Source organism: Enterococcus mediterraneensis (assembly GCF_900604485.1).
GTDB lineage: Bacteria > Bacillota > Bacilli > Lactobacillales > Enterococcaceae > Enterococcus_C > Enterococcus_C mediterraneensis.
In genome coordinates this window covers 1,763,258-1,820,928 of the sequence record NZ_UWOP01000001.1, presented here as the reverse complement: position 1 = coordinate 1,820,928, position 57,671 = coordinate 1,763,258, and the positions used below count along the sequence as shown (strand labels likewise).

53 protein-coding genes and 1 riboswitch (1 of these 54 cut by a window edge) are annotated in these 57,671 nt (G+C 41.5%); of the genes, 16 read left to right on the top strand and 37 right to left on the bottom strand.

The window, feature by feature from the left end; all coding sequences use genetic code 11:
• Nucleotides 1-133: 133 nt before the first annotated feature.
• Genes EFB00_RS08890 through EFB00_RS08870 form a run of 5 tightly spaced genes read right to left on the bottom strand, consistent with a single transcriptional unit; the run spans nucleotide 134 to nucleotide 4,498 of the window.
• The gene (locus EFB00_RS08890; RefSeq protein ID WP_122646472.1) at nucleotides 134-1,207 is read right to left on the bottom strand and encodes an ABC transporter substrate-binding protein; all 1,074 of its coding nucleotides are present in this window, start codon (nucleotides 1,205-1,207) and stop codon (nucleotides 134-136) included.
• Nucleotides 1,204-2,037, bottom strand: coding sequence for an ABC transporter permease (locus EFB00_RS08885; RefSeq protein ID WP_122646471.1), 834 nt, complete (start codon nucleotides 2,035-2,037; stop codon nucleotides 1,204-1,206). Before EFB00_RS08885 ends, EFB00_RS08890 begins: the two co-directional genes overlap by 4 nt.
• Nucleotides 2,034-2,843 carry an ABC transporter permease gene (locus tag EFB00_RS08880; RefSeq protein WP_122646470.1) on the bottom strand — a complete coding sequence of 270 codons (810 nt, stop codon included), beginning with the start codon at nucleotides 2,841-2,843 and terminating at the stop codon, nucleotides 2,034-2,036. Before EFB00_RS08880 ends, EFB00_RS08885 begins: the two co-directional genes overlap by 4 nt.
• Before the next feature lie 12 nt (nucleotides 2,844-2,855).
• The gene (locus tag EFB00_RS08875; protein WP_122646469.1) at nucleotides 2,856-3,938 is read right to left on the bottom strand and encodes an ABC transporter ATP-binding protein; all 1,083 of its coding nucleotides are present in this window, start codon (nucleotides 3,936-3,938) and stop codon (nucleotides 2,856-2,858) included.
• A gap of 17 nt (nucleotides 3,939-3,955) precedes the next feature.
• Nucleotides 3,956-4,498, bottom strand: a complete 543-nt coding sequence (locus tag EFB00_RS08870; RefSeq protein ID WP_122646468.1) for a helix-turn-helix domain-containing protein — start codon at nucleotides 4,496-4,498, stop codon at nucleotides 3,956-3,958.
• Between the two features lie 259 nt (nucleotides 4,499-4,757).
• On the opposite strand from EFB00_RS08870, the gene EFB00_RS08865 reads away from it, so the two are divergent.
• Genes EFB00_RS08865 through EFB00_RS08850 form a run of 4 tightly spaced genes read left to right on the top strand, consistent with a single transcriptional unit; the run spans nucleotide 4,758 to nucleotide 7,704 of the window.
• Nucleotides 4,758-5,750, top strand: coding sequence for an acrylyl-CoA reductase family protein (locus EFB00_RS08865; RefSeq protein ID WP_420889755.1), 993 nt, complete (start codon nucleotides 4,758-4,760; stop codon nucleotides 5,748-5,750).
• Nucleotides 5,747-6,502 (top strand): phosphopantothenate--cysteine ligase, encoded by a 756-nt coding sequence (locus tag EFB00_RS08860; protein ID WP_122646466.1) that lies wholly within the window; start codon nucleotides 5,747-5,749, stop codon nucleotides 6,500-6,502. The genes EFB00_RS08865 and EFB00_RS08860 overlap by 4 nt, the downstream gene beginning before the upstream one ends.
• Entirely contained in the window at nucleotides 6,499-7,053 is a 555-nt protein-coding gene (gene coaC / locus EFB00_RS08855) for a phosphopantothenoylcysteine decarboxylase (RefSeq protein WP_122646465.1), read from the top strand. Before EFB00_RS08860 ends, coaC begins: the two co-directional genes overlap by 4 nt.
• A gap of 3 nt (nucleotides 7,054-7,056) precedes the next feature.
• Nucleotides 7,057-7,704 (top strand): ECF transporter S component, encoded by a 648-nt coding sequence (locus EFB00_RS08850; protein WP_122646464.1) that lies wholly within the window; start codon nucleotides 7,057-7,059, stop codon nucleotides 7,702-7,704.
• 72 nt (nucleotides 7,705-7,776) lie between these two features.
• Here EFB00_RS08850 and murB read toward each other — a convergent pair whose 3' ends face one another.
• Nucleotides 7,777-8,682 (bottom strand): UDP-N-acetylmuramate dehydrogenase, encoded by a 906-nt coding sequence (murB, locus tag EFB00_RS08845; RefSeq protein ID WP_206423471.1) that lies wholly within the window; start codon nucleotides 8,680-8,682, stop codon nucleotides 7,777-7,779.
• Between the two features lie 66 nt (nucleotides 8,683-8,748).
• Nucleotides 8,749-9,657, bottom strand: coding sequence for a Gfo/Idh/MocA family protein (locus EFB00_RS08840; RefSeq protein WP_122647078.1), 909 nt, complete (start codon nucleotides 9,655-9,657; stop codon nucleotides 8,749-8,751).
• 84 nt (nucleotides 9,658-9,741) lie between these two features.
• Here EFB00_RS08840 and EFB00_RS08835 point away from each other — a divergent pair, with 84 nt between their 5' ends.
• Complete coding sequence (locus tag EFB00_RS08835) at nucleotides 9,742-10,500, top strand: exodeoxyribonuclease III (protein ID WP_122646463.1); 759 nt, start codon at nucleotides 9,742-9,744, stop codon at nucleotides 10,498-10,500.
• An 80-nt stretch (nucleotides 10,501-10,580) separates the two neighbouring features.
• Entirely contained in the window at nucleotides 10,581-11,114 is a 534-nt protein-coding gene (locus EFB00_RS08830; protein ID WP_122646462.1) for a 3'-5' exonuclease, read from the top strand.
• Between the two features lie 79 nt (nucleotides 11,115-11,193).
• Here EFB00_RS08830 and EFB00_RS08825 read toward each other — a convergent pair whose 3' ends face one another.
• The 4 genes from EFB00_RS08825 to EFB00_RS08810 form a co-directional block, all read right to left on the bottom strand.
• The gene (locus tag EFB00_RS08825; RefSeq protein ID WP_122646461.1) at nucleotides 11,194-11,718 is read right to left on the bottom strand and encodes a GNAT family N-acetyltransferase; all 525 of its coding nucleotides are present in this window, start codon (nucleotides 11,716-11,718) and stop codon (nucleotides 11,194-11,196) included.
• Nucleotides 11,711-12,184, bottom strand: coding sequence for a tRNA (adenosine(37)-N6)-threonylcarbamoyltransferase complex ATPase subunit type 1 TsaE (gene tsaE / locus EFB00_RS08820; RefSeq protein WP_122646460.1), 474 nt, complete (start codon nucleotides 12,182-12,184; stop codon nucleotides 11,711-11,713). The genes EFB00_RS08825 and tsaE overlap by 8 nt, the downstream gene beginning before the upstream one ends.
• A gap of 121 nt (nucleotides 12,185-12,305) precedes the next feature.
• Nucleotides 12,306-13,289 (bottom strand): phosphate acetyltransferase, encoded by a 984-nt coding sequence (gene pta, locus EFB00_RS08815; RefSeq protein WP_122646459.1) that lies wholly within the window; start codon nucleotides 13,287-13,289, stop codon nucleotides 12,306-12,308.
• Between the two features lie 154 nt (nucleotides 13,290-13,443).
• Nucleotides 13,444-14,124 carry a uracil-DNA glycosylase gene (locus tag EFB00_RS08810; protein WP_122646458.1) on the bottom strand — a complete coding sequence of 227 codons (681 nt, stop codon included), beginning with the start codon at nucleotides 14,122-14,124 and terminating at the stop codon, nucleotides 13,444-13,446.
• 125 nt (nucleotides 14,125-14,249) lie between these two features.
• Here EFB00_RS08810 and EFB00_RS08805 point away from each other — a divergent pair, with 125 nt between their 5' ends.
• Together EFB00_RS08805 and EFB00_RS08800 are read left to right on the top strand one after the other, a co-directional pair.
• Complete coding sequence (locus EFB00_RS08805; RefSeq protein WP_122646457.1) at nucleotides 14,250-15,119, top strand: Cof-type HAD-IIB family hydrolase; 870 nt, start codon at nucleotides 14,250-14,252, stop codon at nucleotides 15,117-15,119.
• Between the two features lie 25 nt (nucleotides 15,120-15,144).
• Nucleotides 15,145-15,663 carry an LURP-one-related/scramblase family protein gene (locus EFB00_RS08800; protein WP_122646456.1) on the top strand — a complete coding sequence of 173 codons (519 nt, stop codon included), beginning with the start codon at nucleotides 15,145-15,147 and terminating at the stop codon, nucleotides 15,661-15,663.
• Between the two features lie 66 nt (nucleotides 15,664-15,729).
• Here the strand turns inward: EFB00_RS08800 and EFB00_RS08795 are convergent, their stop codons facing one another.
• Nucleotides 15,730-16,302, bottom strand: coding sequence for a GNAT family N-acetyltransferase (locus EFB00_RS08795; RefSeq protein WP_122646455.1), 573 nt, complete (start codon nucleotides 16,300-16,302; stop codon nucleotides 15,730-15,732).
• A gap of 78 nt (nucleotides 16,303-16,380) precedes the next feature.
• A complete protein-coding gene (locus EFB00_RS08790) occupies nucleotides 16,381-17,808 on the bottom strand; it encodes a basic amino acid/polyamine antiporter (RefSeq protein ID WP_122646454.1) in 1,428 nt (475 codons plus the stop codon).
• 269 nt (nucleotides 17,809-18,077) lie between these two features.
• Here EFB00_RS08790 and nrdI point away from each other — a divergent pair, with 269 nt between their 5' ends.
• The 3 genes from nrdI (at nucleotide 18,078) to EFB00_RS08775 (ending at nucleotide 21,097) form a co-directional block, all read left to right on the top strand.
• Nucleotides 18,078-18,524, top strand: a complete 447-nt coding sequence (gene nrdI / locus EFB00_RS08785; RefSeq protein ID WP_122647077.1) for a class Ib ribonucleoside-diphosphate reductase assembly flavoprotein NrdI — start codon at nucleotides 18,078-18,080, stop codon at nucleotides 18,522-18,524.
• Between the two features lie 87 nt (nucleotides 18,525-18,611).
• Nucleotides 18,612-19,445, top strand: coding sequence for a LysR family transcriptional regulator (locus EFB00_RS08780; protein ID WP_122646453.1), 834 nt, complete (start codon nucleotides 18,612-18,614; stop codon nucleotides 19,443-19,445).
• A 5-nt stretch (nucleotides 19,446-19,450) separates the two neighbouring features.
• Nucleotides 19,451-21,097, top strand: coding sequence for a MutS-related protein (locus EFB00_RS08775; protein WP_122646452.1), 1,647 nt, complete (start codon nucleotides 19,451-19,453; stop codon nucleotides 21,095-21,097).
• Between the two features lie 331 nt (nucleotides 21,098-21,428).
• Here EFB00_RS08775 and EFB00_RS08770 read toward each other — a convergent pair whose 3' ends face one another.
• From EFB00_RS08770 to EFB00_RS08750, 5 genes are all read right to left on the bottom strand, one after another.
• Nucleotides 21,429-21,713 carry a hypothetical protein gene (locus EFB00_RS08770; RefSeq protein ID WP_122646451.1) on the bottom strand — a complete coding sequence of 95 codons (285 nt, stop codon included), beginning with the start codon at nucleotides 21,711-21,713 and terminating at the stop codon, nucleotides 21,429-21,431.
• A 483-nt stretch (nucleotides 21,714-22,196) separates the two neighbouring features.
• The gene (locus EFB00_RS08765; RefSeq protein WP_122646450.1) at nucleotides 22,197-24,014 is read right to left on the bottom strand and encodes an LTA synthase family protein; all 1,818 of its coding nucleotides are present in this window, start codon (nucleotides 24,012-24,014) and stop codon (nucleotides 22,197-22,199) included.
• 271 nt (nucleotides 24,015-24,285) lie between these two features.
• Entirely contained in the window at nucleotides 24,286-25,110 is an 825-nt protein-coding gene (nadE, locus tag EFB00_RS08760) for an ammonia-dependent NAD(+) synthetase (protein WP_122646449.1), read from the bottom strand.
• Nucleotides 25,111-26,592, bottom strand: coding sequence for a nicotinate phosphoribosyltransferase (locus tag EFB00_RS08755; protein WP_122646448.1), 1,482 nt, complete (start codon nucleotides 26,590-26,592; stop codon nucleotides 25,111-25,113). It lies immediately after the preceding gene.
• Nucleotides 26,593-26,806: 214 nt separating this feature from the next.
• A complete protein-coding gene (locus EFB00_RS08750) occupies nucleotides 26,807-27,160 on the bottom strand; it encodes a DUF1827 family protein (protein WP_122646447.1) in 354 nt (117 codons plus the stop codon).
• 258 nt (nucleotides 27,161-27,418) lie between these two features.
• Between EFB00_RS08750 and EFB00_RS08745 the strand changes: the two genes are divergently transcribed.
• The 3 genes from EFB00_RS08745 (at nucleotide 27,419) to EFB00_RS08735 (ending at nucleotide 31,880) form a co-directional block, all read left to right on the top strand.
• On the top strand, nucleotides 27,419-28,183 hold the full coding sequence (locus EFB00_RS08745) for a MerR family transcriptional regulator (RefSeq protein ID WP_122646446.1): 765 nt from the start codon (nucleotides 27,419-27,421) through the stop codon (nucleotides 28,181-28,183).
• A 234-nt stretch (nucleotides 28,184-28,417) separates the two neighbouring features.
• A complete protein-coding gene (locus tag EFB00_RS08740) occupies nucleotides 28,418-30,139 on the top strand; it encodes an ABC transporter ATP-binding protein (protein ID WP_122646445.1) in 1,722 nt (573 codons plus the stop codon).
• On the top strand, nucleotides 30,126-31,880 hold the full coding sequence (locus EFB00_RS08735) for an ABC transporter ATP-binding protein (RefSeq protein WP_164709484.1): 1,755 nt from the start codon (nucleotides 30,126-30,128) through the stop codon (nucleotides 31,878-31,880). The genes EFB00_RS08740 and EFB00_RS08735 overlap by 14 nt, the downstream gene beginning before the upstream one ends.
• Nucleotides 31,881-32,011: 131 nt before the next feature.
• Here the strand turns inward: EFB00_RS08735 and EFB00_RS08730 are convergent, their stop codons facing one another.
• The 12 genes from EFB00_RS08730 to EFB00_RS08675 all read right to left on the bottom strand — a co-directional run bounded on the left by EFB00_RS08730 (nucleotide 32,012) and on the right by EFB00_RS08675 (nucleotide 45,410).
• Nucleotides 32,012-33,199 carry a glycoside hydrolase family 3 N-terminal domain-containing protein gene (locus EFB00_RS08730; RefSeq protein ID WP_122646443.1) on the bottom strand — a complete coding sequence of 396 codons (1,188 nt, stop codon included), beginning with the start codon at nucleotides 33,197-33,199 and terminating at the stop codon, nucleotides 32,012-32,014.
• A 155-nt stretch (nucleotides 33,200-33,354) separates the two neighbouring features.
• Nucleotides 33,355-33,885, bottom strand: a complete 531-nt coding sequence (locus EFB00_RS08725) for a folate family ECF transporter S component (RefSeq protein WP_206423470.1) — start codon at nucleotides 33,883-33,885, stop codon at nucleotides 33,355-33,357.
• A 30-nt stretch (nucleotides 33,886-33,915) separates the two neighbouring features.
• A riboswitch (THF riboswitch) is annotated at nucleotides 33,916-34,014 on the bottom strand.
• A gap of 113 nt (nucleotides 34,015-34,127) precedes the next feature.
• Nucleotides 34,128-34,880 (bottom strand): C39 family peptidase, encoded by a 753-nt coding sequence (locus EFB00_RS08720; RefSeq protein ID WP_420889762.1) that lies wholly within the window; start codon nucleotides 34,878-34,880, stop codon nucleotides 34,128-34,130.
• A 152-nt stretch (nucleotides 34,881-35,032) separates the two neighbouring features.
• Entirely contained in the window at nucleotides 35,033-35,653 is a 621-nt protein-coding gene (locus tag EFB00_RS08715) for a hypothetical protein (protein WP_122646441.1), read from the bottom strand.
• A gap of 328 nt (nucleotides 35,654-35,981) precedes the next feature.
• A complete protein-coding gene (locus EFB00_RS08710; protein ID WP_122646440.1) occupies nucleotides 35,982-36,698 on the bottom strand; it encodes an MIP/aquaporin family protein in 717 nt (238 codons plus the stop codon).
• A gap of 1 nt (nucleotide 36,699) precedes the next feature.
• Nucleotides 36,700-38,532, bottom strand: a complete 1,833-nt coding sequence (gene glpO, locus EFB00_RS08705) for a type 1 glycerol-3-phosphate oxidase (protein ID WP_122646439.1) — start codon at nucleotides 38,530-38,532, stop codon at nucleotides 36,700-36,702.
• Between the two features lie 12 nt (nucleotides 38,533-38,544).
• The gene (gene glpK, locus EFB00_RS08700; protein ID WP_122646438.1) at nucleotides 38,545-40,041 is read right to left on the bottom strand and encodes a glycerol kinase GlpK; all 1,497 of its coding nucleotides are present in this window, start codon (nucleotides 40,039-40,041) and stop codon (nucleotides 38,545-38,547) included.
• A gap of 147 nt (nucleotides 40,042-40,188) precedes the next feature.
• Nucleotides 40,189-41,658, bottom strand: coding sequence for an AcpB/EbpR/MafR family transcriptional regulator (locus EFB00_RS08695; protein WP_122646437.1), 1,470 nt, complete (start codon nucleotides 41,656-41,658; stop codon nucleotides 40,189-40,191).
• Complete coding sequence (locus EFB00_RS08690; protein WP_164709452.1) at nucleotides 41,655-42,944, bottom strand: FAD-dependent oxidoreductase; 1,290 nt, start codon at nucleotides 42,942-42,944, stop codon at nucleotides 41,655-41,657. The genes EFB00_RS08695 and EFB00_RS08690 overlap by 4 nt, the downstream gene beginning before the upstream one ends.
• A 191-nt stretch (nucleotides 42,945-43,135) precedes the next feature.
• Complete coding sequence (gene rsmA / locus EFB00_RS08685; protein WP_122646435.1) at nucleotides 43,136-44,029, bottom strand: 16S rRNA (adenine(1518)-N(6)/adenine(1519)-N(6))-dimethyltransferase RsmA; 894 nt, start codon at nucleotides 44,027-44,029, stop codon at nucleotides 43,136-43,138.
• A gap of 11 nt (nucleotides 44,030-44,040) precedes the next feature.
• On the bottom strand, nucleotides 44,041-44,643 hold the full coding sequence (gene rnmV / locus EFB00_RS08680; protein WP_122646434.1) for a ribonuclease M5: 603 nt from the start codon (nucleotides 44,641-44,643) through the stop codon (nucleotides 44,041-44,043).
• Nucleotides 44,640-45,410: a TatD family hydrolase gene (locus EFB00_RS08675; RefSeq protein ID WP_122646433.1), complete on the bottom strand. Its 771-nt coding sequence runs from the start codon at nucleotides 45,408-45,410 to the stop codon at nucleotides 44,640-44,642. The genes rnmV and EFB00_RS08675 overlap by 4 nt, the downstream gene beginning before the upstream one ends.
• A gap of 270 nt (nucleotides 45,411-45,680) precedes the next feature.
• Here EFB00_RS08675 and EFB00_RS08670 point away from each other — a divergent pair, with 270 nt between their 5' ends.
• Both EFB00_RS08670 and EFB00_RS08665 read left to right on the top strand, forming a co-directional pair.
• Nucleotides 45,681-46,280: a hypothetical protein gene (locus tag EFB00_RS08670; RefSeq protein WP_122646432.1), complete on the top strand. Its 600-nt coding sequence runs from the start codon at nucleotides 45,681-45,683 to the stop codon at nucleotides 46,278-46,280.
• Nucleotides 46,281-46,491: 211 nt separating this feature from the next.
• Complete coding sequence (locus tag EFB00_RS08665) at nucleotides 46,492-47,442, top strand: metallophosphoesterase (protein WP_122646431.1); 951 nt, start codon at nucleotides 46,492-46,494, stop codon at nucleotides 47,440-47,442.
• Nucleotides 47,443-47,528: 86 nt separating this feature from the next.
• Here the strand turns inward: EFB00_RS08665 and EFB00_RS08660 are convergent, their stop codons facing one another.
• From EFB00_RS08660 to EFB00_RS08630, 7 genes are all read right to left on the bottom strand, one after another.
• Nucleotides 47,529-48,485, bottom strand: a complete 957-nt coding sequence (locus EFB00_RS08660; RefSeq protein WP_122646430.1) for a LacI family DNA-binding transcriptional regulator — start codon at nucleotides 48,483-48,485, stop codon at nucleotides 47,529-47,531.
• Nucleotides 48,486-48,498: 13 nt separating this feature from the next.
• The gene (locus EFB00_RS08655) at nucleotides 48,499-51,792 is read right to left on the bottom strand and encodes a GH36-type glycosyl hydrolase domain-containing protein (protein WP_122646429.1); all 3,294 of its coding nucleotides are present in this window, start codon (nucleotides 51,790-51,792) and stop codon (nucleotides 48,499-48,501) included.
• Nucleotides 51,793-51,813: 21 nt separating this feature from the next.
• The gene (locus EFB00_RS08650; RefSeq protein ID WP_122646428.1) at nucleotides 51,814-53,961 is read right to left on the bottom strand and encodes a glycoside hydrolase family 3 N-terminal domain-containing protein; all 2,148 of its coding nucleotides are present in this window, start codon (nucleotides 53,959-53,961) and stop codon (nucleotides 51,814-51,816) included.
• A 14-nt stretch (nucleotides 53,962-53,975) separates the two neighbouring features.
• Entirely contained in the window at nucleotides 53,976-54,806 is an 831-nt protein-coding gene (locus EFB00_RS08645) for a carbohydrate ABC transporter permease (RefSeq protein WP_122646427.1), read from the bottom strand.
• Between the two features lie 14 nt (nucleotides 54,807-54,820).
• Nucleotides 54,821-55,711 (bottom strand): carbohydrate ABC transporter permease, encoded by an 891-nt coding sequence (locus EFB00_RS08640; RefSeq protein WP_122646426.1) that lies wholly within the window; start codon nucleotides 55,709-55,711, stop codon nucleotides 54,821-54,823.
• A 70-nt stretch (nucleotides 55,712-55,781) separates the two neighbouring features.
• Entirely contained in the window at nucleotides 55,782-57,026 is a 1,245-nt protein-coding gene (locus tag EFB00_RS08635; RefSeq protein ID WP_122646425.1) for a sugar ABC transporter substrate-binding protein, read from the bottom strand.
• Nucleotides 57,027-57,325: 299 nt separating this feature from the next.
• Nucleotides 57,326-57,671: the end of an NCS2 family permease gene (locus tag EFB00_RS08630; RefSeq protein WP_122646424.1), read on the bottom strand. The gene runs 968 nt beyond the window's last position; 346 of the gene's 1,314 nt are visible here — the last part of the coding sequence; the start codon falls outside the window, past its right edge; the stop codon is at nucleotides 57,326-57,328.

The window sequence follows — 57,671 nt, the reverse complement described above, 5'->3', positions numbered from 1 at the left end:
AAAATTAGCAAACAGCTCTCTAAAAATTTTATTATATTTCCGTGTCCACTTGACGGGGAGCCAATCAATGTGACGATCAGGAGTCTTTTAGCATTCGGATTTCTTGTATTTTTTTGGACTTTTGTAGTTATTATTAACGACGATACATCTTCAATTCCAAAAACAGATCATTATAATATTCCAGATATTTCGACCCTAGATTTTCATAAACCTCCATATGAGTCAGTTCTTCATCAGAAGGATAGAATTGTGGATCACTGCTGATTTCTTTTGGCAGAAGCGCCTTCGCTTCTTTGTTCGGTGTAGAATAACCGATATATTCCGCATTTTGGGCGGCATTTTCAGGTTCCAGCATAAAGTTGATGAAATCATATGCTCCTTGGACATTTTTTGCGGTTTTAGGGATAACGATATTATCGAACCACAGATTTGAACCTTCCGAAGGCAGAACATAGTGCAAATGTTCATTCTCCCACATCATGTCCGCGGCTTCCCCGGAAAAGGTCACCGCTACGGCACTTTCTTCGTTGGCCATATACATTTTGATTTCATCTGCCACAATGGCCTTGATATTCGGTGTCATTTTTTTCAGTTTTTCAAAGGCTTCTTTCAGCTGTTGATCGTTCTTGCTGTTTAAAGAATAACCTAACGAGTTCAAACCTAATCCGATAAATTCACGAGCACCGTCGATCACCATGATCTTGTCTTTTAATTCCGGACGCCATAGATCATTCCAAGAAGTGATCTCGTCGGCTTTGACGAATTTATCGTTATAAACGATCCCCAATGTCCCCCAGAAGTATGGAATCGAGTATTGATTGCCTGGATCGAAACTAAGATTCAAAAAGCGTTCATCGATAGCAGATAAGCCTTTGATCTTTTTATGATCAAGAGGCAGCAGTAACTTTTCCTCGATCATTTTTTCAATCATATATTCACTTGGCACCGCGATATCATAGGCGGTACCGCCTTGTTGGACCTTTGTGAACATTGCTTCGTTGGAATCGAAGGTATCGTAATTGACTTTGTAACCATATTCTTTTTCAAACTTATTGATCAATTCTGGATCGATATAGTCGCCCCAATTATAGATGTTGACGACTTTGGCACCTGCCATGCCAGTAGATTTTTCTAATTGCCGGACAGAAAAAACCAGCACGAGAATGATCGCCAGAATACCAATGACTAATGATTGTAATTTTTTCATCGAATTTCCGGCACCTCCACTTTGCGGTTTTTACGTATTTTCGGCGAGCGATTTTCTTTACTGATAAAGTAATAGCCTACAACGAGAACCAGTGAGAAAAGAAATACCAACGTACTTAATGCGTTGATTTCCAAACTGATTCCTTGCCGCGCGCGGGAATAGATCTCAACGGACAATGTAGAGAATCCGTTACCGGTAACGAAAAAGGTCACGGCAAAATCATCCAGCGAATAGGTAAAGGCCATAAAATAACCGGCAATGATCCCTGGTGATAAAAATGGCAAGATGATGCTTTTGACTACTTGCAGATTATTCGCTCCCAGATCGCGAGCGGCATCCACCATCGAATCGTTCATTTCTTGCAGCTTAGGCAAGACCATCAGAACAACGATAGGAATACTAAATGCGATATGAGACAGCAGCACGCTGCCAAAGCCCAGATTGAATCCGCGAAAGACGCTGCCGATCATGGTAAAGAAGATCAGAAAGCTGGCACCGATGATAACGTCCGGTGAAACCAGCAAAATATTATTCGCACTTAACAATGCGGTCCGCAGATAGCGTTTCTTTGTATAGTAAATGCCCATCGCACCGAATGTACCGATCACCGTTGCGATCAGTGCGGATAAAAACGCCAGCATAAAGGTATTCAACACGATGATGATCAGACGGGTATCAGCGAAAACTGCTTGATAGTGTTCCCAAGTGAATCCAGTGAAAGCATTCATGGTTCCACCTTCATTAAATGAATAAAAGATCAAATAAAAAATAGGGATATACAGCAGCAAAAAGACGAACGCCAAGTATAGATGCGACCATTTGATTTTCATTTTTTATGCCCCCCTTTGCGTTTTTCGCCGGTCAGGATCATCACAAGGAACATCGCTACGATCAATACGACACCGATCGTCGAACCCATCCCCCAGTTTTGAGTGACTAGGAAATGCTGTTCAATAGCGGTCCCTAAAGTGATGACGCGATTTCCGCCAATCAGACGTGTCAGCATGAATAAAGAAAGTGACGGGATAAAGACTGCCTGCACACCGCTTTTCACGCCATTCAGTGATAGTGGAAAGATCACCCGACGGAATGTTTCAAAGTTATTGGCGCCAAGATCACGACTGGCACTGATCAAGGAAGGATTCATTTCCTCCAATGCGTTAAAGATCGGCATGATCATAAACGGAAGCTCGATATACATAGCAACGATCAGGAAACTGGTATCAGTAAACAAGATCTGCTGCGGTGCCAAACCAAACAATCCGATAAATTGATTGATCCCGCCGTGGATGCCGAAGATCCCGATAAACGCGTAAGCTTTCAGCAATAAGTTGACCCAAGTCGGCAAGATGATCAGCAAAAGCCACAAATCTTTATGCTTCAATTTTGTCAAAAAATAGGCTGTCGGGTAACTGATCAATAAGGTCAATAAAGTAATTAAGAATGCATACCATACAGAATTCAACGTCATCGTCAGATACTTGCCGGAAGTAAGATAGTTCTGATAATTGGCCAATGTGAAAGCCCCATTGGTATCAAAAAATGATTGATAGATAATCAATAAGACCGGCGCGATCACAAACAGCAGCAGCCAGATAAAGTAAGGAACAGAGTAAAGCCGACGCATTTTTGTCATTTGTATTCCCTCCTACTCTTCATAGCTTTCTAAGCGGGCATCGAAATCTTTTTCTGATTCATTGAAACGCATGACATGGATGTCTTCCGGTTCAAAATATAATCCGATACGGCTGCCTTCGACGGCTTTACGAGTAGAATGGACCATCCATTCATTGCCTTGTTCATCGTAACAAATGATCTCGTAATGGACGCCTCGGAATAATTGTGTGTCTACTTTCACCACTAATTTGCCTTTTTCCGCAGAAGTCAGCGAAAGGTCTTCTGGACGGATCACAACTTCCACCGGTTCATTAGGGCGCATCCCGCCGTCCACACATTCAAACCGTTTGCCGACAAATTCCACCAAGTTGTCTTCGATCATCGTACCGTCGACGATATTGCTTTCACCGACAAAGTCAGCCACGAAATGATTGATAGGTTCGTCATAAATATCTACCGGGGTTCCGCTTTGAACGATCTTCCCTTTGTTCATGACAAAGATTTCATCGCTCATCGCCAAAGCTTCTTCCTGATCGTGAGTAACAAAAATAAATGTGATCCCTAAGCGCTGTTGCAATTCCCGCAGCTCATATTGCATGTCGGTCCGCAACTTCAGATCCAATGCTGATAACGGCTCATCCAGCAATAAGACTTTCGGCTCGTTAACGATGGCCCGAGCGATCGCTACACGTTGCCGCTGTCCACCAGACATTTCACTGATCTCGCGTTTTTCGTAGCCTTCCAATTGGACCATTCGCAACGCTTGCGAAACTTTTTGTGCGATCTGATCTTTAGGCATTTTTTTGATTCGCAGGCCAAATGCTACATTTTCAAAAACATTCATATGAGGAAACAACGCATAATCCTGAAAGACAGTATTGACTTGACGCTTGTTGGCGGGCACATCATTGATCCGCACACCATCAAAAAAGACATCTCCTTGTGTTGCTTCTGTAAATCCGGCGATGATCCGCAAGATTGTGGTTTTACCACAGCCGGAAGGTCCTAACAATGTATAAAATTTTCCTTCTTCAATCTCAAAACTGACATTTTTCAAGACCGTATCTTCGTCATATTGTTTCACTACATTTTTGAATGAAATAATTGGTTTCACTTTTTCACACTCCTAATTTATAGATAAGAATCTGTCGCAACAATCAAGATCCGGCTTTTACCGTTGGCTTGATTTTTCAACTGATGAGGTTCGGTGGCTTGATAGTAGATGGCTTGCCCTTTTTTTGCTGTATAAACATTTTCGCCCAGCGTCAATGTGATACGGCCATCAAGGACATAAATAAAGGTTTCTGACAGCGACGGCTCGAAAGTTTTGTATTCTCCCGCCTGATCGAAGGTCAATAAGACCGGCTCCATCTCTTTTTCATTGGAGTCCGGGATCAGCCATTTCAATTCATAGCCGTTTTCTTCATCGTAATAAATCGTACTGTCCTCTTTCGTATAGACGATCTGCTGATCGACTAAATCTTGACGAAAAAATTCTTCCGGTGTCACACCTAAAACTTCTAGAATAGAAAAAAATGTTTCCATCGACGGTGAGCTGAGATCACGTTCTAATTGTGAAATATAGCCTTTCGACAAATCTGTCCGCTCACCTAGTTCTTCTTGTGTTAAGTTTTTCTGCACCCGCAAGTTACGCAGTTTCTCGCCGATCTCCATGGTACTGCCTCCAAAAAATCTTCTGATAAATTTTCTGTTCAAGTTTGCTAATAGTAAACTCTCTGTTTACTACCACCTTATAAAGTATACGAACTTTTTCTAAAAAGACAAGTATTTTCTCTGTAAATACTCGTTTTTCTTGTAAAAATTTTGTTTTTCTGAAAACGTTCTTTCTAACCGTCTTTTAGACATTAAACAAACGCAAGAAAGACAAGATTGTGGTATGATAAAAGAAAATTTTGAAAGGAGTTTCATTTCGTTGAAAGAATTTACAGCTCTCATCGTCAAAGACCAGCCGGAAGTACATAGCCAATTTGTCTCTCAGACTTTTTCAGCACTTCCTGAAGGCGATGTTTTAGTCAAAATCAATTATTCTGATGTCAATTACAAGGACGCTTTAGCAACTGTTGCTAAAAGCGGTGTGTTGCGCTCATATCCATTGACTCCCGGAATCGATCTTGCAGGAGAGGTCGTAGAAAGCAGTCATCCGCAGTATGCTCCGGGAGAAAAAGTGTTGCTGACCGGCTATGGTCTGGGAGTTTCCCATCCCGGCGGCTTCAGCGAATTTCAACGGGTACCGGGAGAATGGCTCGTTCCTCTTCCTGAAGGATTATCAGAAAAAGAGGCGATGATCTTAGGTACCGCAGGTTTTACCGCTGGACTGGCGGTTCAAGCCTTGGAACAGCACGGCGTAGAAAAAACAGCCCGCATCTTCGTCACAGGAGCCAGCGGCGGTGTCGGCAGCTGCAGTATCGCGATGCTCAAACAACTGGGTTATCAAGAGATCGTGGCGATTTCCCGCAAACCGGATGCTCATTCTTGGCTGAAAGAATTAGGCGCTAGTCGCGTAGTCGCTCCTGAAGAACTGCTGCCTGACAAAAAAAGACCGTTGGGTAAACAACAGATCGATGCATTGATCGATACAGTCGGCGGTGATTTATTGGCTGGCTTGTTGCCGCAGCTTGCTTACGGCGGCACAGCTGCTTTATGCGGCAATGCTGGCGGAATACAGTTAGAAACAACTGTCTTGCCATTTATTTTACGGGGGATCCAACTGATCGGCATCGATTCTGTCAATGTACCGATGGAACCAAGAAAAAAAATGTGGGCACGTTTGGCAACAGATTTAAATGTCGCTTCTCGGTTGAATTTCCATGAGATTTCCTTGGAACAAGTCCTTGATACGATCCAGTCGCTGTTAGACGGTACCCACCAAGGCAGAACGATTATCGATATGCAGGTGAAAAAATGAGAATCTTGATCACAGCTGGCGGAACTTCTGAAAAAATCGATGAAGTCCGCGCCATTACCAACCATTCCAGCGGAAAATTAGGCGCAGAGATCGCACGGGCTTTTCTTTCCTATCCTGTAACGATCGACTATGTTACTACTGCAGCTGCGGTAAAACCGCCAACCGCAGAGAATTTGATGTTGCATACCATCACCTCGACGGCTGATTTACTATCGGTTTTAACAAATCTGCTGCAGACACAAACTTATGATGCCGTGATCCACAGCATGGCTGTCAGCGACTTTACGCCCGAAGTCAGTATCTCCCAGGAAGTATTCCTTACGGCACTGAACGACGAATTGGAAAAACAGCCGCAGAGATTGATGGACAAAGAACGATTACAACAAATCTTCCAAAATTTGGCGACAACGGAGAAAAAGATTTCTTCTCAAACGGAACAACTTTTTTTGGTCTTGAAACAGACACCCAAAGTCATTCAAACGATCAAAAAGATCCAGCCGGACACGTTACTAGTAGGATTTAAATTATTGGTAGGCGTTACAAAAGAAGAATTGCTGCAAGTGGCGCAAGAAAATATCAAAAAAAATCATGCCGATTATGTATTGGCAAATGATCTGGAAAACATCACAGCCACACAGCATATCGGTTATTTAGTAGATGCAAACGGCCATACTCAAAAAGCCGAGACAAAACCAGCCATCGCGGAAATGATCGCATCGACCTTATTGAAACGGATGGAGGAAAGAAAATGAGACAAAAGCATGTTCTATTAGGCATATCTGGCAGTATTTCCGCCTATAAAGCCGCCGATATCGCAAACGAATTGACAAAACGCGGTTACGCGGTGGATGTATTGATGACGCAAAGCAGCACGAAATTTATCACCCCTTTGACATTGCAGTCACTGACAAAGCGGATGGTCCATACTGATGTGATGCAAGAGCGCATCCCGGAATCGATCAATCATATCGAATTGGCAAAGGCGGCGGATCTTTTCTTGATGGCGCCGGCTACCGCTAATGTCATCGGTAAACTAGCCAATGGGATCGCTGACGACATCGTAACGACAGTTGCTATCGCGCTGAAAAGCGAAGTACCAAAATTGATCGCTCCGGCAATGAACACGTATATGTATCAAAATCCTATCGTAGAAAAAAATCTTGCAACTTTAAAGAACATCGGTTATAAAGAAATAAAACCAAGAGAAGCTTTGCTGGCTTGCGGTGATTTTGGACGCGGGGCATTAGCAACTGTAGAGGAGATCATCAAACAAGCAGAAGCAGCTTTAGCAACGAAGGAGTAGGATATGAAAAAAAATTTGAGTACATTTGATTTGGTATTGACTGCGATTTTTCTAGGTATTTTGATTTTCATGGGTGCAATCCCCTTTTTAGGCTTCATTCCTATTGGTCCGTTGAATGTGACCACAATGCACATTCCTGTGATCATTGGTTCGATTTTATTAGGCCCTAAACTAGGCGGCTTTCTTGGCGGTTCATTTGGGATCATCAGTTTGATCAATGCCACCGTTCGTCCAAGCGCCCTTTCGTTTGTCTTTTCGCCGTTTATCCCTATCATCGGCACTGATCATGGAAGCTGGCGGGCGTTGATCGTTGTTTTAGTTCCGCGGATCTTGATCGGTATCGTTCCTTATTTCGTTTACAAAGGCTGTCGCAAGCTGCTGAAAAACAAAGCCAATACCGTTTCGTTGATGGTCGCAGGCGTCGCCGGTTCTATGACGAATACGATCTTGGTTATGAATCTGATTTACTTTTTATTTAAAAATGCTTATGGTCAGTTGATCGGTGAAGCAGGTTCTGCAGTATACACTGCGATTTTAGGGGTCATTTTAACAAATGGCGTGCCTGAAGCGATCGTTGCGGCCCTCGTAACTGCCGCTGTCGGCACTGTGTTATTGCGTTTGTTGAAAAAAAATCGTACAGATCTTTATTGATTTTAATGAAAAACACGCCTATTAAAGGTTTCTGCTTCCTTCGCAGAATCTGACTTTAATAGGCGTGTTTTTTTATCTTACTTCTTCTCCGATGATACGGACTTCTGTTTCCAAGTTCACATCAAATTTTTCTTTGATCACTTGTTGGATATGAGCGATCAATTCTACATAATCTGTAGCTGTGGCGTGATCGATATTGACGATGAAGCCGGCATGCTTTTCAGAAATCTGCGCGCCGCCCCACTTCAATCCTTGCAATCCTGCATCTTGGATCAATTTTCCAGTGAAATGACCTTCCGGACGTTTGAAAACACTGCCGCAAGACGGATATTCCAATGGTTGTTTCAATTGCCGCAATTCTGTTAGCTCATCCATTCGGGCTTTGATTTTTTCTTGATTTCCTTCAGCTAATTGGAAACGAGCTTTCAAAATGATTCCGTTGATCTCTTGGATCTTGCTGTGACGGTAAGAAAAGGCCATTTCTTCATTAGTAAAGGTGCGGATCTTGCCGTCTGCCATCAATACATCACATGAGGCAAGAATATCTTTGATCTCACCGCCATAAGCGCCGGCATTCATGAATACCGCGCCGCCGACACTGCCGGGGATCCCGCAGGCAAATTCAAAACCGGTCAACGATTCTTGCAATGCTGCATAGGTAGTATCGATCAATTTAGCGCCCGCATCGGCTTCCACCAATGTGTCGGTAACAGTGATTTGATTCATCAAAGAAAGCATAATGACTAGACCACGGATACCGCCGTCTCGTACGATCAGGTTACTGGCATTTCCCAATACAAGCCATGGGATCGCTTCTTCCCGGCAATAAGCGATCAATTTTTCCGTTTCTGCTGCTGTCTTTGGAAAAGCTAAAACATCTGCCGGGCCGCCGGTTTTGGTAAATGTGTAATTCATCAATGGTTCATCAACTAAAAGTGTGATCTCTGGAAACACACCAACGATTTTTTCCTTATTCACGAAAGATTTTCCCTTCTTTAAAAACATCTTATTCATTTTAGCACGGGAAAGATTGCCTGACCACCCCTACAAAATATGGCGTTCGTGTTCTTGCAGCATTGCTTGGCAGAGTTTATGACTCAAAAAGACATCTCTCTGCTGTAATTGCTGTTGTTCACCGGTTTTTACCGCATCGATAAAATTGATCACCATCTGTTCAAATCCTCGTTTGTATAAGGTCGTTTCCCAGTCGCCAAAAGTATTAGTGGTCTGTTCTGCGCTGAATTTTTGCAGATGGACCAAATCATTGAGCAGATACGTACCTTCTGGGCTTGTGATCTGATACGTCTCTGTGTTTGCCCCGCTACGAAGATCCATCGTCAACAGCGCTGTTTCTGCTGCTGTTTCCAAACGCAGCATCGCTGTTTCCAAATAGCCGTCTTTTTCTCGAATCCGGCTGTCGATTTTTTGAATCGGTGCGTCCAGTAAATAGACAGCTGTATCGATCAGATGCAAGAACAGATCATAAATGACAAACGCGGTTTTTTCCTTTGCTGCTACACGATTTTTTTGCAATAGGATCATCCGTTTTTCAGGAATCTTTTTCAGTTCTTGGACCATCGGCGCAAACCGACGATTAAATCCGATCATCAGCAGCAACTGTTTTTCCTCCGCCAGTTTTTGCAACTCTGTGACTTCCGCTAATTTTTCGCTGGCAGGTTTATCCATAAAGACATGGATGCCTTTTTCCAGACAAGTCTTGGCTAGTTGATAATGGCTGGTTGTCGCACTGTGGATAAAACAGGCATCGATTTCAGCGGCAAATAATTCTTCTATCGTGCTGTTCATATTGAGGTGATATTTCGCTTTTAATTCTTGCTGGACCTTGGGATTGCGTGTCGCAAAGTAAAAATCCGCTTGATCCTGTAGTTTTACATAAGTGGGCAGGTAGGCTTTTTGGGCAATATTTCCCAAGCCGATCACACCGATTTTCATGGAGATCACTTCCTTCATTTCTGATACTTTCATCTTACCTCATTTTTAGTTAAAATAGGGGACAGAATAACTGGAGGGGTTAATGTGAAATTTATTTCTTGGAACGTCAATGGCTTGCGGGCTATCGTCAAAAAAAATTTTTTAGATGTCTTTGAAGATTCGGACGCTGATTTCTTTTGTTTACAAGAAACCAAGCTGCAAGCCGGACAAATTGAATTGGAGCTGCCCGGATATTATCAATACTGGAATTATGCAGAAAAGAAAGGCTACTCTGGAACTGCTGTTTTTGCCAAAGAACCAGCGTTGAGTGCTGCTTACGGCATCGGCATACCAGAATATGATGATGAGGGACGAGTGATCACTCTTGAATATCCCGATTTTTATTTAGTTACCTGCTACACGCCAAATTCACAAAACGAATTGCGTCGGCTGGACTATCGCATGGCTTGGGAAGATGTTTTTCGCGAATATCTGAATCAGCTGAAAGTAAAAAAATCCGTGATCATTTGCGGGGATCTGAATGTCGCTCATAAAGAAATCGATCTGAAAAACTGGAAGACCAATCAAAAAAGCGCCGGGTTCACTCCTCAAGAACGGGAAAAATTTTCTGTTTTGCTTTCTAACGGCTATATCGACAGCTTCCGTTACTTCTACCCGGAATTAACTGGCGTCTATTCTTGGTGGAGCTATCGTTTCAACGCTCGTAAAAACAATGCTGGTTGGCGTATTGATTACTTCTTGGTGTCTGAAGATCTGAAAGAACATTTGACTGACGCGAAGATCCATACAGATATTATCGGCAGCGATCATTGCCCTATTGAATTGAATCTGAATTTTTCATAAATTGAAAGTTTTTTAAATTTTTTTCAGGCAGCTTTTCGTCTTAAACTGCTTGTGTTAGATTACATGTGGAGGTGGCAAGGATGAATTTTATTGCCATGGACTTTGAGACTGCTAATCATCAACCCCACAGCGCATGTTCATTAGCGATGGTGATGGTGCGCAACAGTCAGATTGTCGGAGAATATTACACATTGATCCAACCGGAAACACCATTTTTCTGGCGCAATATCCAGATTCACGGTATTCACCCAGAAGACGTGGCCGATGCGCCGAAATTTCCGGAAGTTTGGCAGCAGATCAGTCAATATTATAATTTGAATAGTTTGATCGTCGCTCATAATGCCGGTTTTGATACTGGTGTGCTGGCTGGATGTCTGGATTATTATCATTTAGAAAAGCCCAACTATCTTTCTTTATGTACGGTAAGGACCAGCCGCAAACTCTACCCGGAATTTCCTAACCATAAATTGAACACAGTCTGCCAACAGCTGGATATCCCGTTAGAACATCACCATGACGCGCTGGAAGACAGCCGCGCTTGCGCCAAGATCCTGCTTCATCAAGAAGAGCATTTTGGTACTGCGCCTTTAAAAAAATTAGTCTTAGTAAAATAAAAAATCAGCCAACTCATGTAGATACGCATGTAGTTGGCTGTTTCTATTCTATTAGATTGTTTTACTTTTAAGCAGTTTTTTAATCGATCATTATACTCATCAAATAAGTATCTAAAAATTCACCGTCATCGCTTCGGGCACCGCGGGGGATCGTTGCTTCGATCGCAAATCCGAACCGTTTGTAAAGAGCTACTGCCCGCTGGTTGCGCACTTGGACTGTCAGTTCTATGCGGCGCAAGATCTCCGTCTCTTCTGCCCAAGCCAACATCTCTTCCATCATGACCGAGCCTAATCCCATGCCCCAGTATTCTTTTAAGATGGAGATCCCTAATTCGCCGATATGACTGACACGGCGATTGCTTTCTGCTAAAATCGAGCCTAATCCGACGATCTGTCCATCTACAAGAGCTACTAGAGAAAGATTATTAGGACTTTCTTGAAAGGCAGCCAATTGTACTGCCAACTGTTCCGGTGTCAACGACATCCCAGATTCATCCAACACTAAAAATTCCGTTTCACTGCCAATCTTTTTAGTGACTGCTAATAATTCCTCAGCATCTTCCGGACGACTTTCCCGAATAGTGACATCTACTGTTTCACTCATTGATTTGCTCCCACTCGCTTAAAATACGTTCTTTAAACTTTTCTGCACGGGGGCCAAAAGTTTTGAGAGCTAATGTTCTTTTTTCTAAGTCTGTTTCATCTTTGGTAAAAATCACTTCCAAGTAATCTTCCGGCAGCGTATCTTCTAAAAGATTGCCCCATTCGATCACGGAAAGGCCGTCTCCTTCAAAGTATTCTTCCAAACCGAGATCACTGGCGCCGTACTCTACCCGATAAACATCCATATGGTATAACGGGATGCGCCCTTCTTGATATTCCCGGATGATCGTATAGGTAGGACTTTTTACCATTTGAGTGATCCCCAGACCTTTAGCGATCCCTTTAGTCATGGTAGTTTTACCGGCACCCAGATCGCCAGTCAGTACCAGATTATCGCCGGGCTCAGCGGTCTTGCCGATGATTGCTGCTAATTTTTCCGTTGCTTCCGGATTTTTCAATGTGATCATCTTTTAAAATCCTTTCTCAAGTTTATGAGTATGAGTATAGCGCGCCTTTTTCCAGAATGCAAAATTTGCGCGTAAAAAAAGCCAAAACCTCAACGAGATCTTGGCTTAACGTTTAGTGAGCTTATTTTTCCATCAATGTTTGAGCTGCTGTGATGATAGAAAGTTTGTATACATCTTCTTCATTCGCGCCGCGAGAAAGGTCAGAAACCGGTTTGTTCAAACCTTGCAAGATAGGTCCGATAGCTTCGAAGTTACCGAAACGTTGCGCAATCTTATAGCCGATGTTTCCTGATTGCAATTCTGGGAAGACAAAGACTGTCGCTTCGCCGGCTACTTTTGATTCAGGCGCTTTCAATTGTGCGACTGCTGAAATGTAGGCCGCGTCAAATTGCAATTCGCCGTCGATTTGATATTCAGGAGCTAATTTCCGTGCGATCTCAGTTGCTTCTGCTACTTTATCAACTTCAGGTGCTTTCGCTGAACCTTTTGTTGAGAAGCTTAACAATGCAACTTTTGGTTCGATATCGAACAATTCTGCTGTTTTTGCTGAATCCACAGCGATTTCCGCTAACTCTTGTGCAGTTGGATTTACGTTGATGGCACAATCAGAGAATAGATATTTTTCTTGATCACGACCACGTACCATCAAAAAGGCACCGCTTGTACGGCTCACGCCTGGTTTGGTTTTGATGATTTGCAATGCTGGACGTACAGTGTCGCCAGTAGAATGGATCGCACCGGAAACCATTCCTTCAGTGATTCCCATATAAGTCAACATCGTACCGAAGTAGTTGACATCTTTTAGGATTTTTTCTGCTTGTTCTTTTGTTGCTTTTCCTTTACGGCGTTCTACGAATGATTCCACCATTTCATCCCAGCGATCAAAATTATCAGGATCGATGATCTCAAAGTTTTCCGTAGTGATTCCGCGGGCTGCGGCAGCTTTTGTGATTTCTTCTTTTGAACCGATCAAGACTGGTTCTACTAATTCTTCCGCTTTCAAACGGGCTGCTGCTCCTAAAATACGAGGATCAGTTGCTTCTGGGAAAACGATTTTAATATTGCGACGAACGATTTTAAATTTTAAGCTATCAAATAATTCCACGAATAGATTCCCTCCTGTTTTTCCTTCCTTTTCATCATACACTATCTTGAAAAAAAAGAACAGTTCTTTTGGCTGTACTAATAAAAAAACTCGAAATTCGTTACTTTTTTCACGAATTCTCTTTTTTTATTATATAACAGAAAGCGCTATTCTATTACACTGTATCAGGCAGACGCCAATCGATAGGTTTTTCGCCAAAACTTTCCAGTGCCGCGTTGGTTTTGGAAAATGGTCGGGATCCAAAAAAACCGCGATGAGCTGATAATGGGCTTGGATGTGGTGATTTAATGATCATGTGTTTTGATGTATCAATCATTTTTTCTTTTTCCTGTGCCGGTTTGCCCCAGAGGATAAACACAATGGGTTCTGTCCGCTCATTTAATTTTTCGATGATCGTATCAGTGAGTCGTTCCCAACCATGTCCCCGATGAGAATACGCTTGTCCTTCGCGAACTGTCAGGACCGTATTCAAAAGCAGCACTCCTTGTTTCGCCCAGCTTGTCAAATATCCGTGATGTACTGGCGGGATTCCCAGATCTGCTTGCAGCTCTTTGTAGATATTTTGTAATGACGGCGGAATCTTGACACCTGGTTGTACTGAAAAAGACAATCCATGAGCTTGATTGATTCCATGATACGGATCTTGTCCCAAGATGACGACTTTGACATCTTCATAAGGTGTCAGTTCCAATGCTTCAAAAATATGATACATGTCTGGATGGATCTTCTGCGTGGCATATTCCTTTTTTAAAAATTCCCGCAGTTCTTGATAATACGGTTTTTCAAATTCGCTTTGCAAGATTTCCTGCCAGCTATTATGAATGATCGTTTTCATCGTACTCCCCCTTTTCTTCTAACTCTAGCGTATCTGTTTTAAAGAAACAAGTCTGGCTTCTTCATTTAATTTGGACTGATTTGTGGTAAACTAAGAAGTAGAACAAAAGAGGAAGGTGCAGCAGAATGATCAAATTAATTGCTTCTGATATGGACGGGACACTTTTAGATTCACAAATGCAGATTTCTGAAGAAAATGCTTCAGCGATCCGCTATGCTATCTCAAAAGGAGTCGAATTTATGGTGGCCACCGGACGCAATCGCCAAGAAGCGCTGCCGTCATTAGAAGCCGCCGGTATCGAATGTGCGATGATCAATTTGAACGGAGCGCAAGTTTTCGATAAAGACGGAAATTCTTTGTTTACTGTTCCTATTGAAACGGCTAAAGCAAAAACGATACTCCACTTATTAAAAGAACATCAAATCTATTACGAAGTAGCCACCAACAAAGGGCTTTATTCTGAAAATCAGGCACAGCGGATCGAGAATTTCGCCACCCATCTTGCTGAATTGATGCCCCATTTAACGAATAAGATGGCGATCGCTATGACTTCTGCGAGATTAGAATTTTTACCGGTAAATTATGTAGAGGATATTCCGGAACTTTTAGACAAAGATTCCCTGGAAGTATTAAAAATCATTTGTATCGATCCAAAAGGTCCTGAAGTGTTAGGTCCTGTTGCCGCGGCAATCGACGGTTTTGGTGAAGTAGTCGTGACGTCTTCTGGTGAAAACAATATCGAGATCAATCATCGCGACGCGCAAAAAGGGATCGCGGTAGCCCACGTCGCAAAAGAGCGGGGCATCGATCTTGCTGAAGTCATGACGATCGGCGATAATCTGAATGATGTCAGCATGATCCAAATGGCTGGCGTCAGCTTCGCGATGGGCAATGCGGCGCTTGAACTAAAAGATTACGCCCGTTACCTGACCGATACGAATCTGGAATCAGGCGTCGGTACGGCGATCCGTCGCGCTATTGACGAGAATCTGTAATTCGTTTATTGAAGGAGGAGCAGCCATGTCTGAATTTTTTATTCAAGACAAGCAACTAAGTCGAATCACGCGAACGATCGTTAAAGATGAGAATGGAAAATCCCTCTTCTTGCTGGTCGGCCGCTGGGGTACGAAAGGCGATGCTCTATCTTTATATGCCATGAATGGCGAATTAGTCGCCAGTATCAAACAACTTAGTTTTACATTTGGTACCCGTTTTGAGATCTATCGCAATTTCCAAAAAGTCGGCACATTGCAAAAAATCTTCAATTGGCCTGGTGATTTTTACTACATCCAGCAGTTGCATTGGACAGTTCAAGGAGATATTTACAATCATCAGTACGCTATCCATCATTTCAATCACAGGATCATGAAAATGGATAAAGCGAGTTTTTTGACTGGGGATTACTATGTATTGGATGTGACAGATGACGAAGACGCGCCGATCTGTATTTGCATCGCGGCAGTCATGGACTATTGGCTATACAATCGCAACAGACCGCAAAAGCGCAGCTCGTTTTTGAAGTTCTCACCAACCAATTGACCGCAAAGAATAACACCGGATGCTGTCAGCAAAATCGCTGACGGCACCCGGTGTTTTTGTATTTTTTTAATTTTCGTCGATTTTCTTTTGCATATGGTCATACAGATGTCCGCTGATGGTTCGCTGACCGACTACTTGGAATCCTTTTCGTTCATACAGCCTTTTGGCATTGGGATTTGCTTTATCGACACTCAATCCGATCACAGTTTCTTGATCTCGTAAAACTAATTTCGGCAGAGCATCCAACAATTGTGAACCGATCCCTTGTCCGCGGAATTCTTCTGACACACAGATCGAATCTAAATACCATTCGCCGGGAAAAGCTTCCATATCAACAAATAATCGTGTGTCTTCAGGGATCCCGTATTTCTTCAAAAGAGGAATCAACGGCTCATCGATTCCTTCTTCTTCTGTGGCCGGGTAACCAAAAGCCCCACCAGCAACTTTTCCATCGATCTCCATCACTAAACCGCGCTGATAGCTGTAACGATAATCAGGCAATGCCACTGCTTCGGCTAAAATATTCAAAGCAGTCTCTTCCCCGTATTCTGTAACAAAAGGCAGTTCCATGTCTTTTAAAATCACTAATATCAAGCGGGCAAGCGCCTCACCATCTTCTTTTTTTGCAAAACGAATCATAATTATTGTTCCTTCCTATTCTTTGTTCATTCAATATTCGATCAGATGCTTTTTTACCTATGCAAATTCAGAAGCTGATCACAGCACTAAAACACCAGTAGCAAACAGCGTCAAAGAAATGAATCCCACGAGTGAAACCAAGATCACCAATAGATGCTCGAATCTTTTTTCTGATATTTTGATACCTTGCTGTTTTTGGGCGTATAAAAAGCAGAAAACACCAGGGATAAACAAAATGGTTACCAGCATCACTTCTTTTAATGCCACGAAAATGATCGCCCAAATGAGAAAAGCACTGATGATCGCTCCGACAGCCAGTTGTCCCCATTCTTTCCGCTGATAAGACAGCTTCATCTGATACAAACCAGAATACAGCCATGTAAAAAAGATCGCCGCTGTTCCCAATGTATAGGCAAAGTTATAAGCTTGATCTGTTACTAATAATGATAACAGAAAAAGATTGGTACAGACAGTCGTCAAAATGATCGCAAATGTCGGTGATCCCTTCCGATTGACTTTTTGCCAGCCAGCTGGAAGCAGACCGTCTTTTGCCATGTTTCGCATCGTTTCTACCGGCAGGATCGTCCAAGACAACCATACACCGATCAGAGAAATTATCAATCCGCCGTTGATCAACACTGCTCCCCATTTTCCTACCATCAACTCAAAAAGATAGCCCATCGCCGGTTGGGTGCGAATCGATGCTAGTTGTTCGGTAGACAAGATTCCATAAGGCAGTAAAGAAATCAGCATATAAATGATCAATAAACTGATCAATCCCATCACTGTTGCTTTACCAACATCTGATTTTTTACGGGCTCTGGAAGCGACTGTCGAAGCTCCCTCGATCCCCACAAAGACCCATAGCATCACCATGATACAGGTCAATACTTGTTTATTGAATGATACCGGTGTTCCGGTCGCGTCCAAAATATTGAGACTTGAAAAATTCTCTATAAAGATATCCATCTTGAAAGAAAACAGCGCTACGACCACGAAGATAAACAATGGAACCAATTTGCAGATCGTCACGATCGCATTGACGATACTCGCGCTTTCCACTCCGCGGTTCACTAACCACGCATATAACCACAGAAAAACAGTACTTAAAATGACTGATGCTGTATTTTGTCCTCCGTGAAGGATTGGAAAAAAGTAACCCAGCGCACTCATCAGCAACGTAGCGAACGCCACATTGCCCAGCCACGACGTCAGCCAATATCCCCACCCGCTGATCAATCCTGAAAAACGGCCGAATCCTGCTTCAGCGTAGCTATAGATCCCGCTTGAAAGATCCGGTCTTTTTGTGTTCAAATTATAGATAGTCAATGCCAGCATCAGCATCGAGCCCCCTACCAGCAGCCAGCTGAAAATCGTAGGCGCTCCAGCTGAACCTGACAGATCCGCCATGATACCAAAAATACCGCCGCCGATCGCAGAACCGACCACTAAAGAGATCAATGGCAGTAACGTGATCCCTTGCTGCTTGGTTTTTTTATCTTTCATAAACTAAATATCCTCTCGTATTTTGTTTAACGCTTACACCTATTATAGCAAACTGCGTTTTTTATTTTGTATAAACTTTTTAATCGTTCTTATTTAAAAACTCTTACTAATCAGTTTACCCTTCTTAATGAATTCTTGCATTATTTTCAACTTGTTGTTATCTGATTGTTTTTTATAAAACCAAGCATATTTGAAAAATCCAGTGACTGACCGCTTTTTTTACTTCGTGCATGCTATAATATCACAGAAGGAGGAACTTACTTATGACTATGACTATTTTATATATATCAATTTCAGGAAATACCCGCTCCTTTGCGAAACGTCTGCAGGAATATGCAGAACAACAACACACTAGCGATTCGCAAAATCCCCTTATCCAATTAAAAGAGATCCACGAAAACTTCCCATTGGAAACAGAGCAGGATCCTTTTTTTGTTTTTGTCCCTACATATCTAGAAGGCGGCAACGGTGTAGATAACGGCGATCAAGAAATTTTAACTGAAAGTATGCGGGAATATTTGGCTTTTGGTGATAATTTCCGAAAATGTCTAGGTGTTGTCGGCAGCGGAAATAAAAACTTCAATCGTCAATATTGCTTGACTGCCAAGCAATACGCTGCACAATTTGATTTTCCGTTTTTAGCTGACTATGAACTTCGCGGTACATCAGCTGATCTTGAGACGATCTACACTATTCTTAAAAACAGTACTGACTGATTGTTTAACTTACCAAGCACTCTGCTTGGACCAACAGCCCGCATCTGCCGGCTTATCATCTAACAGATTTTATAGGAGGCATTGAGCATGTTCCAACTGCTGCAAACATTTGTTTCTGTTTATGAAACCAAAAATTTCACACAAAGCGCAGAACAATTATTCCTCTCTCAGCCGACAGTTTCTTCGCAAATCAAAAAATTAGAAGAACATTTAGGGACCGTCCTATTTTTACGCAACGGCAAACAAGAGATCATACCAACCGAAGAAGCGACATTCCTCTACCCTCGTGTGTTGCAGATCCTAGAAGAATGGCAAGATGCGGAGAACCGTTTATTGGCTCACGAAAATTTTCGCGAACGTTGCGTGATCGCTTGTTCTCATACTTGCGCCGTTTACTTTTTGCCCCGCTTTTTACCAAAGCTGGTGGAACATTTCCCATTGATCGATTTTAGTTTGCTGATGATGAACTCTGATGATGTCGTCTTACAAATGGAACAGCACAAAGTTGATATTGGCTTTATCGAAAAAGCCGAACGCAGTGAATTTTTAAATCAGATTCCCATTTATAAAGATGAACTGGTGCTCGCCGGCAGATCAGATTCCAACTATTGGCTCCTGCGGGAAAATGATTCCGCCTTGCGTTTTTACAATGAGGTCTATCTCAAAAAACACAATCTGTCCCCTCGTTTGATCTATGTCAACAATTCCGAAGCCATTTTGGCATTGTTGCGGCAAGGTATCGGCAAAGCGATCGTTTCTAAACTGTCCGTCGGTGATTCGGTGATCTGGGAACCTTTGACAGATAATAACTTGCGGGATTTCTATCTTTTGACTCATAAAACAGTTTTCCGAAAAAGATTGATCGAAGTAGCTGCATATCTAGAAGAAATCATAAAAAATAATCAAGAAGGCTTGGAATAATCAATATGACTCAATCCACTTTTATTATCAGCATCATTTTCTTTGTGATCATCCTATTAACAGGACTTACGATTTATTCTCAAATCAAACTGAAACAAACAGTTAAAAGAAACTGGGGCAAACAACCTCATCAAACCCGTTTAGATAAAGAAGAAAGTCTGAAAGCCGCTTGGCAGATCGAGAAAAATTTTCATCACTGGGACAGCGAAGTCGATGATATCACTTGGTATGACCTTGATCTGTATCGTGTATTTAGTCTGCTGAACGCCACTTATTCCAGTGTGGGTTCTGAGGCTCTTTATCAACGTCTGCGAAATTTTGATTTTCAGCAAGATGATTTGGAAACACTGATCGCGTTTTATCAAAAAAATCCTGAGATCCGGGAAAAATTGCAATATCACTTTGCCCAGTTAGGCAAACAAGATAATAATTTTACAAAACAATATCTAGCTGATGGACAACATCAAAAATTGGGACAGCCTTGGCTATATATCACTTTAGGTTTACTGCCGATCATCAGTCTGCTTTCGGCTTTCTTTATTTCAACTGCTGGCGTGTTTTTACTGATCGGATCAGTAGTCTTCAACACCGTTTTTTATTTAACGAAAAAAAATCAGTTGGAGGCCCAGCTGAACAGTATGCGTTATCTTGTCCAAACGATTTCTACTGCTAAGAAGATCAGTCGGCTGAATACTCCGCTGCAAGCCGAGATCCAACGCCTGCTAAAACCGTTGAAGATCATCGCAAATTGGGGCTTTTCTTTTCGTTCAAAGGAAGCCAGTGAGACCGAACTGCTTTTTGATTACTTTAATATGATTTTTATGATCCCATTTATCGCGTATAATATTGTCATTGATCGCATCAGCACTCATTCCAACGAAGCGATCCAGTTATGGAATCTATTAGGAAAACTGGAGATTGCATCTGCCGTATTGAATTTCCGGACCTATATGCCGCTTACCTGCCAACCTGCGTTTTCAGAGGGAGGCGTCAAAGCCAAAAACAGCTATCATCCATTGATCAATGGCGCTGTCGCAAATCCTGTCGATTGGCAACAGACGACATTAGTGACCGGCTCCAATGCTTCCGGTAAATCAACCTACGTCAAAAGTATCGCCATCAATTGTATCTTGGCTCAAACTGTCAATACTGCTATTGCAGAGTCCTTCACATTGCAAAAGGGACATGTCTTGACCTCGATGGCGGTGGAAGATGATTTGTTTGAAGGCGACAGTTATTTTGTAGCTGAGATCAAGTCTATCAAACGCTTGTTGGATCAAGTGGCAAAAGGCGAACGCTGTTACTGCTTCATCGATGAGATCTTGAAGGGTACGAATACCATTGAGCGGATCGCCGCTTCTTCCAGTGTCATCAGCTGGCTGACCAGTTTCCCAAGTTTGGGCTTTGTTGCCACGCACGATATCGAACTGACTGAGATTTTGAAAAACAAATGCCACAACGTTCATTTCGAAGAGCAAGTCACGGAAGAATCAGGGATCGCCTTTGATTATTTGCTAAAAGAAGGTCCCGCTACCCGCAGAAACGCTATCGCACTTTTGAAGATCTTGAAATATCCAACGACTGTTGTCAAAAACGCTCAACAAGAAGCGGCTTACTTTGATGAACATCGTACTTGGCAAGTGTCTGAATGAAATTCAGCAAGAAATATTCTATTACCATAGCTTTCTTAGTTATCCAAAAAGGCCACATGGGATTCACTTCCCAGAGGCCTTTTGTATGTGTAAAATCCTATTTACCTTTGATTCTTATTTAAACCTTTTTTTCGAGAATAGTATTATCAATCATGTTTTCAGATCTGCTTCTTGGATTGTCAGTTGTTATAGAAACTTTTCCGTGCGAAACTTCATTAATAAACACTGAAATCAAAGGATCCCTGATATTCCAACTAAATAGATAATGATGTTAAAGCAACTCTTTAGATAGAAGAACGTGCAACAGAACCTTCAGAGCTGTTGCTTACCATCATAAACTAACCGTCCCTTTTTCGTATAGTTCCCCCGCTGAAAAGGAATGACCATTTAACAAAATATTTTTGCCATCATTTTGAAGTTTGATATCGCTAAACCATGTTAATGGTGCTGCGGAAGCGGCAAACGATTTTTGAAGACTCGTTCCTTTTTTAGAGGCATCTAATGCGAAATTCAACATATCACTTTTAATGTATTTATTCTCTCCCGTATTGAATTCCACATATAATCTTAAGTTAGGCAACATTGCTGCTGATAAAATTTTAATATCTCGACACATGCTTTTCACCTCTCAAAATTTATGTTTTACACTGATACTCCGTAACCTTTTAAGTTTTTACCTTATCTATCAAATAAGCAAAATATGATGACTGTTCCTCCTTTCAGTTCGTTGATTATCATATTTGCGTATTCGCATTTAGACGTTGCTGCAAACTTCTCGCATTCTTATGTACTTTTTTCCAAGTTAGTGCTTCGTAATTTCTTCTAGAAAAGGCTTCTTATGATTTTTTAAATAATCAAATACCTTTTCAGAGTGAGTAAAGCATCGATAGATAGTTGACCCTCTCTATCTTTTTCAATCATTATCTTGTCTTCTATTTTTAGTGTAACATAGATACATTTTTATTTAACCATCTATAAAATTAAACTGGCACAAAAATAAGCTCGTCGTGCGACGAGCTTACTTTGGGCACCTCGAAAAGTCAGCGTTTTTGAGGTGTCTCATCTATCTAGTTGTTTTTCTGTTTATAAATTAGGATATCTATTCAAAAAAAGTCTGCTTCAAGCTATATTGCTGTCCAGCAAGGATATCGTATTGGATCAGCTGATATTCTTGATAGATCTTCTTTTGTTCCTTTGTCAATTTGAGCTCTTTTTGCCAAGTGCCGTCTACTTGATACATGCCTTTTTCAAACGCCGGCAAAATCTTTTCCAGCTCCAGCAACAGCTCGTAAAAACCTGTCGTCGGCTGATTGGTTCGTTCTAGTAGATTTGCCGCAAAATAAAACGGACTGGTAACGACTTCTCCGGATGCTTTTTCCAACTTGTTTTTTGAATCGTACATCAAAAATTGCGTTTCATGCAAAGCAGTCCCTGCATTTTGCTTTTGGATCTCTTCCGAATAGATCCCCGGCAGATGATCTCCCCAGAAAACCACTAATGTTCGCCGCGGCAACTCAGATAATTTGGCTAGAAACGCCGACAATGCTTCACTGCTGTAAGCAACATCCTGCAAATAATTCTCAAGAGATGTATTGTTGCCGTTCCCGCTTGCTGAATAAGGAATATTTTCATATTTTCCCGCATACGGCATATGGGTTTGCATCGTTACCAAATGGACGAATTGGGGCTGATCTTGCCCTAACAGATCCAGTACTTCTTTATACGCCGATTCATCAGAGATATAAGGATTATTCTGCAGCTTGTTGGTATGTTTCATCGTGCTTTGATCTAAAAATTCATCGAAGCCCATTGTTTGATAAACATCTTTTCGTTTATACATAGAGGTATCGTAAGGATGGATCGCCGTTGCTTGATACTCTTTTTGTTTCAAGAAAGAGACTAGAGATGGCAGTTCAGATAATTTCGGCACCAATAATGTATAAGGTGTCGTCATTTGCGGATTGAACAGTTCCATCGAAAATCCAGTCAACGCTTCAAATTCGATATTTGCGGTTCCGCCGCCGTAATTTTGCGATAACATTTTGCCGCTGTACGTTTGATCCGCGACTTTGTAATAGTCTTTCAACGGATCACCTGTGACCGTTATCCCTTTCAAATTGCTAGGATCAGAAAAGCTTTCGCTCATTACATAAACGATATTTGGTTTTTCGTCTGTCCGCTGTGCGTTTTTCGTCTCAGCAGTTTCTTGATATTTTTTCGTGATCTCTTGGATAGCCGATTTTGAATACCCTGCCGGCTTTTCCATCGGATCTACCCGCAAGTTATACAAAAAGCCGCCGATAAAGCCAGTATTGTAATAATTCATTTTTTGCGAATAAGGGATCCACAATGCCGTACGGTTATAGGCCTTGCGCAATAGATTACTATCGCTGTTGAAATGGCTGATATAAAACAACGAAAGCAGACAGAATATCAAAACACTGCCACGCCAGATTTGCGCTTTACGGGTCAAAAGCCGACTGCGGTATATGCTCCAGACCAGAGCCGCTAGTGCCGCTAAAACAAGCAGCATGATAAAAATGAACGGTCCCGTCCCCACCATGTCTCTTAACAAATTGAATTGGGTCACCATTTTCAGATCATCGGGATAGATCGGTTCTTGCCGATAGACCATTTTCAAATGATCCGCATACCCCAGAATCCCGATCAATACACTATACAAAAACGCTGAAAATTTCACTGAACCGGCTAGGCTGGCTAACATTCCATAAAAGACCAGCAAAACCAAGCTGCCTAATAAAAATTTCTCCGTATGCCATGAAAAAGCAAATTTCAACGCTAGAGAAAGCGATAGATTATTTTGACACCATTGAAGATATAAATTACTGATGATGATCAGCAATATGATCGCAAATCCGATCATTCCTTTTTTGAGTACCTGCTTTTTTTTATCCATTTGTTCAAATCCTATCTAATTTTTCTCTGTCAGTTTGTATTTTAGTCGTTCTAAATTTGAAAGTAAAGCTGTGCTGTTCGTCTTCAGAGATTCTTCAAACAAACAACAGCAGTTTTTCCATATAAAGAAAAGGACGGGCTAAAATCAGTCGATTTTAGCCCGTCCTCACACGTTATTGACGAAGTCTTCCCCAAAACTTCTAACTCTATTATAAAATAAGAGTGGTTATTAATCAAAGTTTCAGCTTATTTTTATTTTTTATAAAGCACGTTTATTTCCAAAAATCATCCAGCAGACTGATAGGAAGATGACGTTTATGTTCTGTTTTTTTCCACCAATTTTCAATAGTCGCTTGTGCTTCCGATGTCACTTCTTTACCTTCCAGATAATCATCGATAGCTTCGTAGCTGACACCTAATGCCGCTTCATCGGCAATCAATGGTTTTCCGTCTTCTAGATCCGCTGTTGGAACTTTTAAATACAGCGCTTCTGGTGCTCCCAGTGCTTTCAGCAGCATTTTCCCTTGGCGTTTGTTCAAACGAAACAGCGGCAGGATATCTGCGCCTCCATCACCGAATTTTGTAAAGAAGCCGGTGATGTTTTCAGCAGCATGGTCTGTTCCGATCACCGCGCCGCTGTAAGAGCCGGCGATCCCATATTGTGTGATCATACGTTGACGAGCTTTGATATTGCCTTTGTTAAAATCAGAGATAGAAACGCCGGCTTCTTCCAAAGCTTTGACTTGAGCATCCACCGCACCTTTGATATTTACTTTTAATTCCACATCCGCATTGATGAAACGCAATGCTGATTTGGCATCTTCTTCATCCGCCTGTTCTCCATAAGGCAAACGCACAGCGATGAAGCGATATTGATCATCGCCGGTTTCTTGACGCATTTCTTCCATTGCTAGTTGTGCCAATCGTCCCGCTAACGTCGAGTCTTGCCCGCCGCTGATCCCTAGTACCAGGGTTTTCAAAAAAGGATATTTGTGCAGATACTCTTTTAAGAAATCAACGCTTTTGCGGATCTCTTTTTCCGGGTCGATCGTTGGTTGGACACCTAATTGTTTGATGATTTCTTGTTGCAGTGTCATTTAAAACTCTCCTTCATCAGTAGATAGATTTGCAATATTTTTGCGGATTTTTTCCAGTATCGACATTTTATGATGCCAACAATCGGTTGAAAGATCCACTGGATATTTTTGCGGGTTCAGATCCCGTTTGTATTCTTCCCATAAATCATCGAGCCCTTCTTGAGCATATGCTTTGATATGTTCAAGATCAGGCAGTTCATACACCAATTGCCCATCGACAAAAATATCCTTCAAGATTGGTCGCGCGTCAAAATCGCGAACCGTTTTATTGATATAGGTATGAACAGGATGGAACATGAAGATCTCACTTTCTTCCCGCGGATCTTCATCCCAAAGTGTGATATAGTCTCCTTCTGATTTGCCATCTTTATTGCGGGTGATCCGCCAAACTTGTTTCTTCCCAGGAGTCGTCACTTTTTCCGCATTGCTGGACAGCTTGATGGTGTCGACCATGTCGCCATTTTCATCTTCAATAGAAACCAATTTATACACCGCACCTAAAGCCGGTTGATCATAAGCGGTGATCAACTTGGTCCCTACGCCCCACACATCGATTTTCGCTTTTTGCATCTTCAAGCTCAAAATCGTATTTTCATCTAAATCATTAGAAGCATAGATCTTGGCATCGGGAAATCCTGCTTCATCCAATTGTTCCCGTACTTTTTTCGAGATATAGGCCATGTCGCCGCTATCGATCCGAACACCCAAGAAGTTGATCTTGTCACCCATTTCTTTTGCGACCTTGATAGCCATCGGTACGCCCAATTTCAGCGTATCATACGTATCAACTAAAAATACACAGTCTTTATGCGTCTTGGCATAAGCCATAAAAGCATCATAGTCATTGCCATAGGATTGGACTAATGAATGAGCGTGAGTCCCGCTGACAGGAATCCCAAAAATCTTGCCTGCACGGACATTGCTGCTGGCATCGGCACCGCCGATAAACGCCGCCCGAGTTCCCCAGATCGCCGCATCGACTTCCTGTGCCCGCCGAGAACCAAATTCCAAAAGCGGTTGATCGCCAATGACTGATTTGATCCGCGCAGCTTTTGTTGCGATCAACGTTTGGAAATTCACCATATTCAAAATCGCTGTTTCCACTAACTGAGCTTGTGCTAATGGCCCTTCTACTTGAACGATCGGCTCGTTGTTGAAGACCAGATCCCCTTCTTGAGCAGAACGTACAGTACAACTGAATTTAAAGTCTGCCAAGTAGCTCAAAAAACCTTCTGGATAATTGCCTACTTCGCGCAAATACGCGATGTCTGATTCAGAGAAGGTCAGATTTTCCAGATAATGAACCAATCGTTCTAATCCGGCAAAGATCGCATAGCCGTGATTGAACGGCATGTCGCGAAAGTAGCATTCAAAAACTGCTTTGCGGTCCGCTCTGCCCAATTCCCAATAAGTCTGCATCATATTGATTTGATATAAGTCCGTGTGAAGCGTTAAACTATCATCTTGATAAAGTTTATGCATTATTTCTACTCCCTCTGCTTTTTGATCTCGTGTCTTATTATAACAAAAAAATCCGGTTTTCCCTGTTTTTATGTCTAGAAGCCCATAAATTGCTGAAAAATGAGACGGTATTCTTGTTTTTTGAAACAATAAAAAAGCTGGAACCTGTTTAAGTCCCAGCTTTTTGCATCACTTATTTTCTTCGAGATAACCTTTAAGAAACATGGCGCAATGATTATTCTTTTTGATCTAATTCGATGACGATGATGTCTTTACGGGGTTTGGTGAATTTAATACCGGCATCTTCCATCTCTTTTTTTACATTAACGTTGATCTTGACATCTTTGCGTTCCACTTTCAACAAGCGGTGCAACACTGTGTCTACTTCTTCACGCTTGATTTTTTTCTTACTGTCGATCAAAATGACTAGAACCTTATCAAACGTATCGGCGTAGATGACATGGATGCGATCGAGCGTATATAGTTTATAATATTTGATAGCGCGATTATCAAATACATAATTTGTAATATTCGGGTATAGATTTTCAAGATTCAAGTTTTTGTTGACTGGAGTTTCGATTAATTTCATAGATCATTTCCTTTCTTTGCTTTATTTTATTGATATACAACGACGTTTTGCCAACAACGGCAAAGGATTGTCTTGCCACGCCCAAACACCGCTCAAAAGCGATAATGACACGCTGTTTCGGTTATTTCATTTAACTCCTGTGGTTATTTTACATAATTAGTATACCACATTGTCGCTCACATTTTTAATTTCAAGTGTTTTTTTCTTGACCTTCTCGCTGCGTCAAGGTTTATCTTAATATTGTCAGGAGGAATCAACATGGAATACAGCATCAATCAATTAGCAAAAATCTCTGGGGTCAGCAGCCGAACATTGCGTTATTATGACGAGATCGAATTATTAAAGCCCAAACGGATCTCTTCCTCGAACTATCGGGTCTATGGGAAAGAAGAAGTTGATCGCCTGCAGCAAATCTTATTCTTGAAAAAATTCGGCGTACGGCTGGAATCGATCAAAAAGCTTTTGGAACAGCCGGATTATGATGTCACCAATTTGTTGCAGGATCAATATCAAAAATTACTGATTCAGAAAATGGAATTGGAGAACCTCCTGGACACATTGGACCGTACCCTAAAATATTACAAAGGAGAAGAAATCATGACAGACAAAGAAAAATTTGAAGCATTCAAACAAGAAAAAATCCAAGAAAATGAAGCAAAATATGGGCATGAAATCCGAGAAAAATACGGTGACGAGGTAATCGATCGTTCTAATGAACAATGGGCGCACATGTCCCAAGAACAATTTGCGGAATTACAAGAAGCAGAAAAAACGATGTTTACAGCGTTGGGAGAATTACTTGCACAAGATAGCGTCGATCTTGACAGCGAAACGGCAAAAAAAGTATTCGAGTCTCACAAAAAATGGCTGACCATCGCCGCACCTTTCTACAACGCAGAATACCACCGCAACTTAGCGGATATGTATGTAGCTGATGAACGTTTTGCCAGCTATTACAATGATCGTACCAGCCGTGATTCAGTCGCTCTGATCCACGATATCATCTACCACTATACTGCCTGATGGATTGATCCGATCGCTGACCAAATCTAAAAAAACTACTTGAATGACCAGCAGACGCATTTTGCCAAGCGGTCCTTCAAGTAGTTTTTTGTTTTCCATATTTATTTTGATATTTTTTCCTAGAATGTTTTTTACTATGAAGATCGATCAAGGACTTTCCGCGATCCAAAGACTTTCTTTGCGTTTCTTCTTAGGCTACAATAAATAATAGTTTACAGATAGAAGGAGAATGTCATGATCCAATTACTTTATTATGCGAAAAAATATCGCAAACAAATCATCTTAGGGCCATTTTTCAAATTTTTAGAAGCGGTCTTTGAACTGATCCTTCCTTTACTGATGGCAGCTTTAGTAGATCGCGGGATCCGAATGAATGATCGACAGACAGTTTGGTCCATGACCGGCTGGATGATCTTGATGTCAGTCATCGGATTGATTTGCGCAGTGATCTGCCAATACTACGCTTCGATCGCCTCCCAAGGGTTCGGGACCGAACTTCGCAATCAGATGATGAAAAAAATCAACAGCCTTTCCCACAGCGAACTAAATCGCTTTGGCACCGATACATTGATCACTCGTATGACCAACGATATCAATCAGATGCAGCTGGCTTTGGCGATGCTCATCCGTCTGGTAGTTCGGGCACCGTTTCTCAGCATTGGCGCTGTCATTATGGCGTTTGTCATCGACTGGCAGATCGGGATGATCTTTTTATTCACACTGCCGCTGTTTTGTCTGGTTCTTTTTTGGATCATCAGAAAAACAGTTCCTTTGTATCAACAGGTCCAAAAAAAGGTCGACCAGCTGAATGAATGGATCGCGCAAAATCTCAGTGGTATCCGTGTGATCCGGGCGTTCGTTCAAACAAAAAAAGAAACCGACCGTTTCGATCGATCTGCTGATGAACAGGCTCGTATTTCCGTTAAAGTCACCAATCTTTCCGCTCTTTTGACGCCGGCTACCACGCTGATCATGAATCTTGGTATCCTGCTGGTTTTCTACATTGGTGGTTTCAAAGTCGATACAGGACGTCTAGCGCAAGGGGAAGTTCTGGCGCTGGTCAATTACATGAATCAAATGCTTTTGGCATTGATCGTTGTTTCGAATCTGGTGGTGATCTTTACTCGGGCAGCCGCCTCAGCCGAGCGGATCAATGAAGTTTTAGCAACTGATGCGGTGATCCAAGATCAAAGCGGTTGGACGGGGACTGCCGGAGCACCGGCATCCATCGATTTTGAACAGGTAGATTTTCGTTTTGCCGATTCTTTTGGTTTGGCATTGCAGGATATTTCATTTTCAATCCCTGCCGGCACTACTATTGGGATCACCGGCCCTACTGGCAGCGGAAAGTCGGCCGTTACGCAGTTGATCCCGCGTTTTTATGATGTCGCCGCCGGAGCAGTCAAAGTTGACGGGATCGATGTCAGAGAGTGGCAGTTGTCTGCGTTACGCAAAAAAATCGCATTAGTTCCTCAAACGGCAGTCCTATTTTCTGGAACGATCCGGGAAAACCTGCAATGGGGAAAAGAAAACGCCACCGATGAAGATTGTTGGCGGGCACTCACGATCGCTCAATGCCGAGAATTTGTCGAAGCATTGCCGGATCAGCTGGATACGCCTATTTTCGAAGGCGGGCAAAACTTTTCCGGCGGACAAAAACAACGCTTGACCATTGCCCGGGCATTGATCGCTGAACCAGATATCCTGATTTTAGATGATTCATTGAGCGCGTTAGATTACCAAACAGACCTCAATCTTCGACAAGCCTTAAAAAAAGAACGCAAAAGTACCGTCTTGATCATCTCCCAACGAATCCGTTCCATCCAATCAGCGGATCAGATCCTTGTTTTTGATCAAGGACATCTATTGGCTAAAGGAACCCACGAAGCCTTATTGGAACAGTCCAAAGAGTATCAAGAAATCGTTCATTCACAGGAGGAAAATACCCATGAATAGATTCAACTGGTCGGCGATCCGCCGTTTTCTCCCTTATTTGCTGCATTATCCTGTCGAATTAGTACTCGCCGCTTTATTAGGGATCGTAGCCGGCACGACCACTGTTTATATGACTTATCAAATCGGAGCGGCAGTCGATCGTCTGATTGGCAAAAATGCTGTGGATTTTTCTGATTTTTATAGAATCTTGATGCTTTTTGCTAGTGTGGTAGCACTGACTGTTATCAGTCAATGGCTGATCCAGCGCTTAGGCAATCGTGTGGCCTATCTTTCCGTTGCACAATTGCGCAAAGATGCGTTTGCCAAATTGAACACACTGCCGCTGCGTTTTTATGATCAGACACCCCATGGCGATGTCGTCAGCCGTTTTACCAATGATATGGATACCGTATCCGTCGCTATCGCTGCGGTCTTCAATCAGTTGTTTTCCGGATTGGCGATCGTTGTCGTCGCTTTTGTGGTGATGCTCAATCTGAGTCTTTCATTGACATTGGTGGTCTTGATCGCGACACCGATCATTTTTCTGGTCAATTATTTCGTCACCCGCAGTTCCCAGCATAATTTTGCGCAACAGCAAACTATTGTAGGGGAGATTTCAGGATTTGTCTCTGAAATGATCGGTAATCAGAAAATCGTCAAAGCTTTTCAGCGAGAAGCAGTCAATCAGGAACGCTTTGAGACCATCAACCAAGAATTAAACATCCAAGGTCAAAAAGCGCAGTTTTCTTCTTCTTTGACCAATCCGATCTCTCGGTTTGTCGATCACTTGGCGTATTTGGCTGTGGGTTTTGTAGGCGGCTGGCTGATCTTGACCGGCGATCAGCAGATCACTGTCGGTATGATCTCCAGTTTTACCATCTATTCCAGCCAGTTTACGAAACCATTTATTGAGATCTCCGGGATCACCACTCAGATCCAAACGGCCATGTCAGGTCTTGCCCGCGCTTTTCAACTGATCGATCAATTACCGGAAACACCTGACGCGCCAAACGCTGTTCCGCTTACTACTGTTAAAGGCGCTGTCGCTTTTGATCAGGTCAGCTTCAGCTATGATCCGCGACGCCCTTTGATCGAAGATTTCAGCTTTACTGCGGCTCCCGGCGAGACGATCGCCATCGTAGGCAAAACCGGCGCCGGCAAATCGACTTTAGTCAACCTGCTGATGCGTTTTTACGAAGTGAACAGCGGCAAGATCACTATTGACGGGATCGATATCCGTCATATCAAACGAGACAGCCTCCGCAAAAGTTTCGGAATGGTTTTACAAGATACTTGGCTTTTCGATAGTACTCTGCGGGAAAACCTGCAATACGGCAATGAAAACGCCACTGATGAAGAGATCTACACCGCTTTGAAAAAAACATACATGTACGAATACGTAATGCGCCTGCCGCAAAAATTGGAAACCCCTATCGGCGAAGCCGGCATCAAACTGTCTGATGGACAACGACAACTCCTGACGATCGCCCGTACGATGATCAGCGAGCCGGCGATGCTGATCCTTGATGAAGCTACCAGTTCTGTTGATACATTGACCGAAAAAAATATCCAACAGGCGTTTCTTTCCATGATGGAAGGCCGGACTAGTTTCGTGATCGCTCATCGTTTGTCAACGATCCGTTCTGCGGATCATATCCTCGTGATGGATGCTGGAAAAATCGTCGAACAAGGAACGCACGATGAGTTATTAGCTCAAGAAGGCTATTATGCTCAGCTTTATCACGCACAATTCGAAGAATAGACATTATCTATCCTGTCTATAATCTGATAAAAATTGATCCCAACGATAGCACTTAGGAGTGTCAAGTATCGTTGGGATCATTTTATTTTATAACTATTTTTCGTGGGAGAGTCATTTATTTCATATCTTTTTTACTCTTCCAATAAACCTAAATGGATCTTCCAATCCAAGACTCGCTTAACGGATTGATCTAACGCTTCTTCAGAATAGTTTCCAACTTTGATTGCTTGAAGAACATAAGGAATCTGCTGCTGATACGTTGAGGACAGTACCAAATCATTGCCCGCCTGCAACGCCGCCAGTCCCGCTTCTTCTTGAGAAATAAAATCAGCCAATCCAGCCATATCCATATCATCTGTCATGACGACTCCTTGAAAATGCAATTCATTCCGCAAAAGATCATGGACCGGTTTTGAAATCGATGCCGGCATCTCAGAATCGATACTGGTTACGATATTATGAGAGACCAAAATACTGTCTGCACCTGCTTTTATCCCGGCAATAAATGGTTTAAAATCATTGCCCCGCAACTCCTGCAACGGCCGATCATCGGTAACGATCTCCACGTGTGAATCACGATTGTCGCCATAACCGGGAAAATGTTTGAGGGTGGAGCCGATCTTTGCCTCTTTCATTGCAGTTACCGCTGTCGTTACATAGCGGCTGGTACCTTCTGCGTCCATCCCGATCGTCCGATCGTAAATAAATGATTGAGGATCTGTTGAGACGTCCGCTATAGGATATAATCCGGTTTGGATACCGTACTCTTTGAAAATCGCTGCTTTATTTTGAACATCTTCGGTGACAGCCTGCCAACCGCCTTGAGCATAAAGCTCTTGGGGCGATGGAAAAGGTGCAGCTACTAGATTGCTGTTACGGCTGATCCGGGTTACCGTCCCGCCTTCTTCATCTGCTGCGATCAACAAAGGCAGTTTGCTTGCTTCTTGATAGCTCTTGATTGTCGCTTTCAAGCTGTCCGCTGTTTCATTTTCAGTATCTCGGCCGAATAATAAATAGCCGCCTAAATGATACGTCTGGATATCTTCTATCTGATTGGTTTCCGGTACACGAGCCAGAAACAATTGTCCGACTTTCTCTTCCAACGTCATTGTTTTCAGAATTTTTTCAGCCGGATCTTCTGCCTCTTCCGCCGTGGAAGACTCTGACGTCGAATCGATAGTTCCTGTTGTTTCTGACGTTTTTGTAGATTCAGAAGCATTATTTTTCGTATTATTTGTTTTTCCAAAATTTTGCCAAATCAGATAGCCGCCCCCCACTAAAATGATTCCGATACCTAACATGAGTAATACTCGTCTCATTCCTTTTCCTCCATTCTTTCATTACAGCTATTATGGCATATTTTCTTTTATTTTGTCTTTCTCCAGAAAATTACAGCAAAAAACAGACAAACAGGCGGAAAGCCGGTTTGTCTGTCGGTTAGTTGTTATTCATCTTGGGATGGAGATGAAGGCTTTTAAATAAATTGTTTTATCATACGTTTGAAAGGTACTGCCCGCCCAACGATATAAAGCAATGTCGTTTGGATCGGCAGCATGATCACGACTTTAACCAAACGAACGGACCAAATCGCCCAACTGGTCAATGGTACATTGTACATGATCGACAACCAAATCGGTGTCAAAATAAGACTGATCACGATAGTATTGGTCAATGTGCTTAAAAACGAATTAAGCCAAGTGACTTCCTTTTTATAAAAGAAATATCCGTAAACCAGACCGCCTACAAATGCATTGATCGTGAAACCAATGAAAAACGCACCCTTCGGAAACAACGCCATCCCTATCAGATCGGCTAATGAAGCACCGATCGCTGTCCAAAATGGACCAAAAAACATCGCCATTACTACTTCCGGTACGAATGCAAAAGTGATTCTGACAAATTGGGTCTCAATACCCAAAAACCGTGTCAAAACAACCATCATTGCGACCAAAAGCCCCATAATAGCGATCATACGTGCGTCGACTTTTCTTTTCATAACTAGCATCTCCTTTATAGAGTTGCTACACAAAAAATATGCAGCGAATGCGAAAATAAAACCGCGAACAATTTGTCCTTCGTCCGAAAGGCAACATCCCATCCTTTCAGCACTTAACGCTTTATTTTCTACTCTGTTTTTTATTTAGGCATTTGCCTATCGACAATATAGCATGTAACTAAATTTAAAACAATTGTTATCCCTTGCATTTTTTCAAATTTATTGAAAATTTCACGAAAACGATGATACATCTAAGATTTCTTTTTCAAATACAAGGATTGACTGCCCATTCTTTCGTAAATTTTTTGCAGATCTTCTTTTGCGATCTCCCGGTCTTTATGACCATAAGGATCGTTGACATAGATCGTATCTCCTTTGATACCAGTAATGACAACCGCGTGATTAATAGGACTGACCTCAACTGGTCCAGAAGTAGTTTCCCACACCATAAAGTCTTCGTCTGTCGGCACTTCCAATTCAACCGTTGCTTTGATCCATACCGGTGTCTTTTTAGATACGACAGCCAATACCTCATCAAATGTTCGCTTGGTACTTGCCTCGACTTGGTAATCTACGGCTATTTGTTTCGCGACTTTTGCGATAGGTTCGACGGCAACGCCCATCGCCCAGTCACCGCCGGCTATCTCACCAACGAAACCATCATGAGGATTGCCGTGATATGTATTATCAACGTACACCGGTACATAATCCAGTTTTTCCGCCAATTGATTCTTGGTCGTATCATAACCATAATAACGCAACAGCATCGAAAGCGCGGTAACTTCACACCCATTTCCTAATGCCGGTTCATCAAATTGGTTTTCTAAAGGAACGTCCATCCGTACATTTTGTATCTTCTTCTCCGGTTTTGCCGCTTTAGAAGAGCTGGTATCTTGTGGCGGCTGATCATTCTCATCTAAATTCGGCTGAGCTAATACGAGCATAAACATCAAAAACAGCAAGACGCCTCCTATCAGCGCTAAAACCAAACTATTTTTTTTCAGGATCATCATCTTCCTCACTTACATTTTACCAACGAACCTTCTATTTCCCTTTTTTGGTTAAAAAAAAGAATACCTTAAAACCAATTGGATTTCAAGGCATTCTCCCCTTCTATAAAAATGTTGAAGTGGTTTTATAGAAATTACTTTCTTCTTTAAGCCGCCGTTCTTGGAGCTCCAGAGATCGTTTTTTCTTGTTTGGCTTTCACAAAAACAGGCAATTCGAAATGTTTGCTGAGCGTACCGGCTACAAAATAGGCGATAGAGTAGTCTACCAAACTGTGTATCAATCCGCCTACACCTAACAAGACAAAGAAGAAATAAAACGCTCCTCCTTCAATCGAGCTTGCTGGTACATTGCCTACAAAATTGAAGGCCATTACTACCAGCATTTCAACGACTGCATGTAATACTCCAATCAGGAAATTAAATGTTTGGAAACGCAAATTGAATAAAGTAAACTTGCCGTTTTGCAAAACTAAACCGGGATGTCTTTGTAAATACATTGCTCCAATCACCGCAAAGATCAAATGGCTGAATGCACGCAGCGCGATCACTACTGGAAGACCGGTGACCAAAAAACCAAACGTTGTACCTAACGCCACGGCAACTGCCATACCTGGTGAAAAGAACATTGCGATAAATAAGGGCACATGACTTGCTAATGTAAATGAAGCGGGTCCGATCACGATTTTCGGCATTACCATCGGGATAATGATTCCCAACCCAATCAACAATGCACTAATTGTCAGCTGACGTACAGAATTCTTTTTCATTATTTTCCTCCTAGAAGGTGTCAAAATTAGTGTCAAGACACCTAAGTTGCATTTATTGTAATGGGAATCCTTGTATGTGTCAAGACACTTATTTCGATAAATTGAAAATCGAATGAAATATTTCATCCAACGTTTTTTCTGTACCGATTATTCGCTGTCCTTTTGACGCTAGCTGTTTGCACTTTATTCTAAAAAAATCTAAAACTCTGAGCTGCAAACAACGACAAAAAAAGATATCCAAATGCTTGGACACTTGTGCTTACTGCAAATAGCAGAAAGGATAGCATCCAGCATTCAGATATCTTTTATTATTCAAAATTATAAATGATCAGACCATCAAATTATAGACACCTACAGCAATGATTCCGCCGATGATAGGTCCTACAACTGGTACCCAAGAATATGCCCAATCAGAACCGCCTTTATTAGCGATCGGTAAAATGGCGTGAGCGATCCGCGGACCTAAGTCACGGGCAGGGTTGATAGCATATCCGGTAGGACCTCCTAATGAAAGACCAATAGCCAAGATCAATGCACCGACTGCAAAAACGTTTGTGCCAGCCGCAAAATCGTTTTGAGTAAATGCTAATAACCCTAAAACCAAGACAAAAGTACCGATTGCTTCAGTGACCAAATTGGCTGTATAGTTGCGAATCGCTGGACCTGTCGCAAATGTTCCTAAGATCGCACCATCATCTTCAGTGGCTGCCCAATGAGGAAGATACGCTAACCATACCAAGACTGCACCGACGATGGCTCCCAGCATTTGAGCTAAAATAAATGGAACCACTAGACTGCCGCTGATTGCCCCAGTCATCGCCATCGCGATGGTCACTGCCGGATTCAAATGAGCGGGTCCCATAAATCCAGAGATATAAACCCCCATTGTCACGGCCATCGCCCAACCAAGCGCGATCACGATCCAACCGGATGCTTGTGCTTTACTCTTATTTAGATTGACAGCAGCACAAACACCGTCCCCTAATAAAATCAAAATCAACGTTCCAATAAACTCCCCAGCAATCTGGGTCATATCACCGCTCATATCATCGTGCCTCCTCTTTTAAATTTTTTAAATCTGATTCTGCAATGACTTCTTCCAATTCACTCGCTTGTTTCGCTTTTTCTTCTTCTGACCAGTCGAAATAATCAGCGATTGCATCAAGTACCGGCTGTTTGATTTGATCCAGACTGTCTCGTTCGAACAACATATGATTCGTGCGGCGGACAAGGTAATCAGCAGGCGTCAAAACCATTTCTTCTTCTAACCCATAACGCAAACGGGCAGATTCAGCCAATGATAAACCTGGGTAAGCTTCGATCGTTTTCGCCAATTCGAATATCTTCAATGAATTGGTTCCATAAAAGTCCGCGATATACGCAGCTTCTTCTTTTGTCAGTCCGGCTTCGATCCCGATCTGAGCATTTTTTTCCACAGTTTCTTCGACTTTTGTCGGGTCAAAGTCACCACCGGAAATCGAATAAGTTTTAGAATCGATTTCCTTGACTGTCATTTGGTATTCGTCTGCTAGCAATTGACGGATCAATTTCAATGCGCCTTCTGCCATCTTGCGATAGTCGGTGATTTTCCCGCCAGAAAGTGTGATCAAGCCGTCTTCTTCACGGACCAATGAGCTTCCTCGGGAAACTTGTGAAGGAGAAAGTTCTTTTTCTCCGCGACTGGTTTCCAAATGGTTCAGTACATCTTCTACTTGTTCACGAGATACTTTGTTTTCTTTGTATTCACTGACTGTTTCAATGACTTTTTTGAAGCTTTCATCAGAGATCGTCCCATTATCGCCGCCGTTGTAATCTGAACCGGCGTTTCCTACCAACAGTGGACGCAAACCAGCCCAGCTGGCTTCAATGTCATCTAATGTGATGTGGGCATCTGGATAACGATGGTTGATGACTTCTAATAAGTAATCGACATCTTCTTGAGTCACTTTTGGATCAGTAAAATCTCCTTGGAAATCTGTATCCGTTGTGCCAAAGTACGTTTTGTTTTCTCTTGGGATTGCGAAGACCATCCGGCCATCGTGTTTGCCAGTATCAAAATATGTTGGTTGCGGTACAGATAATTTTTTCGCGTCTACTACCAGATGGATCCCTTTTGTAGGGCGCATTTTAGGAACTACAGCCCGTTTGAAATTCAAATTACGAACTTTATCCACCCATGGACCGCTGGTATTGATCACTAATTTTGCTTTGATCTCGATGGTTTCGCCAGTCAATAAGTCGCGGGCTTTTACACCAACGATTTTATCCCCTTCGTATAAGAAGCCGACTGCTTTTATTTTGCTGACAGCACTGGCGCCGTCTGCTACTGCTTTTTTGATATTATCGATCACCAGTCTCGCATCGTTATTGCGAAAATCCAGATAAACACCGGCTCCTTGCAAACCTTCTTTTTTGATATGAGGTTCGCGGGCGATAACTTCTTCAGGCGTCAGGGTGTAATTTTCGAATTTTGTTCCTTTTACTTTTGCCAGTTGGTCATAAAGATCCATGGCAACCTTAACGGAAAACATCGTAAAGGTAGTCGGTCCTTCATCGTTATAGATCGGCAGCAGCATCGGATCCGGTTTAGGGATATGCGGAGCGATTTGTTGAACCACTGCCCGTTCGCCAACAGTATCCGCTACTACTTCGACATCAAAGGTTTTGAGATATCGGATCCCGCCATGGACTAATTTCGTAGAGCGTGAAGATGTTCCTTCAGCAAAATCCTGCATTTCGATCAAACCGGTTTTTATTCCTGAAGCTGCGGCTTGGACTGCTACCCCAGCGCCGGTGATCCCGCCGCCGATGATCAATAGATCCAGATCCTTTTGTAGATTTTGAATCATTTCTTGACGTGTTTGTTTTGAAAATGCCATTATGCTCTCCCCTTATTCAAACATTTGTGTCGCTTTGACCGCTTTTTTCCAGCCGTTATACAGTTTTTCTCGTTGTTCGTCTTCCATTTTCGCTTCAAACATCTTGCCGGCTTCATAGAATTCTCTGATTTCATCAGTATCTTTCCAATAGCCGACTGCTAAGCCTGCTAAAAAGGCTGCGCCTAATGCGGTCGTTTCTAGATTCTCTGCTCGTTGGATCGGTACATTCAAGATATCTGATTGGAATTGCATCAGGTATTCATTGTTTGCCGCACCGCCATCAACTTTCAAAACAGGAATCTTAATACCGGTATCATCTTGCATCGTATCAACGATATCTCTTACTTGATAAGCGATGGATTGCAAGGTAGCTTTGATGATATCTTCTTTTGTGGTGCCGCGTGTCAGACCAAACATTGCACCTCTTGCTTTTTGATCCCAATATGGTGCACCCAGACCTACGAAAGCCGGTACCACGTAAACTTCATCATCATTTGTAGAACGGCGAGCCGCATCTTCAGAATCACTGGATTTTTCCAACATCTGCAAACCGTCTCGCAACCATTGAATAGAAGAGCCGGCTACAAAGATCGAGCCTTCCAACGCGTAATAGATTTTGCCGTTGATTCCATACCCAATGGTGGTCAATAGGTTGTTTTTAGAGATCTGTGGTTTTTCACCTGTATTCATGACGATAAATGAACCGGTACCATACGTATTTTTTACCATACCTGGTTCAAAGGCCATTTGACCGAATAAAGCTGCTTGCTGGTCTCCTGCCATTCCAGAGATCGGTACTTCGCTGCCATAGAAATGATAGCCTTGAGTGTAGCCGTAAACTTCCGAGTTTGAAGCGACTTTCGGCAACATCGCCCGAGGAATATTCAATAATTTCAAGATCTCGTCGTCCCAATCCAGTTCGTTGATATTAAAGAGCATCGTCCGACTGGCATTGGAATAATCTGTCACGTGGGCTTGGCCGTCTGTCAATTTCCAAACTAACCACGTATCGATCGTCCCGAAAAGCAATTCGCCTTTTTCTGCCCGTTCTTGTGCACCTTCTACATGATCCAAGATCCAACGAATCTTCGTGGCAGAAAAATAAGCATCGATCACTAAACCGGTCTTGGTATGAAAGAATTCTTCATAACCGTCTTCTTTCAATTGATCCGCGATCGCAGCCGATTGTCTTGATTGCCAAACCACTGCATGATAAATTGGCCGTCCAGTATCTTTCTCCCAGACGATGGTTGTTTCACGTTGGTTGGTGATCCCGATCCCTTCAATCTGATCAGGTTTGATCCCTGATTCGATAAACGCTCCGGCTATCACTGATTGCACGGAATTCCAAATTTCGTTGGCATCATGTTCCACCCACCCGTCTTGCGGAAAATACTGAGTGAATTCTTTTTGAGAACTGCCAACGTGCTGTCCTTTTTTATCAAAGATAATCGCACGCGAGCTGGTCGTCCCCTGATCGATGGCCATAATAAACTTACTTTCTTTCATTCCATTTGCCTCCTTAAGTAATCGCTTTCTTTTTATAATTCCATTGTACTATTTTTTTCGACAAAGAACCGTCAAAAAGTTTTGTAAGAGCTGTCATTTTTGACAGTTTTTCAATTAAAACGGATAAGAACAAGCTTCTTATCCGTTTTAATTTTTTTCTTTTTTCATTTTTTCGATGATTTTTCTAAGTTCTCGAACATCATACTCAGTTTCGAATTCTGATAAATAATACATCTTCTCATCCGTTTCATCTGCGCTGTTTGCCGCACGGATGATCAGATCATAGGGCCTTTCTTCTTGGTATATTTCTACGTGAACACCACTGATTCCTTGTAGCTCAGTCAATAAAAACTGTTGAAAAGGAATCCGATACACTGGCAGACTGCGTAAATCAATACCGACAGATACTGTTTTTGCGATATAAAAATCGATCATTGCTAAGATACTCATGTAATTTATCAGCAAATAGTCATGCAAGGTATTTTCAGGAGCATACACTTCTCCCAACTGCCGCAAACCAATATGCTGCAATTCTTTTGCCAGGATATATAACGTTGGGCTCAACAATTTCTTTTGTTGTTCCAATAGTTGCTGACGATCATAAAATTCGATTTTGCCCTGATAAAAGTACAGTTTATTATCGATCAGCGCTAATTGATAACCGACAGACTTTTCTTCTTCGATCGACAAGCGGCGCGGGCGATAATGCAGCAGCATCGTTTCACGAATGTAGACATCCAGCAGGGCTGGCGGCAATTTTTTACTGCGAGTTAAATCATAGTGATAGAAGGTTTCTTCATTTAAAACGGAAAAAGAAACTAAGAAACTGTAAAACATCAGCGGCTCATATTGATTCGTCTCTACTGATGTACGGCTGAAATAAAAAGTGATCAAATGCGCCGCTTTTTTGTAAAGCGGATCGTCTTTGAAAGACATATAGATTATTTTCGTCCGAGAATATTTTGTTTTTTCTGCTAACAACCTTTTTTTCGTGATTCCCAACCAGCAGGCGATCTTTTTCTTACCTGCTTTTGTGACTTTCGTTTGGATAACTCGTTCCAATGCTCTGATGAAGCCTTCTGTTTCAGTAGTGATCTTCAAGTAATCCGGTAATTGCCGATCAGCGAAAAATGAGTATAACTGGTAATAAAAGTAACGTACCTGCAGTTCTTCTCCTTGAAAGCGACCGTTTTTGATTTGCAGATCAAACTCTTTCAATGAAGTATTCAATTCTTTGATCTTGCGAAAAATAGAAGATTCACTGGTAGCAAATTGATTCGCTAACTGCACGATGGAAAACTTACGATGGACCAGCAAAAATTCCAATAATTGGAATTTCAGACTTTCTTGCAAGAAAGTACTAATGATCTCGAAAAGGTTAAGGTCTGCCGCCATTTCCAGTACCAATTCTTCCCCTTCAATGAACACTCGTAAATTTTTTTCTAACGATTTTGCCTGCTCGTTCAGCTCACCGATATATTGATTGAAAGATGGTCTCGCCAATTCTACATGGTTGCACAACCCAGTAATAGACAAGCGGCCATTGTTCAGTATTAACTGCTTTAAAATCTCTAGCTGAATCTGTTCACGTTTTTCAAGTAATTGTTCTATTTTCATAATTGCTCGCCTAACTTTGTAAAGATCGTTTCCGGGAATCGGAATTCTGGATGGAAAAAGAGTTCCTGAGTGGATAACTGTGTTCTCGTCAACTTACCAGTGATTGCTTGCGAACAGCCATTGAGCCAATCAAACACAGAGCCCTGTGATAGTAATTGCGCACCGATGATCTGATCTGTATCCTGATCAAACAGCAACTTGGCCTTTAGTTTTACAGAAGGACGGATCGCAGTCAGCGGTGCTTCTACAACCACTGTGTAGAAACTTCCAGGATAAAAGATTCCTTCAGTTTCTGTCAGACCAGTACTACCGATATAATACCCAAAAATCTGATTGCCGATGGTTCGGAGGGTCCCTTTATCTTTTGTGGTATTTCCTAAAATGTTTTCCGCGACGATCTCCGCTGTTCTCATCGCATTGTTGACTAATGAGACATACATTTTTTCGCCAGTTGGTTTGAAGCTGACTTGAATAGCATCACCCACTGCATAAACATCTTTGACCGATGTCTCCAAATGCTCATCCACCCAGATGGTATCATCATCATTCAAACGCAAAGTATCTTGCCAGATATGATTATCCGGTCGCGTACTGTTAGCCAAAATCAATGCGTCAAACTCGTGTGCTCCTCCATCAGCCTGGTGTAAGATGACATTTTTCTCTTCTGTTATCCCAGTGATCATCGTATTCAGATGTAAATGGACTCCACGTTTTTGCATTGTTTCAACTATCGGTAAACTCATCTCTTCATCTAAATAACGATATAAAATCGACGGCTGGCTTTCAAAAAGATGAACTTCTTTTTGTTTTAAAACTAATCCTTCTGCCAATTCAAGACCTACTTGACCGGCACCAATGATCGCGATTTTTTGCAACTGGGGCAGAGCCTTCAGCAATTCATCCGCGTCTTTTCTTGATTTGATAGAATAAACCTGTGTGGGTTTTTCTTTGAGATAACGAGAAGACTGTCCCGACCCGGTAGCGACCACTAACTTGTCAAAAGTGATCGTTTGCCCGTCGGCTAATTTTATTTCCTGTTCTCCTGTCATACCGGTACAAAAGCCGCAGATCAAGCGGATATCGTTTTCTTCTAATTGTTTGGGGTCGATCCAATTCACTTCTGTCAATGATGTTGCTTTTTCTTGCAGCAGCAGACTCACACTTCCTGGTATGAAACCCACTTCGTCTTTTTCAATTAGAAGAATCTCCGCCTGCGGATCTTTTCTTCTGATTTGAAACGCCGTATGGATCCCGGCAAATGAAGCTCCAACAATAACAATACGCATCATGATTCCTCTTTCTATCCGTTTGATTATAGAGTAACATGAGGCTTGAAAAGTTACAAAAATAGACAAAAAATATCCCCTCGTCAGCGAACAAGCCTTATTGTGATATGCAATAAGAACCTGCCATAATTGGCAAACTCGCAAACGTTGGGATATTTTGCTACATTCATACTTCAACTGCTCTCAGGAGCTTATTCACCCGCAACCCGATAGTTTTCCATCGCGTTGCTTAAACGGGCGAATTCCTCTAATGACAGCGTTTCTCCACGGCGTTTTGGATCGATTTCTGCTTCTTTCAAGCTGTCATTCAGCCATTGACGCGTCGCTTCATCTTTGCCATAACTGTGGAGCAGATTGTTCCATAATGTTTTCCGGCGCAATTGAAAAGCCGCTCGGGTCAATTTGAAAAATTCTTTTTCATTTGAAACCGTAACAGCAGGAACTTCACGCCGAGTCAGCTTCAAAATCGCCGAATCGACATTCGGTTGAGGAACAAAGACCGTCTTCGGTACGATAAAGGCTAATTTTGCTTCCATAAAATATTGGACCGCAATGGACAATGAACCATACGCTTTGGTCCCTGGTTTTGCGGAGATCCGGTCAGCGACTTCTTTTTGCATCATGACTACCATTTCCGCTACCGGCAGATCAGATTCTAAAAAGTGCATCATGATCGGAGTCGTAATGTAATAAGGCAAGTTCGCTACGACTTTCAACGGGCGTTCTTGCTTAAAATGCTGCGCAACGGTTTTCTTCAAGTCCGCCTTTAAGACATCTTGATGGACGATTTCAATATTGGAATAATCTTGCAAAGTATCTTGCAAGACCGGGATCAGGCGGTCATCGATCTCAAAGGCTAATACTTCGGCCGCGTGCTGCGCCAACTGTTCTGTCAAAGCACCGATCCCCGGTCCCACCTCGATCACATTGGTGTCTTGATCGATTTCAGCAGTTTCCACGATTTTTCGTAAAATATTCGGTTCAGTCAAAAAGTTTTGTCCTAAACTTTTTTTGAATGTAAAGCCATGCTTGGCTAAAATCTCTTTGGTTTTTGAAGGAGTCGCAATATCTCGAGTATCTTTCACAAAGATTCTTCCTACCTTTCTTTTTGAACACTGTCATAGTGAAGAGATTCGGACAGCGGCAGCTCGATTTTTTCCATCGCTGCGATGAATTCTTCTTCTGTAATGCGGAACATCGCCAAGCGCTTTTCTAATTGCTTGCTGTTGGTGTAGCCGATCCGCAATTCGTCTCCCAGCTTTTCCCGCTTAGTTTTGGCGTTGGCTCCCGCTATTAAACCATATTCCATCAGCAGTTGTCTACTGATTTTCGGGGTATCTTCTCTTACCGGTGTTACGACTTTCGCTAATGCTTGCAGGATTGCTTCATCGCTCGCATGTTCTACCCCTAAGCTTGAGCCTCTTTTTTGGGGAGCCGCTTGTTTTCGCGGCAGAAAGGCGTGTTTCGCGTCAGGAACATATTCCATGATTTTCTTTCGGATCTTTTCTCCTGAAAAATCGGGATCAGTAAAAACGATCACACCTCTTGTTTCCTGCGCTAATTCGATTTGTTCCAAGATATCTTCATTGATCGCTGAACCGATCGTTTCGATCGTATCGGCCTCAACAACTTCTTGGATTCTGCGGGTGTCATCTTTGCCTTCAACGACGATGATTTCTTCAATCTTCAATTTGCTCATTGTTCGATCCTAAAGAGCCGATGGGCGTTTTCTCGCGTTTGTTCCGCGATCGTTTCAAACGGCAGTTGCCGCAAGTCGGCAATTTTTTCTACGACATAGCGGGTATAGCCAGGCTCATTGCGTTTGCCGCGATAAGGGACCGGTGCTAGATATGGTGCGTCTGTTTCTACTAATAATTTATCCAACGGTACATGAGTCGCAACATCTTGAACATCAGCAGCTTTTTTAAAGGTCACGACACCACTGAAGGAAATATGCATCCCTAGATCCAAAAAGCGCTGTGCCCATTCCCAGTCACCGCTGTAACTGTGCATGATCCCGCCGATATCCCGGACATCTTCTTCCTTTAAAATTTGATAAGTATCTTCGATCGCGTCTCGCATATGGATGCTGATAGGCAGATTCATTTCTTTGGCGATCGCGATCTGACGACGGAAAACTTTAGCTTGGACTTCTTTTGGATCTTCCATCCAATAATAATCCAGTCCGATCTCCCCTAACGCCACCACTTTTGGTAACGTCAGCTGTTGTTGTAATTTTTCTTCGATTTCTTTCGTATAGCTGCCAGCTTCAGTGGGATGCCAGCCAATGATACTGTAAATATCATCATAGGTCTTGCTGAGCTGCAAACTTTTTTCGATCGTCGGTGTGTCAAATCCAACTACCGCCATTTCTGTTACACCTAGTTCTTTGGCACGGGCGATCGTTTCAGGAATATCATCATTAAATTGTTCTGCATTCAAATGAGTATGAGAATCAAAAATCATCTCGACTCCTCCTTTTTCTTAACTTTAGCATATTTTGAAAAAAATAAACATACGGCACACTCGTACATTATACGTGACTCCAATAATTTTACCTTAAGATTGCAATAGAATTTCATGACCTCTCTCAACAAAATACTAATAGGAAAAAACTGGAGATACTATTGCTTTTAATTGAGCATGCCAATGAACAAAAAATATCCGTCTAAAGTTGGATGTTTCTCAACGTAACAGAGCGTATACTATTGATTGTACAATGAAGGAGGCTCGTATATGAACCATTTTGAGCGGGAATTTCCCCAAGCGGCGGATTGGCTGCGAAAACAGCAGCATGCTAATGGTAATGCCACATCATCTGATATATCTCGCCTGCACTGGTTATTATTAGGTATTTTTGGTCTGTTGGTTATCGCTTCATTTCCTCAACAGCTTTTACTTCTATTTTTATTGATGGGTCTAGCGGCCATAATCAAAGGCCCGGCAATGCTGATCTATGGTGCGATCTATTCCTTTTTAGTGGGACTTTTTCCGCCTTTAGGGATCATTTTATCAGCGCTGTTCTTTTTGATCTCTATCAAGCAGATCACTCGGAATTGGCGTTTCGGTCTGACAGCCAGCTTTTTTTATCTGTATCCGCTAGGGATAACTGCATTCAAACACTTTACAACATGGGATTCCTTTTGGGTAATGGCTTTACTGACCGGCGTCGGCATCATCGGGAGCCACTATTTATTGGTTTGGCTGTACAAGTATTACGGCAACGGCCGCTCGGTAGCATGGTCTTTACTAATAGTTCCTTATGATTGCCTGATGTTTTTCGTCCCTTCCAAAAAGAAAAAAAGTGTTCCTTTTAAGAAACGTTGGAAATACTAATTGTTTAGATGAGATTTTTCGTAAAGAAAAATTTCATCTTTTTTTCATTCCTGTTATTTCACAAAAAGCCTGCCCACAGATGACCATAAAAAGAAATGATTCTCTGTTTTTTTCAAGTATTTCAGATAAAAATTTCAATAGAAGTCCGATTGCTTTTTTTGCTGTTATCCTCTATTCTATACTTTAGCAAATCAATAAAGGAGACCCATACATGCTGATTCTTTTAGGGATTTTAGCGTTGATTTTAGGGATCGTTTTTTATGCGTTCATCATTGAACCGCGCCGTTTGAAAGTCAAGCACTATCTTATTCGGAAAAATAAAAAACGTGTCTTGGATATTTCCAAAGCTGACGATTTGTTTTCATTGGAATCAGATGTCGTCATCGCACATCTTAGTGATCTGCACTTTTCCCGCTGGTTCAAACCGCGGCGTATCAATAAAATCATTCGTTCGACCCTCACAACCAAACCTGATTTGATCGTTTTTACCGGAGATTTGCTGGAAGATTATCAGCATTGGCCGGTCAAACAAACGACTAAACTCATTGAAAAATTATCAAATTTAAAAGCCCCGTTAGGAAAAATAGCGATTCTCGGCAATCATGATTATCGCAGCGGTGGGAAGTATTTCGTAATGGAAGTATTGAAAGAAGCCGGTTTTACTATACTTACCAATGAATCCGTCTTTGGTTCCGATGAAAAAGTATCTCTAGCGATCGTTGGGATCGATGATGCTTCTTCAGGTCATCCAAAGTACAATTATGAACGTACATTGGCGGAATGGCATTTGATGCTTTTGCATCAACCTGATTACATTGATCAAGTCCAAAATCTGGAGCTTTATGATTTGATCCTTTCCGGACACAGCCACGGCGGACAGATCCTCCCGCCTTTTTATCAAGCAAAAGTTACTGGCGCCAAACGTTATATCGAAAATCTTTACCTACCAACTAAAAATACCCTTTTATCGGTAAGTACTGGGATCGGCACCTCGTCTATTCCTGCTCGTTTCCGTGTACCGCCAGAGATCATCTATTATCATTTATCTAATAAAAAAGAAGCTTTTAAAACAGATTTTTCTGAATTCAAAAAGACAACCAGTATCGTAAAAACTTATTCTCCCGAACCAAAAGAACAAGCGATACAAATCGTCAAAGACTGATACTTGCAACAATAAAAAAGCATTTCCCATAACCGAGGATGACACCGGATTGGAAAATGCTTTTTTTGTTGGGTATCTACTTATTTTTATGGAAATGAATTTCCAGCAATGAACGTCGTATAGATCTGTTCATCCTCTATTTCTTCATTGTTGATCAACTGGATAATCTTTTCGGCAGCTACCATTCCCCATCGATGTTTGGAGTAAGAAATCGTAGCTAACTTAGGTTGTAAAAATTGTCCAATCTCAATATTATCAAAACCAATGATTCGGACATCTTTGCCAATAGATAAATCTGTTTTTTGAAAATACTTATACAGCCCTACTGCCATTTCATCATTAAAAGAAAAAATATCAATTGGCAATTCAGGATTCTTTTGAAGAATTTCTTCGGCAGCTTGATATCCTGAAGATTCAGTGAAATCGCCTTTTAGAATATCGTATGCTATACCAAAACGTTCTAATTCTTTGACGCTGGCTTCCAAACGTTTTTCACTATCGTATCCTGATGGACCTGTTAGCATAAATACTTTTTTGCTGTCTGAACCAGCTATTTTTTCAATCGCTAGTGTCGCACCACCCTTATTGTCTAATAAGACTTTACGAATATTTTCATGTTGGATTTCACGGTCGAGAACAACTAATGAATGTCCTCGCTTTGCAAAATTAGTAATTTCTTCGGATTTGAATGTCCAATCAAGAATGATCGCCCCATCTATCATTCGTTCAGGAATAAAAAGATGCGATTTCTGTCCGCTGCAAACGATCATCTCGTAATCATAGACTGCCAGACCTCGTTTTATCCCTTCCAATAATTCACCGTAAAAACTACCGCCATAATCCGCCAAGAATACACCAATGATTTTGGTTTTTTGTCTTTTTAGTGTTCGAGCTGCCATGTTGGGAACATAGTTCAGTTCTTTTGCAATAGTCATTATTTTCTTTCTTGTTTCTTCTGTTACTTTAGGGCTGCCATTCAATGCATAAGAAACAGTTGAAATAGAAACGCCCGCTGCTTTTGCTATATCTTTGATCCCTACCACCCGATCACATCTCCTAATAAAAAACTTCTACTGTATTTGTTTCTTTCAACAAACGAATTGCATCATCTATTTTAACAACTAAACCGCCTTGTCGATAAGGGTTTTCTTCAATAGAATAAGCAACAGCCGTACCGTTGATTATTACCTTTTTCTCTGATTGGTCTCCGTGGAAAATAATCTTACTATCTTTTCCTAAGATACGATAATCCATAACTAAGCCATTCAGCTCTTCTGGCAGCACTGGGTCAAACGTCACATAGTCACTGGTTTCACGAATTCCTAAAACATTAGTCAGTAGCTGATTCATGTAGATTCCTGGTCCGCTAGAATAAATCCGCCAACCACCTTTTACACCAACACTTCCATCTTTGAGTTTATCAAAGTCTTTTTCTGCTTCATATCTGTTACTGAAGTCGCCGTCAGAACTGCTGAAATAAACATTCGATTGTCTGATTTCAGCGTTAGGCACTCGTTTACTGATTTGAATCGGATTAATAGTTTGAAGTGCTTTCCATGTTTCCTCGGTCTTACCGATTTTTGCCATTGCCTCAGTGAAACGGATATGGGCATGGACATATTGTAAACCAATCTCACGTCCAAAATTAGCCGCTTGCTCTGCTCGTTTAAAGTTGGTGCTGATACCCCCGTCATAATGTGCCGGGCGATTCATCAAACGAACACCATCTGGAAATTGCAGATGCTTTTTGATGATTGCTAGATGCTTCTCAACCTGTTCAGTCGTCAAAAGTTCTGCGATCATACTACGATTCATCGGCAAGAGTCTGTATTGGATTCCTGTCTTCATATCAGTCGGATGAATCATCAACTCAGGATGATCTTTCTCCTCCATATAAACAAATCCAGGAATGACATCGTTAGCTAAGATATATTTTTCAAAATCTCCTTTGATTCCCAACTTCAACTCAGTAAGATGTCCCGCAAATTCTTGTTCTTCATTTTTCAATACATGGCTAAGCTTATTGATAACCTGATAAGTCAGTGCCACTGTCCAGCTGCTTGCCATATGTTTTTTCAGCTTGTTATCGTAAGGTTGCAGCGTATCATCCCAGTCACCATCACCATAGCATGAAAGATAAGTATCTTCCAGAAAATTTTCTTCAATATATGTTATTTCCTTTTTCAAATGGTGGAGCAATGGATAAGTCGTTGGCGTTTTCTTGAAGGTTTTACGATCCGTATAAGGAATCTCTTCTTTCAAAAGATCGAAATCCCCTGTTTTTTCCAAATAGTCCGCTATGATTTTCATTGGCCAAACGATGACATCACCGTGACTTTCTTCTGCCTTTACTGTTTCATAGCGATCGAACATAAACCATTGCGGCCAATTACCATCATCGTTGAATTGATTTGCGTACACTTTTTTAATAATATCGCGAACAACATCTGGACGGTTGACGGCTAAAAAGAATTCCGTTGGTCCTTGGGAAACGTCTCGAGTCCCCCAAGCCGCACCACCATATTGCTCCAATCCATGCGGAGAAAGATAATGTACCAGCATATTGTGAGCGTACCAGCGAGCTAAAACATTAACACTTTCCACTTCCACAGCTTCATGTTTTAATTGAAAACCATTCAGTAAGTCATCGATGAATGCGGTAAAAAGCTGTTCCTGTTCTTGCTGATCAGTGTGTATTTCTTTGAAATCTGCTCCCGACAAGCTGCCTTGAATAGTCAACTGGAAGTTTGAAACAGGCGGAAGCAACAAGATTTGCAGTTCAGGTTCATCTGTATCAATGCCAAAAATGCGCTCATCAGTCAGCTGGTAATCCTGATCAACATTGAGATAATAGATCAATTCAGGATACTGTGTCTTGATGATGGAATTATCCGTACCAGTGACCGTTATCAATCGATTGCTTTTTTCCAATTGGGCTTTAGGAGTTTCTTCATCATTCATCAATACGTGATTGCTGACAGCGATGGTATATTTTTTATTTTCACTACTGAATACCGTTCGGACTTCTCTTCCGTCCGCAACAGTATAAGTCGTTATTTTTATCATATCATCTGGCAATTTATAATACCATGTCGCTTCATTCAATCCCATTTCAAATGCTGAAGGAAGTGTCAGCAAATGCCACGAATCTTCCTTCTTAAGATAGATTCGCTGACCAGAACGTTTGACTGTGTTCAGAGAGTTGCGACTGTTGCTCAGCAATTTGTTCATAGAAGTATTTCCTAAAACAACTTGCGAATTAAAAATCCCGTACATATATAGCGTCGTACTTAATGGCGGCTGATCCACTGACAGATCTGTTCCACTTAACAAAATATGTCCGTGAGCTCGTTCCATCTGGCTTTCTTTTTCCTGTAGGACGACATGGCGATAGTTATCTGAGAAAAAGGATAGCAGCTTCCCATCATGTCCTTTTTCCATCAACGTCCGTGACGGAAAAAGCTCTTCGATATCTTGATCCGTTAACGGTTCACCAGCAACTGTATCTCCAATTTTTTTAGAAAATGTTGCACCAGCACCTTTTAAATCTGAAAAAACAATGCTTTGGTAAGCTTCTTCAAGAATCTCACGCTCTAAAACCGGCGCTTTCACTGCTGTTTTCTGATTCTCTTTGGTACCGGCATAAAAAATGATTGATTCTTTTTTATCTTCAATCAGCTGGATTTTTTCTGATTGCAAAGCGACATAGGCAAATTCATATTGATAGACATTATTATCTAAATTCTCTTTATTGAGAGCTTGAGGTATATTAGTTTTTTTGTACTCTCTACCAAAAAATTGATAGCCATCTGTAGAAAATCCAACTGTTTTTGACAAACTTCCTTGCTCAACAACTGGAAATTTGCCGTTTTGCGGTTGATTTTGTCTTGATGTTATCACATATCCGCTGTCAGTCTTGCTGACTTTATGATCGATGTACTGCGAAACATAAGCTTCATTGGATTGGACAGTGCCTTTCAAGCCATTACCGATATCTTGTCCATAAATCACATCGACTGTTTTTTCACCACTCAATTCGACTGTCCAAAACCAGATGCCTAAAGCAGACAAAACAAAAGTCACTTGATACGCAACATCTTTAAAGCTGCCCTTCCAAACGATTCCCTCTTTTTGAAAATAGACAGTACTCTTACTATTTGATCCGATCAAAGGTGTGAAAAAAATTTCCTCACCATCAAAAATTCTTAAATAAATCTGATTAGAACTACCATCGATCAAGTTACCATTCAATTGATTGACCATATTATCATGAGCAATGATCTCATAAAGATCGCCAGTCGATAAAAAGGTCGCTTTCACTCCATTTTGGATAAACTGTTTCTTTTCCATTGGAAATTTCCCACCCTCTCTTTAATTCATAAGCTTGAAAACAGCTTTTTGCAAATCACGGCTGTTAGGTCCGACCATCACTTCAAATGATCCCGGATCACTTTGACGACGAAAATCTCTGTGTACGTATCGAAGCATAGCTTCCTCAATCGTAAAGCGGACCGTTTTTGACTCACCGGCTTTTAGATTGATCTGTTTGAATCCTTTTAATTCTTTCACAGGACGGATAACTTCCCCTACAAGATCTCGTACATATAACTGTACTGTTTCAGTACCTGAAATATCGGAGTGATTTGTCACAGTGACGGAAACCGTAAGAAAATCGTCAGGAGTCAATGTATCTTTATCTAACTCCAACGCGCCATAATGAAAATCACTATAGCTTAATCCAAAGCCGAAAGGATATTTCGCATAGTTCGACACATCCAAATATTTTGAGACATATTTTTCATCGTTTGTCGTTTCAAGCGGACGGCCAGTACTGTCGCAATTATAATAAATCGGTACTTGTCCGACACTTTCAGGAAATGACATACTTAAACGACCGCTAGGGTTGTATTCTCCCCAAAGAATCGCAGCCAGTGCATTGCCTGCTTCAGTCCCAGGAAACCATGCTTCTATAATGGCTTTAGCATCATCGATTCCTCGCAAATCAAGAGGTCTTCCGCTATAAATAGTAACAACGATTTGATCATTTACTGTTTTGATTTTTTTGAACAACTCGATTTGAGCCGATGGTAATGTAATATCACTGCGGCTGGCTGCTTCTCCACTCATCCATTCTGTTTCTCCTAATGCCAAGACGACTTTGTCAGCTTGTTGCGCAAGAAGAATCGCCTCATCTACCGCTGAATCACTAGGATGGAAATAATCGAAGGACTCTGATCCATATAACAAATTATCTCCTTGTTTTTTTGCCCCAGTAACTAATGAGATTGCATCAGCCATTTTTCCTTGCCAAGACCATGCACCTAAAACATCCTGAGAAGCAGCTGCCGGACCGATAATTGCTATTTTTTCTTCTTTCTTCAAAGGTAAGATCGCTTCATTTTTCAATAGCACGATTGATTTCTTTGCTATTTCGCAAGCTTGTTTTCGATGCTCTTCTGATAAAATGACCGCTTCTTTTTCTTCACTTGCTCCGCGATGAGGGTGTTCAAACAATCCCAGTTCATTTTTCAGTTCAAGAATCCGTAATACAGCTTCATCTAGCAATCGCTCGTCAATACTGTTTTCTTTGATCAGTTCCGCTAAAAAATGAGAATAGCAAGTAGTCATCATTTCGATGTCAACGCCGGCTTCGATTGCTAATTTAGCGGCGGCCTTTTCATCTTCCGCAACACCGTGAGGAATCAATTCTTTGACCGCTCCCCAGTCCGAAATAACCACTCCGTCAAAGCCGAATTCCTTTCGCAAGATATCACGAAACAGCTTTTTATTTCCCGTTGCCGGTATACCATCTACTGTATTGAAGGAAGTCATCACTAACTTCGCTCCAGCCTCCAACGCGGCTTGATAGCTTGGCAAATAACTTTCCCTTAATGTTCTTTCTGACATATCCACTGTATTGTAATCGCGACCAGCCAAAGCAGCACCATAAGCGGCAAAGTGCTTCACACAAGCGGCGACTCTAAAAAAGTCATTTTTCAAATCCGTTCCTTGATAGCCTTTAACAAAAGCTTCTGCAAAACGGCTGTTCAAGTAAGGGTCTTCCCCAGTCGATTCCATGACTCTTCCCCAACGAGGATCTCTGACAAGATCGACCATCGGTGAAAAAGTAACATGTACTCCTGATACAGCAGCTTCTTTCGCTGAGATCTCGGCCATTTTTTCAGCTGCTTCCAAGTCCCAGCTGCTTCCTAGTGCTAATGGAATCGGAAAAATCGTTTGAAAGCCATGAACGATATCAGCCATCATTAAAGTTGGGATGCCTAACCGATTTTTTTCCAGATATTCTTTCTGAACTTGGATCGCTTCTTTGGCACCGGCAAGACCAAGGATCGAACCAGCGTTTTGGATATTTTCATCGGTCAATCCCAGTTCGCTGATTGGTCCTGTCTGCTCCTCTGCCGCTTTTGTATAAAAATCAGCCGACAGTTGGAGTAATTGATCAACTTTTTCTTCTAATGTCATCTGTTCTATCAGCTGACTCAAATTTTCTTGCTTCATTTTTTCTGACTCCTTTATTTGTGTCCAGATACGTTATATCCTTCTAAAATATATTTTTGTAAGAAAACGAAAATGACGATAATTGGTACCACCATAAATGTCGAGCCGGCCATTTGTAAGGAATAATTATTGGCATATTGTCCTTTCAACAACTGGAGACCTACCGATAACGTGTAGTATTTTTCGTCATTCGCCATGATCAATGGCCATAGGAATGAATTCCATCCGCCGATAAACGTCGTGATTCCTTGCACAGCTAATACTGGTTTTGAGATTGGTAAAATGATTCGAGAAAAAATATACCATTCGCTTGCTCCATCTAAGCGAGCCGCCTCCAGCAATTCGTTTGAAACAGTTGACATGAATTGACGGAATAAAAATATTCCGTATGCTCCCACTAAACCCGGTAAAATAATCCCGGCCATCGTATTGGTGAGCTTCATAGAGTTCATGATCAAATACACTGGAATCATGGTCACTTGACCTGGGATCATCATGGTAGCTAACACTAAGTAAAATAGTGGTTCCCGCCCTTTAAATTTATATTTGGCAAAACCAAATCCTGCCATCGCATTGAAAAACATTCCCAGAAAAGAAAATGCTACGACGATCAGTGTATTTTTCAAATATACGGTGAAATCGAATGCGCTAAATAATTCTTTGAAATTATCCCATGTTGCTTGTTCGGGAAAAATCTTCGGTGGAAATTGCATGATTTCCATATCCGTTTTAAACGCTGACAAAATCATCCAAACGAATGGGAGTACCCACAAGACTGCACCAAACGCTAAAGCAATTCCTAATGCGATCTTTATATTTCGGTTGCCTTGTAATTCTTTATTCATAATAGGAGCACCTCTTATAGTTGATTTTCATTGTTTTTTTTCTGCATCCTAAATTGCAATAATGTCACAATAATAATTGCAGCAAAAAGAATAAATGATCCGGCAGCTGCATAACCAAACTTGCTGAATTGGAACCCGTTGCGATAAATAAACAATGCAACAGAAGTTGTGCTGTCTAGTGGACCACCGTTTGTCATTACGAAAGGTTCTTCAAAAAATTGCAACCAACCGATAAGCGTGGTCACTGTAACAAAGAAGGTTGAGAATCGTAATGACGGGATAGTGATATATAGTACCTGTTGCAGTTTCGTCGCTCCGTCTAAAGAGGCTGCTTCATAATATTCTTTAGGGATTCCTTGCAGTGCAGCTAAAAAGATCAGCATATTTGCTCCAACTGCCCGCCATACTCCTAAAATGATCAATGAAACTTTTGCCATTACCGGATTTGTTAACCACGGAACTGCTGAAATATGAAACAAAGAAAGAATATAATTTAAGAAACCGAAACTCGGATTATACAAGTAACTGAATACCACAGCTACAGCGACAACGTTCGTGATTGCCGGTGTATAAAAAATCATCCGAAAAATCGAGAATATTTTATTTTTTCCAAAGTTGATCATCAGCGCTAAACCTAAGGATAAAACGATTACCACTGGGACTCCGATTACCACATAAAATATTGTATTTTTAATACTCTTCAAAAAAATAGGGTCTGTAAGGATGTCTTTATAGTTATCAAAAGAAATAAACTTTATTTGTGACCAGTCGGCGAGTCCTACAAGACTCATATCAGTAAAACTAATAAAAAAGGCGACAAAAATCGGTATAATTGAAAAAAGTAATAATAGTATCAACGCAGGTGAAATAAAAAAATAGGGGGCTTTTGTAGCTTTTTTCTTCAATTTTGATACTCCCTTTCTTGATTAAAAGGTGAAAGAGACTACCTTTAAAGATAATCTCTTTCCCAAGTAGTTATTTATTTAACAGTTTCTCTGTCTCCTGATTCAACGCATCCATTTCAGATTGAACGTCATTTCCACCTAGATAGATTTGTTCAAAATGTTTTAAATAATTTTGAGCAATCTCTTCGAATTCTGGGATCAGCGGCATAGGTTCAGAGTTATTAAGTTGTTCATTGAAGACACTATAAATAGGATCGTCTTTCAATTTTTTGTCTTCCCAAGCTTTTGTCGCAGTTGGAAGAGCATCAGTCAACTCCATCCATTCCAATTGATTTTCTGGTTGTGCCATAAAGTTAATAAATTTAGCTGCATTATCTTTTTGTTTGGAGAACTCAAAAACAGTCAAATTAGAACCGCCCATAGAAGAGATGTTGTTTTCTTTGGCAGGCAATGTCGCAATCGCCCATTTGCCTTCTACATCAGGAACAGTATCTTTAATTGTTTTAGCCATCCATGGTCCGCTAATAAACATTGGCACCATCGCGTCATCACCAGAAAACGTTTGGGAAACATCCAATCCTAGGTCTTCTTTTGGTGCATAGCCTTTTTGGATGAAATTATTCAAGTATTCTACAGCTCCTGTAAATGGCGCTTCATTGAATAGTGGTTTATTGCCGTCAAAAAGCTTGGAACCATTTTGTCGGGCAAACATAAAACCTAATGATTGTTCTTTTGAATCAATCGTGATACCGTATTTATCCTTGCCGCGTTCTGATAGTTTTTTCGCAGCATCTTCTAATTCATCCCATGTTTTTGGTGCTTCTTTATAGCCAACTGATTCTAGAATATCTGTTCGGTAAAATAGTACGCGTGTTTCAGCTGCCCACGGAATTCCGTATGATTTTCCATCAAACTGAGTCGTCTCAACTGATCCATGGTAAAAATTATCTGGTTTTAAACTGTCATATTTTTCAATATATTTTGTCATGTCAGCTAAAGCACCAGCTTTTTGGAACTCTGCCATCCAAGTTGTTCCCATTTGTAAAACATCTGGTCCACTTTTTGAAGCGACCGCTGTCAATAATTTGTCATGTGCATTCGCCCATGGAATCGACTGGATTTTCACCTCGATACCTGTTTCATCTGTGAATTTATCTGTCATTTTTGATAATTGCTTAACTTCTTCACCCATTCCCCAGATATTTAACACATCACTTTTTTCTTCACTATCCCCACCTGAGCCACATGCCGCTAAAGTTCCAAGCGATAAAACTGATGTCAAACCAAGTAACAAGATCTTTTTCGATAGTTTCATAGTTGAAGCCTCCCAATATTTTTAGTGAAACGTTTCTACAAAAAGGAGTATACAACCACATCGATAATAAAGCAAGCGTTTTCTAGTTTTTTTAGTTGCTATTTTTGTTCTATTTCTTTTATTAAAAAGCATTTTTTCTAAAAAAATATTATTCTACCAACTATTTATAAAATGATTTTCATTATATAAATAAAAACGTTTCACCATTTTAGTTTTTTGTACTAAAAAACTTCAAAAAAAGTCTTCAAGTTCTCTATTTCCAAAACTTGAAGACTTTTTTTATTCAAATTTCCTAGTTACTATCCAACATTCAATATCCACATAAATCCTATAAAGACAAAGAACAATACATACATGATCGGTGAAACTTCTTTTCCTCTTTTAGCTGCGATCATTGTGATTGGATAAAAGATGAACCCTAGTGCGATCCCATCAGAGATACTATATGTCAACGGCATACCCAACAAAATGAGAAATGAAGGAATCGCGATCTCCATTTCATGCCATTTGATTTGACGCAATGATTGAGCCATTAGAACACCGACAATAATCAATGCTGGTGCAGTGACTTGAGAAGTGACAACCGATAGCAATGGTGAGAAGAATAAACCGAAAATGAAGAAGATTCCTGTCGTTACAGCAGTT

What these genes read in the sequence shown, in the direction of transcription:
- EFB00_RS08665 (WP_122646431.1), top strand. Translation starts at nt 46,492, where the DNA reads ATGCTGATTCTTTTAGGGATTTTAGCGTTGATTTTAGGGATCGTTTTT.
- EFB00_RS08645 (WP_122646427.1), bottom strand. Translation starts at nt 54,806, where the DNA reads ATGAATAAAGAATTACAAGGCAACCGAAATATAAAGATCGCATTAGGA.
- EFB00_RS08655 (WP_122646429.1), bottom strand. Translation starts at nt 51,792, where the DNA reads ATGGAAAAGAAACAGTTTATCCAAAATGGAGTGAAAGCGACCTTTTTA.
- EFB00_RS08695 (WP_122646437.1), bottom strand. Translation starts at nt 41,658, where the DNA reads ATGAAAATAGAACAATTACTTGAAAAACGTGAACAGATTCAGCTAGAG.
- EFB00_RS08750 (WP_122646447.1), bottom strand. Translation starts at nt 27,160, where the DNA reads ATGAAATTAATCGAAACTCCAGTCAACAAAAACTTGAATCTTGAAAAT.
- EFB00_RS08825 (WP_122646461.1), bottom strand. Translation starts at nt 11,718, where the DNA reads ATGAGTGAAACAGTAGATGTCACTATTCGGGAAAGTCGTCCGGAAGAT.
- EFB00_RS08650 (WP_122646428.1), bottom strand. Translation starts at nt 53,961, where the DNA reads ATGAAGCAAGAAAATTTGAGTCAGCTGATAGAACAGATGACATTAGAA.
- nadE (WP_122646449.1), bottom strand. Translation starts at nt 25,110, where the DNA reads ATGACACTGCAACAAGAAATCATCAAACAATTAGGTGTCCAACCAACG.
- EFB00_RS08870 (WP_122646468.1), bottom strand. Translation starts at nt 4,498, where the DNA reads ATGGAGATCGGCGAGAAACTGCGTAACTTGCGGGTGCAGAAAAACTTA.
- coaC (WP_122646465.1), top strand. Translation starts at nt 6,499, where the DNA reads ATGAGACAAAAGCATGTTCTATTAGGCATATCTGGCAGTATTTCCGCC.
- EFB00_RS08860 (WP_122646466.1), top strand. Translation starts at nt 5,747, where the DNA reads ATGAGAATCTTGATCACAGCTGGCGGAACTTCTGAAAAAATCGATGAA.
- EFB00_RS08850 (WP_122646464.1), top strand. Translation starts at nt 7,057, where the DNA reads ATGAAAAAAAATTTGAGTACATTTGATTTGGTATTGACTGCGATTTTT.
- EFB00_RS08730 (WP_122646443.1), bottom strand. Translation starts at nt 33,199, where the DNA reads ATGAGACGAGTATTACTCATGTTAGGTATCGGAATCATTTTAGTGGGG.
- EFB00_RS08795 (WP_122646455.1), bottom strand. Translation starts at nt 16,302, where the DNA reads ATGATTCGTTTTGCAAAAAAAGAAGATGGTGAGGCGCTTGCCCGCTTG.
- EFB00_RS08740 (WP_122646445.1), top strand. Translation starts at nt 28,418, where the DNA reads ATGATCCAATTACTTTATTATGCGAAAAAATATCGCAAACAAATCATC.
- EFB00_RS08790 (WP_122646454.1), bottom strand. Translation starts at nt 17,808, where the DNA reads ATGAAAGATAAAAAAACCAAGCAGCAAGGGATCACGTTACTGCCATTG.
- EFB00_RS08675 (WP_122646433.1), bottom strand. Translation starts at nt 45,410, where the DNA reads ATGATTTTTGATTCTCATACTCATTTGAATGCAGAACAATTTAATGAT.
- EFB00_RS08755 (WP_122646448.1), bottom strand. Translation starts at nt 26,592, where the DNA reads ATGCATAAACTTTATCAAGATGATAGTTTAACGCTTCACACGGACTTA.
- EFB00_RS08780 (WP_122646453.1), top strand. Translation starts at nt 18,612, where the DNA reads ATGTTCCAACTGCTGCAAACATTTGTTTCTGTTTATGAAACCAAAAAT.
- EFB00_RS08770 (WP_122646451.1), bottom strand. Translation starts at nt 21,713, where the DNA reads ATGTGTCGAGATATTAAAATTTTATCAGCAGCAATGTTGCCTAACTTA.
- EFB00_RS08710 (WP_122646440.1), bottom strand. Translation starts at nt 36,698, where the DNA reads ATGAGCGGTGATATGACCCAGATTGCTGGGGAGTTTATTGGAACGTTG.
- EFB00_RS08805 (WP_122646457.1), top strand. Translation starts at nt 14,250, where the DNA reads ATGATCAAATTAATTGCTTCTGATATGGACGGGACACTTTTAGATTCA.
- tsaE (WP_122646460.1), bottom strand. Translation starts at nt 12,184, where the DNA reads ATGATCACATTGAAAAATCCGGAAGCAACGGAAAAATTAGCAGCAATC.
- EFB00_RS08765 (WP_122646450.1), bottom strand. Translation starts at nt 24,014, where the DNA reads ATGGATAAAAAAAAGCAGGTACTCAAAAAAGGAATGATCGGATTTGCG.
- EFB00_RS08810 (WP_122646458.1), bottom strand. Translation starts at nt 14,124, where the DNA reads ATGAAAACGATCATTCATAATAGCTGGCAGGAAATCTTGCAAAGCGAA.
- EFB00_RS08885 (WP_122646471.1), bottom strand. Translation starts at nt 2,037, where the DNA reads ATGAAAATCAAATGGTCGCATCTATACTTGGCGTTCGTCTTTTTGCTG.
- EFB00_RS08715 (WP_122646441.1), bottom strand. Translation starts at nt 35,653, where the DNA reads ATGAAAAAGAATTCTGTACGTCAGCTGACAATTAGTGCATTGTTGATT.
- EFB00_RS08890 (WP_122646472.1), bottom strand. Translation starts at nt 1,207, where the DNA reads ATGAAAAAATTACAATCATTAGTCATTGGTATTCTGGCGATCATTCTC.
- EFB00_RS08800 (WP_122646456.1), top strand. Translation starts at nt 15,145, where the DNA reads ATGTCTGAATTTTTTATTCAAGACAAGCAACTAAGTCGAATCACGCGA.
- EFB00_RS08670 (WP_122646432.1), top strand. Translation starts at nt 45,681, where the DNA reads ATGAACCATTTTGAGCGGGAATTTCCCCAAGCGGCGGATTGGCTGCGA.
- EFB00_RS08690 (WP_164709452.1), bottom strand. Translation starts at nt 42,944, where the DNA reads ATGCGTATTGTTATTGTTGGAGCTTCATTTGCCGGGATCCATACGGCG.
- EFB00_RS08635 (WP_122646425.1), bottom strand. Translation starts at nt 57,026, where the DNA reads ATGAAACTATCGAAAAAGATCTTGTTACTTGGTTTGACATCAGTTTTA.
- EFB00_RS08880 (WP_122646470.1), bottom strand. Translation starts at nt 2,843, where the DNA reads ATGACAAAAATGCGTCGGCTTTACTCTGTTCCTTACTTTATCTGGCTG.
- EFB00_RS08745 (WP_122646446.1), top strand. Translation starts at nt 27,419, where the DNA reads ATGGAATACAGCATCAATCAATTAGCAAAAATCTCTGGGGTCAGCAGC.
- glpO (WP_122646439.1), bottom strand. Translation starts at nt 38,532, where the DNA reads ATGGCATTTTCAAAACAAACACGTCAAGAAATGATTCAAAATCTACAA.
- EFB00_RS08840 (WP_122647078.1), bottom strand. Translation starts at nt 9,657, where the DNA reads ATGAAAATCGGTGTGATCGGCTTGGGAAATATTGCCCAAAAAGCCTAC.
- EFB00_RS08725 (WP_206423470.1), bottom strand. Translation starts at nt 33,885, where the DNA reads ATGCTAGTTATGAAAAGAAAAGTCGACGCACGTATGATCGCTATTATG.
- EFB00_RS08830 (WP_122646462.1), top strand. Translation starts at nt 10,581, where the DNA reads ATGAATTTTATTGCCATGGACTTTGAGACTGCTAATCATCAACCCCAC.
- nrdI (WP_122647077.1), top strand. Translation starts at nt 18,078, where the DNA reads ATGACTATTTTATATATATCAATTTCAGGAAATACCCGCTCCTTTGCG.
- glpK (WP_122646438.1), bottom strand. Translation starts at nt 40,041, where the DNA reads ATGAAAGAAAGTAAGTTTATTATGGCCATCGATCAGGGGACGACCAGC.
- rnmV (WP_122646434.1), bottom strand. Translation starts at nt 44,643, where the DNA reads ATGAGCAAATTGAAGATTGAAGAAATCATCGTCGTTGAAGGCAAAGAT.
- EFB00_RS08775 (WP_122646452.1), top strand. Translation starts at nt 19,451, where the DNA reads ATGACTCAATCCACTTTTATTATCAGCATCATTTTCTTTGTGATCATC.